Origin of the sequence: Kluyvera sp. NPDC087067, assembly GCF_044745165.1 — a bacterium.
Lineage (GTDB): Bacteria > Pseudomonadota > Gammaproteobacteria > Enterobacterales > Enterobacteriaceae > Kluyvera.
This window is the reverse complement of the sequence record NZ_JBIUZS010000006.1, coordinates 287,410-335,970: the sequence shown is the minus strand read 5'-3', so window position 1 is coordinate 335,970 and position 48,561 is coordinate 287,410. Positions and strand designations below refer to the sequence as shown.

Annotated in this window: 44 protein-coding genes and 1 riboswitch; of the genes, 31 read left to right on the top strand and 13 right to left on the bottom strand. The window is 53.5% G+C overall.

Annotated features, from left to right (window positions below):
- Positions 1–323: 323 nt before the first annotated feature.
- Positions 324–1,013, bottom strand: coding sequence for a dipeptidase PepE (gene pepE, locus ACIPDS_RS17130; RefSeq protein ID WP_400738315.1), 690 nt, complete (start codon positions 1,011–1,013; stop codon positions 324–326).
- Between the two features lie 176 nt (positions 1,014–1,189).
- Here pepE and rluF point away from each other — a divergent pair, with 176 nt between their 5' ends.
- Positions 1,190–2,062, top strand: a complete 873-nt coding sequence (rluF, locus tag ACIPDS_RS17125) for a 23S rRNA pseudouridine(2604) synthase RluF (protein WP_400738264.1) — start codon at positions 1,190–1,192, stop codon at positions 2,060–2,062.
- Here the strand turns inward: rluF and ACIPDS_RS17120 are convergent.
- The 3 genes from ACIPDS_RS17120 to lysC all read right to left on the bottom strand — a co-directional run bounded on the left by ACIPDS_RS17120 (position 2,059) and on the right by lysC (position 5,034).
- The gene (locus ACIPDS_RS17120; RefSeq protein WP_166517232.1) at positions 2,059–2,331 is read right to left on the bottom strand and encodes a DUF3811 domain-containing protein; all 273 of its coding nucleotides are present in this window, start codon (positions 2,329–2,331) and stop codon (positions 2,059–2,061) included. The genes rluF and ACIPDS_RS17120 overlap by 4 nt on opposite strands.
- A 228-nt stretch (positions 2,332–2,559) precedes the next feature.
- Complete coding sequence (gene panS, locus ACIPDS_RS17115) at positions 2,560–3,501, bottom strand: ketopantoate/pantoate/pantothenate transporter PanS (RefSeq protein WP_400738259.1); 942 nt, start codon at positions 3,499–3,501, stop codon at positions 2,560–2,562.
- A gap of 183 nt (positions 3,502–3,684) precedes the next feature.
- Positions 3,685–5,034, bottom strand: a complete 1,350-nt coding sequence (lysC, locus tag ACIPDS_RS17110) for a lysine-sensitive aspartokinase 3 (RefSeq protein ID WP_400738256.1) — start codon at positions 5,032–5,034, stop codon at positions 3,685–3,687.
- Between the two features lie 113 nt (positions 5,035–5,147).
- Positions 5,148–5,345, bottom strand: a riboswitch (Lysine riboswitch).
- A gap of 244 nt (positions 5,346–5,589) precedes the next feature.
- Here lysC and pgi point away from each other — a divergent pair.
- The 5 genes from pgi (at position 5,590) to ACIPDS_RS17085 (ending at position 11,351) form a co-directional block, all read left to right on the top strand.
- Positions 5,590–7,239, top strand: a complete 1,650-nt coding sequence (pgi, locus tag ACIPDS_RS17105) for a glucose-6-phosphate isomerase (RefSeq protein WP_400738253.1) — start codon at positions 5,590–5,592, stop codon at positions 7,237–7,239.
- Positions 7,240–7,576: 337 nt separating this feature from the next.
- Complete coding sequence (gene yjbE, locus ACIPDS_RS17100; protein ID WP_166517237.1) at positions 7,577–7,822, top strand: exopolysaccharide production protein YjbE; 246 nt, start codon at positions 7,577–7,579, stop codon at positions 7,820–7,822.
- Between the two features lie 60 nt (positions 7,823–7,882).
- On the top strand, positions 7,883–8,521 hold the full coding sequence (locus ACIPDS_RS17095) for a YjbF family lipoprotein (RefSeq protein WP_400738250.1): 639 nt from the start codon (positions 7,883–7,885) through the stop codon (positions 8,519–8,521).
- Positions 8,518–9,255, top strand: coding sequence for a capsule biosynthesis GfcC D2 domain-containing protein (locus tag ACIPDS_RS17090; protein ID WP_400738247.1), 738 nt, complete (start codon positions 8,518–8,520; stop codon positions 9,253–9,255). Before ACIPDS_RS17095 ends, ACIPDS_RS17090 begins: the two co-directional genes overlap by 4 nt.
- Positions 9,255–11,351 (top strand): YjbH domain-containing protein, encoded by a 2,097-nt coding sequence (locus ACIPDS_RS17085; protein ID WP_400738244.1) that lies wholly within the window; start codon positions 9,255–9,257, stop codon positions 11,349–11,351. The genes ACIPDS_RS17090 and ACIPDS_RS17085 overlap by 1 nt, the downstream gene beginning before the upstream one ends.
- Positions 11,352–11,406: 55 nt before the next feature.
- Here ACIPDS_RS17085 and ACIPDS_RS17080 read toward each other — a convergent pair whose 3' ends face one another.
- The gene (locus tag ACIPDS_RS17080) at positions 11,407–11,862 is read right to left on the bottom strand and encodes an acyltransferase (RefSeq protein ID WP_400738242.1); all 456 of its coding nucleotides are present in this window, start codon (positions 11,860–11,862) and stop codon (positions 11,407–11,409) included.
- 407 nt (positions 11,863–12,269) lie between these two features.
- Here ACIPDS_RS17080 and ACIPDS_RS17075 point away from each other — a divergent pair, with 407 nt between their 5' ends.
- The 5 genes from ACIPDS_RS17075 to ACIPDS_RS17055 all read left to right on the top strand — a co-directional run bounded on the left by ACIPDS_RS17075 (position 12,270) and on the right by ACIPDS_RS17055 (position 16,982).
- On the top strand, positions 12,270–13,679 hold the full coding sequence (locus tag ACIPDS_RS17075; RefSeq protein ID WP_400738239.1) for a glycoside hydrolase family 1 protein: 1,410 nt from the start codon (positions 12,270–12,272) through the stop codon (positions 13,677–13,679).
- Positions 13,669–14,622, top strand: coding sequence for a type I phosphomannose isomerase catalytic subunit (locus ACIPDS_RS17070; protein ID WP_400738312.1), 954 nt, complete (start codon positions 13,669–13,671; stop codon positions 14,620–14,622). Before ACIPDS_RS17075 ends, ACIPDS_RS17070 begins: the two co-directional genes overlap by 11 nt.
- A 70-nt stretch (positions 14,623–14,692) precedes the next feature.
- Positions 14,693–15,985 (top strand): PTS sugar transporter subunit IIC, encoded by a 1,293-nt coding sequence (locus tag ACIPDS_RS17065; protein WP_400738236.1) that lies wholly within the window; start codon positions 14,693–14,695, stop codon positions 15,983–15,985.
- The gene (rpe, locus tag ACIPDS_RS17060) at positions 15,985–16,653 is read left to right on the top strand and encodes a ribulose-phosphate 3-epimerase (RefSeq protein WP_400738233.1); all 669 of its coding nucleotides are present in this window, start codon (positions 15,985–15,987) and stop codon (positions 16,651–16,653) included. Before ACIPDS_RS17065 ends, rpe begins: the two co-directional genes overlap by 1 nt.
- 11 nt (positions 16,654–16,664) lie before the next feature.
- Positions 16,665–16,982, top strand: a complete 318-nt coding sequence (locus ACIPDS_RS17055) for a PTS sugar transporter subunit IIB (RefSeq protein WP_400738231.1) — start codon at positions 16,665–16,667, stop codon at positions 16,980–16,982.
- Positions 16,983–17,025: 43 nt separating this feature from the next.
- On the opposite strand, the gene ACIPDS_RS17050 is transcribed toward ACIPDS_RS17055, so the two are convergent.
- The gene (locus ACIPDS_RS17050; protein ID WP_400738228.1) at positions 17,026–17,766 is read right to left on the bottom strand and encodes a GntR family transcriptional regulator; all 741 of its coding nucleotides are present in this window, start codon (positions 17,764–17,766) and stop codon (positions 17,026–17,028) included.
- A gap of 280 nt (positions 17,767–18,046) precedes the next feature.
- Here ACIPDS_RS17050 and psiE point away from each other — a divergent pair, with 280 nt between their 5' ends.
- Complete coding sequence (psiE, locus tag ACIPDS_RS17045) at positions 18,047–18,457, top strand: phosphate-starvation-inducible protein PsiE (protein ID WP_166517247.1); 411 nt, start codon at positions 18,047–18,049, stop codon at positions 18,455–18,457.
- 424 nt (positions 18,458–18,881) lie between these two features.
- Here psiE and malG read toward each other — a convergent pair whose 3' ends face one another.
- From malG to malE, 3 genes are all read right to left on the bottom strand, one after another.
- Positions 18,882–19,772, bottom strand: coding sequence for a maltose ABC transporter permease MalG (malG, locus tag ACIPDS_RS17040; protein ID WP_166517248.1), 891 nt, complete (start codon positions 19,770–19,772; stop codon positions 18,882–18,884).
- 14 nt (positions 19,773–19,786) lie between these two features.
- Positions 19,787–21,331 carry a maltose ABC transporter permease MalF gene (gene malF / locus ACIPDS_RS17035; RefSeq protein ID WP_400738223.1) on the bottom strand — a complete coding sequence of 515 codons (1,545 nt, stop codon included), beginning with the start codon at positions 21,329–21,331 and terminating at the stop codon, positions 19,787–19,789.
- Positions 21,332–21,463: 132 nt separating this feature from the next.
- Complete coding sequence (gene malE, locus ACIPDS_RS17030) at positions 21,464–22,654, bottom strand: maltose/maltodextrin ABC transporter substrate-binding protein MalE (protein ID WP_166517250.1); 1,191 nt, start codon at positions 22,652–22,654, stop codon at positions 21,464–21,466.
- A gap of 369 nt (positions 22,655–23,023) precedes the next feature.
- Between malE and malK the strand changes: the two genes are divergently transcribed.
- The 5 genes from malK to ubiA all read left to right on the top strand — a co-directional run bounded on the left by malK (position 23,024) and on the right by ubiA (position 28,202).
- Positions 23,024–24,133, top strand: a complete 1,110-nt coding sequence (gene malK, locus ACIPDS_RS17025) for a maltose/maltodextrin ABC transporter ATP-binding protein MalK (RefSeq protein WP_166517251.1) — start codon at positions 23,024–23,026, stop codon at positions 24,131–24,133.
- A gap of 103 nt (positions 24,134–24,236) precedes the next feature.
- The gene (locus ACIPDS_RS17020; RefSeq protein WP_400738219.1) at positions 24,237–25,580 is read left to right on the top strand and encodes a maltoporin; all 1,344 of its coding nucleotides are present in this window, start codon (positions 24,237–24,239) and stop codon (positions 25,578–25,580) included.
- Positions 25,581–25,694: 114 nt separating this feature from the next.
- Positions 25,695–26,630 carry a maltose operon protein MalM gene (gene malM, locus ACIPDS_RS17015; RefSeq protein ID WP_400738215.1) on the top strand — a complete coding sequence of 312 codons (936 nt, stop codon included), beginning with the start codon at positions 25,695–25,697 and terminating at the stop codon, positions 26,628–26,630.
- A gap of 187 nt (positions 26,631–26,817) precedes the next feature.
- A complete protein-coding gene (gene ubiC / locus ACIPDS_RS17010) occupies positions 26,818–27,315 on the top strand; it encodes a chorismate lyase (protein ID WP_400738212.1) in 498 nt (165 codons plus the stop codon).
- 14 nt (positions 27,316–27,329) lie between these two features.
- Complete coding sequence (gene ubiA / locus ACIPDS_RS17005; RefSeq protein ID WP_400738209.1) at positions 27,330–28,202, top strand: 4-hydroxybenzoate octaprenyltransferase; 873 nt, start codon at positions 27,330–27,332, stop codon at positions 28,200–28,202.
- A gap of 241 nt (positions 28,203–28,443) precedes the next feature.
- Here the strand turns inward: ubiA and plsB are convergent, their stop codons facing one another.
- Complete coding sequence (plsB, locus tag ACIPDS_RS17000) at positions 28,444–30,873, bottom strand: glycerol-3-phosphate 1-O-acyltransferase PlsB (RefSeq protein ID WP_166517256.1); 2,430 nt, start codon at positions 30,871–30,873, stop codon at positions 28,444–28,446.
- 128 nt (positions 30,874–31,001) lie between these two features.
- On the opposite strand from plsB, the gene ACIPDS_RS16995 reads away from it, so the two are divergent.
- From ACIPDS_RS16995 to ACIPDS_RS16980, 4 genes are all read left to right on the top strand, one after another.
- Positions 31,002–31,370, top strand: a complete 369-nt coding sequence (locus tag ACIPDS_RS16995) for a diacylglycerol kinase (RefSeq protein ID WP_166517257.1) — start codon at positions 31,002–31,004, stop codon at positions 31,368–31,370.
- Positions 31,371–31,469: 99 nt separating this feature from the next.
- Positions 31,470–32,078: a transcriptional repressor LexA gene (gene lexA / locus ACIPDS_RS16990; protein ID WP_400738204.1), complete on the top strand. Its 609-nt coding sequence runs from the start codon at positions 31,470–31,472 to the stop codon at positions 32,076–32,078.
- A 69-nt stretch (positions 32,079–32,147) separates the two neighbouring features.
- Positions 32,148–33,467, top strand: a complete 1,320-nt coding sequence (dinF, locus tag ACIPDS_RS16985) for an MATE family efflux transporter DinF (RefSeq protein ID WP_400738201.1) — start codon at positions 32,148–32,150, stop codon at positions 33,465–33,467.
- Positions 33,468–33,601: 134 nt separating this feature from the next.
- Complete coding sequence (locus ACIPDS_RS16980) at positions 33,602–33,811, top strand: CsbD family protein (RefSeq protein ID WP_166517260.1); 210 nt, start codon at positions 33,602–33,604, stop codon at positions 33,809–33,811.
- 54 nt (positions 33,812–33,865) lie between these two features.
- Here the strand turns inward: ACIPDS_RS16980 and zur are convergent, their stop codons facing one another.
- Positions 33,866–34,381 carry a zinc uptake transcriptional repressor Zur gene (zur, locus tag ACIPDS_RS16975; protein ID WP_166517261.1) on the bottom strand — a complete coding sequence of 172 codons (516 nt, stop codon included), beginning with the start codon at positions 34,379–34,381 and terminating at the stop codon, positions 33,866–33,868.
- Positions 34,382–34,506: 125 nt separating this feature from the next.
- Here zur and ACIPDS_RS16970 point away from each other — a divergent pair, with 125 nt between their 5' ends.
- The 4 genes from ACIPDS_RS16970 (at position 34,507) to pspG (ending at position 37,999) form a co-directional block, all read left to right on the top strand.
- Positions 34,507–34,995, top strand: a complete 489-nt coding sequence (locus ACIPDS_RS16970) for a cupin domain-containing protein (protein ID WP_166517280.1) — start codon at positions 34,507–34,509, stop codon at positions 34,993–34,995.
- A gap of 173 nt (positions 34,996–35,168) precedes the next feature.
- A complete protein-coding gene (gene traF / locus ACIPDS_RS16965) occupies positions 35,169–36,416 on the top strand; it encodes a conjugal transfer protein TraF (protein WP_400738196.1) in 1,248 nt (415 codons plus the stop codon).
- A 205-nt stretch (positions 36,417–36,621) separates the two neighbouring features.
- The gene (gene dusA, locus ACIPDS_RS16960) at positions 36,622–37,620 is read left to right on the top strand and encodes a tRNA dihydrouridine(20/20a) synthase DusA (protein WP_400738193.1); all 999 of its coding nucleotides are present in this window, start codon (positions 36,622–36,624) and stop codon (positions 37,618–37,620) included.
- Between the two features lie 139 nt (positions 37,621–37,759).
- On the top strand, positions 37,760–37,999 hold the full coding sequence (pspG, locus tag ACIPDS_RS16955) for an envelope stress response protein PspG (RefSeq protein ID WP_166517265.1): 240 nt from the start codon (positions 37,760–37,762) through the stop codon (positions 37,997–37,999).
- A 171-nt stretch (positions 38,000–38,170) separates the two neighbouring features.
- Here pspG and ACIPDS_RS16950 read toward each other — a convergent pair whose 3' ends face one another.
- On the bottom strand, positions 38,171–39,154 hold the full coding sequence (locus tag ACIPDS_RS16950) for a quinone oxidoreductase (RefSeq protein ID WP_400738189.1): 984 nt from the start codon (positions 39,152–39,154) through the stop codon (positions 38,171–38,173).
- A 66-nt stretch (positions 39,155–39,220) separates the two neighbouring features.
- Here ACIPDS_RS16950 and dnaB point away from each other — a divergent pair, with 66 nt between their 5' ends.
- The 5 genes from dnaB to ACIPDS_RS16925 all read left to right on the top strand — a co-directional run bounded on the left by dnaB (position 39,221) and on the right by ACIPDS_RS16925 (position 44,875).
- The gene (gene dnaB, locus ACIPDS_RS16945; protein WP_400738186.1) at positions 39,221–40,636 is read left to right on the top strand and encodes a replicative DNA helicase; all 1,416 of its coding nucleotides are present in this window, start codon (positions 39,221–39,223) and stop codon (positions 40,634–40,636) included.
- Positions 40,637–40,681: 45 nt separating this feature from the next.
- Positions 40,682–41,761: an alanine racemase gene (gene alr / locus ACIPDS_RS16940; RefSeq protein ID WP_400738183.1), complete on the top strand. Its 1,080-nt coding sequence runs from the start codon at positions 40,682–40,684 to the stop codon at positions 41,759–41,761.
- Positions 41,762–42,187: 426 nt separating this feature from the next.
- Positions 42,188–43,381, top strand: a complete 1,194-nt coding sequence (tyrB, locus tag ACIPDS_RS16935; protein ID WP_400738180.1) for an aromatic amino acid transaminase — start codon at positions 42,188–42,190, stop codon at positions 43,379–43,381.
- A 199-nt stretch (positions 43,382–43,580) separates the two neighbouring features.
- Positions 43,581–44,294, top strand: coding sequence for an acid phosphatase AphA (gene aphA / locus ACIPDS_RS16930; RefSeq protein WP_166517271.1), 714 nt, complete (start codon positions 43,581–43,583; stop codon positions 44,292–44,294).
- A gap of 227 nt (positions 44,295–44,521) precedes the next feature.
- The gene (locus ACIPDS_RS16925; RefSeq protein ID WP_166517282.1) at positions 44,522–44,875 is read left to right on the top strand and encodes an MmcQ/YjbR family DNA-binding protein; all 354 of its coding nucleotides are present in this window, start codon (positions 44,522–44,524) and stop codon (positions 44,873–44,875) included.
- On the opposite strand, the gene uvrA is transcribed toward ACIPDS_RS16925, so the two are convergent.
- Positions 44,876–47,701 (bottom strand): excinuclease ABC subunit UvrA, encoded by a 2,826-nt coding sequence (gene uvrA, locus ACIPDS_RS16920; RefSeq protein ID WP_166517272.1) that lies wholly within the window; start codon positions 47,699–47,701, stop codon positions 44,876–44,878.
- Positions 47,702–47,952: 251 nt separating this feature from the next.
- On the opposite strand from uvrA, the gene ssb1 reads away from it, so the two are divergent.
- On the top strand, positions 47,953–48,492 hold the full coding sequence (gene ssb1 / locus ACIPDS_RS16915; RefSeq protein ID WP_166517273.1) for a single-stranded DNA-binding protein SSB1: 540 nt from the start codon (positions 47,953–47,955) through the stop codon (positions 48,490–48,492).
- Positions 48,493–48,561 lie beyond the last annotated feature (69 nt).

The window sequence follows — 48,561 nt, the reverse complement described above, 5'->3', positions numbered from 1 at the left end:
TATGAACCTAAGGCCTGATACGGCATGCGGACTGCTGGCAGGGAGAACTGGCCGGTCCTCTCTGCACAGGAAGGATAATACAAGGCCTGATAAGCATCGCGCCATCAGGCACTCCGGTGCAGAATGCCGGATGGTGGCTTCGCCTTATCCGGCCTACAACCCTGCGCTCGAGCACATTTGTAACTCCGGCGTTTCCGACATTCGAGCACATTTGTAGCCCGGGCGAGGCGTTTACGCCGACCCCGGGGTTTCGTGACATTCGAACACATTTGTAGCCCGGGCAAGGCGTTTACGCCGCCCCCGGGGATGCACCTAACCCGCCATCAGAACCGATGCCCAGCCTCCAGCGCCACCGCTTCCTCGCCCGCTTTAAACACGTACGTGGTATTCGGCCCGCCCAGCGTTGCATGTCCTTGCGCCACCTGAATCCAGTTGCCCTCCGGCAGCCCAATCACCGTTAACTCTGGTGCCACCACCAGCAGCTCGCGGATACGCTGTTCGCGGGTTTCGCCTTTATGTCCTTCCGGCAATGCATTGGTGAAGTGCGGGTTAATCTGTAATGGGAACAGCCCCAGCGCATCAAAACCTTTCGGATCAACAATAGGCATATCGTTGGTGGTGCGGATGGTCGGGCAGGCGAGGTTTGCCCCGGCGCTCCAGCCGATATACAGCGCGCCGCGCTTCACCACGTCGACAATCGGTGCCAGCAGCCCGCGCTCACGGCTCTCTTTAAGCAACTGGAAGGTGTTACCGCCGCCGACAATCACCAGCTCAGCATTCTCAATGGCGGAAATCGGATCGACGACGCTATGAATACCGGTGACCGTCACGCCCAGCGGCGCAAAGACAGCGGCAGTTTTCGCGGTGTAATCGTCCCAGGTCTGCGTCACCCCAGCAAACGGGATAAACACTGCAGAACGGCGACCGTTAAGCTGTGACGCGATCAGCGGCATCGCATGTTCCATCCAGGCTTTACCCGGCAGCGTCGAATTACTCAGCAAAAGCAGTTCCATCATTTCTCCCATTAATCGAAAAATTTTCAGTCAGGGCAGGATGTTATCACTCAAGGAAGCATAGCTCACTGACGCGGCTCACGATGTTGTGGAATGTTACTCGCAAGAATGATTTTTCGTGGACTCTTTTTCCACGCCGCTAAGGTAAGGTATATTTCGCTTTTACAGGAGAATTTATGCTGCCAGACTCATCAACCCGATTAAATAAATACATCAGCGAAAGCGGGATTTGCTCGCGCCGCGAGGCGGATCGCTATATCGAACAAGGCAACGTCTTCCTCAACGGCAAACGCGCCACGATTGGCGACCAGGTGATGCCGGGCGACGTAGTGAAGGTAAACGGTCGGTTGATTGAGCCGCGGGAAGCGGATGATTTAGTGCTGATTGCGCTAAACAAACCTGTCGGCATTGTCAGCACGACCGAAGATGGCGAACGCGATAACATCGTTGATTTTGTTAACCATAGCAAACGTATCTTTCCGATTGGTCGCCTGGATAAAGACTCTCAGGGGCTGATTTTCCTCACCAACCACGGCGATCTGGTGAACAAGATCCTGCGTGCCGGTAACGACCATGAAAAAGAGTATCTGGTGACGGTTGATAAGCCGGTGACCGATGACTTTATTCGCGGAATGGGCGCAGGCGTGCCGATTCTGGGGACGGTAACGAAGAAGTGTAAGGTGAAGAAAGAAGCGCCGTTCGTTTTCCGCATCACCTTGGTGCAGGGCCTGAACCGCCAGATTCGCCGCATGTGCGAATACTTCGGTTTTGAAGTCACGAAGCTTGAACGTACGCGTATTATGAACGTCAGCCTGACGGGAATTCCGCTGGGTGAGTGGCGTGACCTGACGGATGACGAGCTTGTCGACCTCTTCAAACTGATTGAAAACTCATCGTCGGATGCGAAGCCGAAAGCGAAGGCTAAACCCAAAACCACGGGCATTAAACGTCCAGTGGTGAAGATAGAAAAAACCAGTGAAAAACCGGCGCGCCCGGCGGCTAACGGTAAACGTTTTGTCTCACCGGGGCGTAAAAAGAAAGGGCGTTAACGTCTGCCGCGTGTCGGGGTGTTAGCCGACCACGAGAATGAACTTTCGGTATCCGGTTTATAAGCCTGCTTTTTCTTCAACTGGCGGGCTTTTTTGGCTTCGGCTTCGCGCTCTGCCATCAGCTTGTCGATGTACTCCTTTTTGACGCTGTTGGTTTCGGCGTTGGTGAGCAGACGGCCATGCGCAATGCGCGCGCGGTCGAGCAGCGTTTTCAGTTCGCGCTGTTCACGCTCGGTCATCTCTTTTTGCGTAATGCGGGGGAGTGCCATAAGGGTTGCCCTCAATCGGATGGTTAACCCAGTGTACGGCAAAGAGGCATATCTTTGTAGGCCGGATAAGGCGTTTACGCCGCTATCCGGCAATGCGCGGCATTTTACCCGATGGCGCTACGCTTATTGAGCCTACGCACTTGTCGCCCGGCCAAGCGCAGCGCCGCCGGGGCGAGGGCTGAACCTTCCCCGGAGTCGGTGCTTGCGCACCTCGTCCGGGCTACAGGATCAACTTTCTTTCACGTCTTGATGCTGTTTTTCTTCAATCGGTTTTCCTGACCAATACCCCGCCAGCAGCGAGCCAGACAGGTTATGCCAGACGGAGAACAGCGCGCCGGGCAGTGCCGCCAACGGCCCAAAGTAGATTTTACCCAGCGCGGCTGCCAGCCCTGAGTTCTGCATCCCGACTTCAATCGCCAGCGTCCGGCAGGTGGACTCATCAAAGCCAAACAGCTTCCCGCCCCAGTAACCGCCAAGCAGGCCAATCGTGTTATGCAAAATTACCGCAATAATCACCACAAAGCCGACCGACGCAATGTGTGAAGCCGAGCCTGCCACGACCGCGCTAATAATCGCCAGAATACACACCATTGAGAACGCAGGCAGGTAAGGTTCAACGGCCTTCACGACGCGTGGAAATAGGTGATGAATCACCAGACCCAGCGCAATCGGGATCACCACAATTTGCAAAATGCTGAGCAGCATACCCATCACATCCACCTGGATATGCGCGTCCACGTAAAGACGCGTGAGCAGCGGCGTGGCCACCACGCCGACCAGCGTGGACACGGAGGAAATGGTGACTGATAGCGCAACATCACCCTTTGCCAGATAGATCATCACGTTAGAGGCCGTACCGCTAGCCACGCTGCCGACTAACACCATCCCGGCGGACAGCTCCGGCGGCATATGAAAAACCAGCGCCAGCAGCCACGCAGCAAGCGGCATCACCAGATAGTGCAGGAAAATTCCTGCGGCAACTGGAGCGGGGCGTGAAAGAACGCGTTTAAAGTCGTCAACTTTCAGATGCACGCCCATGCCGAACATAATCAGCATCAGCAGCGACGGCACCAGCGGCCCGATGGGCGTGAAGGTGGTGGGAGTGAAGTAGGCAATAACAGAAAGCAGCAGCGCCCATAACGGGAACAGCCGGGTGAGAACGGCGAGCATGATGTATTCCTTGCGATAAATGTGTGTTGTGTTGTTATAAAAAAGCCGGGTTCGAGCCCGGCTATAGTTATTGTTTATCGCGTGGTGAAATATTATTCAAACAAATTATGTTCATGTTCCCGCAATGGGCACGCTGTAGGCCGGATAAGACGCACAGCGTCGCCATCCGGCGTAAACGTTCAATCACTCGAACAAATTATGGTGAAGTTTCTGCACCACCTGTTCCGCTTCCGCACCTGGTACCAGGAAGCACAGGTTATGGCTGGATGCGCCATAACAAATCATGCGGATATTGAACGGATCCAGCACGCCAAATACCTCTTTGCCTACGCCGCAGGCTTTTGACAGGTCGTTACCGATAAGCGCCACCAGGGCCAGGTTCTCTTCCACTTCAACCCGGCACAGCGCCGACAGTTCCATCAATAAGGACTGCGTCAGCAGGGTGTCTCCGGTCGAGGTGGAGCCGGTGGTGTCCAGCGTCAACGCGACGCTCACTTCGGAGGTGGTAATTAAGTCGACCGAAATATTGTGGCGCGCCAGAATACCGAACACTTCCGCCAGGAAGCCGCGGGAGTGCAGCATATTGAGGCTATGCAGGGTTAGCAGGGTTTGCTTACGACGTAGCGCCAGCGCGCGGAACAGCGGTGGGTTAGTGGTTTCATTACACACCAGGGTGCCACCGGCTTTCGGATCTTTGCTGGAGCCGACAAACACCGGAATATCGCTGCGCACTGCGGGCAATAGCGTCGCAGGATGCAGCACTTTCGCGCCAAAGGTTGCCAGCTCTGCGGCCTCTTCAAAGGCAATTTCATCAATGCGTTTCGCCGCCGGAACCACGCGCGGATCGGTGGTGTAGATGCCCGGCACGTCGGTCCAGATATCCACGCGCGTGGCATGCAGCGCTTCGCCCAGCAGCGCGGCGGTGTAGTCGCTACCGCCACGGCCAAGCGTCGTGGTGCGGCCTGTGCTCTCGCTGCCGATAAAGCCCTGGGTTATCACCAGACCTTCATCCAGGCGCGGGGTCAGTAGCTGTGCGGTGAGTTCGGCCAGCGCGGCAACATCCGGCTCGGCGCGACCAAAGCGATCGCTGGTGCGCATGACTTTGCGGACGTCAAACCACTGCGCCTGAACGTTACGTTCACGCAGAATCTCAACAAATAGCAGGGTCGACATCAGCTCGCCATGGCTCACCAGATCGTCGGTCAGCGCGGTCGTCGTTTTGGTCGCGGCAGCTTCCGCCAGCGTCGCCAGATTATCCAGCAGCCTTTCGATTTCATCGCGAATCACGGCAGGCTGAGATAAACGGTCGAGTATGGCATATTGAATGGCGCGGATTGCGTCGAGTTTGGCAAGACGTTCAGCGGGCTCCAGACCTTCAGCCAGCGCCACCAGCAGGTTGGTGATGCCAGCCGAGGCGGACAGCACGACAACGCGCACGCTGGCGTCGGAGAGCACCACGTCGGCGCTGCGGTTCATAGCATCAAAATCGGCTACGCTGGTTCCGCCAAATTTGGCGACTACTAATGCTGTCATAATAACCTCGTGTCAGGGGAGGGCTGGCTTTGTAAGTCAGACCAAATTATTCAGCCTTGGCACAAGGGAAGAGCGAAAGACGGGTGGGCGCAGAGCGATAAACAACTACGATTTCACCCAGAAGTGCTCCACCACTTGTGAAACGTGCGACTGCGAACGTTTCTGGTGACAACCCAGGGGATTCAGCCCCTGTAGCCGATGATGAACGCAACCTGTTGTTCACTCATCTCGGCGTTGCTCCCCTTCAGGTGTTTTCACAGGACTGGTTCCTCAAACACCGTTTACCTGGGCAACGCGCCTCTTCTGGCCTGCGCGAGCGCAGGTAGTACATTTATAAATAAAGCGTTAGCGGGTAGGTTGTCAACGCTGGGGTTATGCGGATTTTTCATGCAATCCCAGGTCTGAGAAACCAGACTTATAAAGGCCGTTTTTTTGTCTGTTTTCTGCACGATTTTGTCATCCCGAGGGGGGATAACATTAAAACCATCACAATTTTTTGTGACTGGCGCTACAATCGAGGACAGTTACGATTTTTAAATCAGAAGGGTATTGCTAATGAAAAATATCAATCCAACGCAGACCGCTGCGTGGCAGGCACTACAGAAACACTTCGATGAAATGAAGGACGTCACCATTGCAGAACTGTTCGCAAAAGACGGTGACCGTTTTGGCAAGTTCTCCGCCACTTTCGACGACCAGATGCTGGTCGACTTCTCTAAAAACCTCATTACTGAAGAGACCTTGGCTAAACTGCTTGATCTGGCTAAAGAAACCGATCTGAGCGGCGCCATCAAGTCCATGTTCTCTGGCGAAAAGATCAACCGCACTGAGGACCGTGCCGTGCTGCACGTCGCGCTGCGTAACCGTAGCAATACCCCGATTGTGGTTGATGGCAAAGATGTGATGCCGGAAGTGAACGCGGTGCTGGAGAAGATGAAATCGTTCTCCGAAGCGATTATTTCAGGTAGCTGGAAAGGCTATACCGGCAAAGCGATTACCGACGTCGTCAACATCGGTATCGGCGGCTCCGACCTCGGCCCATTCATGGTGACCGAAGCGCTGCGTCCGTACAAAAATCACCTGAACATGCACTTTGTTTCCAACGTTGACGGCACCCATATCGCCGAAACGCTGAAAACGCTGAACCCGGAAACCACCCTGTTCCTCGTGGCGTCTAAAACCTTCACTACCCAGGAAACCATGACCAACGCCCACAGTGCGCGCGACTGGTTCCTGGCAAGCGCGGGCGACCAGAAACACGTGGCGAAACACTTCGCGGCGCTGTCTACCAACGGTAAAGCGGTTTCTGAGTTCGGTATCGATACCGCCAACATGTTTGAATTCTGGGACTGGGTAGGCGGTCGTTACTCTCTGTGGTCGGCGATTGGTCTGTCTATCATCCTGTCGGTTGGCTACGACAACTTTGTTGAGCTGCTGTCCGGCGCCCATGCGATGGACAAACACTTCTCCACCGCACCGGCTGAGAAAAACCTGCCGGTACTGCTGGCGCTGATTGGTATCTGGTACAACAACTTCTACGGCACCGAAACCGAAGCGATTCTGCCGTACGACCAGTACATGCACCGCTTTGCCGCCTACTTCCAGCAGGGCAACATGGAGTCCAACGGTAAGTACGTTGACCGTAACGGCAACAAGGTTGAGCACCAGACTGGCCCAATCATCTGGGGCGAGCCGGGCACTAACGGCCAGCACGCGTTCTATCAGCTGATTCACCAGGGCACCAAAATCGTACCGTGCGATTTCATCGCCCCGGCTATCACCCATAACCCGCTGACCGACCATCATCCAAAACTGCTGTCTAACTTCTTTGCTCAGACCGAAGCGTTGGCGTTTGGTAAATCTCGCGAAGTGGTTGAGCAGGAATACCGTGACCAGGGTAAAGATCCTGCGACGCTGGACTACGTGGTGCCATTCAAAGTGTTTGAAGGTAACCGCCCAACCAACTCCATCCTGCTGCGCGAAATCACGCCGTACAGCTTGGGTGCGCTTATCGCCATGTATGAGCACAAAATCTTCACCCAAGGCGCTATCCTGAATATCTTCACCTTCGACCAATGGGGCGTAGAGCTTGGCAAGCAGCTGGCTAACCGCATTCTGCCGGAGCTCAATGATGATAAAGCCGTTGATAGCCATGACAGTTCAACCAATGGCCTGATCAACCGCTATAAATCCTGGCGCGCGTAAGGTTATTTATTTTTCATGCCGGCTTTATGCCGGCATTTTTTTTGTCAGATTATTCTGCTTATCCTGATATTCTTCATTATATTGTTATTGAGCATAATCCTAAATATCATAACGGCGACCTCTCATTTTCGGATTATCCGTATATTGCTATTTTCTGTAATTCACGCAAACAATTGAATTAAATAATTAATTATATTTTCTATATTCAATTTTCTTATTATCCGAAAAGCCTTTCCTTAATATTCCCTACGTCAATCCTGTACATCGCTTTGTGTATACTCGATGACGCCCGAATATTTCCGGGCATATCTCCATTCATCTAATGAAGGGAATACTTATGAAGAAAATCCTCTATGGCATTTTTGCCATATCAGCGTTTGCTGCGGCAAGCGCCAGCGCCGCACCGATTGAAACCGGTGAAGCGGCTGGCACTGCGGCAACGTCTGTGTCTGCCGGAAGCTCAACCGCCACCAGCGCCAGCACCGTAGGCTCTGCGGTCGGTATGGCGCTGACGGCGGCTGGCGGCGATGGCTCCAATACCGGAACCACCACCACAACCAGCACGACCACCAGTACCCAGTAATTTTAGGTACGTTAATTCTAACCACACTTCGGTGTGGTTATTTCGCCCCGGAGAAGCGTCGTGAAGCGACTTGTTATCCCCTTATTTTGCCTGCTGCTTCAGGCGTGTTCCCCCAATACAAAGGCGCTGGGACATTCCCTTTGGGACAGCGTATTTGGCGCATCAGGCGTACAGCTGACCGACGACGATATCCAGAATATGCCGTACGCCAGCCAGTACATGCGTCTTAACGGCGGCCCGCAGATTTTCGTCGTGCTGGCGTTCTCGGAAAATGGCCAGCAGAAATGGCTCACCCAGGATCAGGCGATGCTGGTGACCCAGCACGGGCGTCTGGTGAAAACTCAGCTGGTGGGCGACAACCTGCTGACAGTGAACAACCTTGCAAACGATCCGTTAGCGCATGCCAACCAGATTACCGACGGTGTCACCTGGACGCGGACAATGGGCTGGACTGAACACCAGCAGGTGCGCTACGCCACCGCCACGTCGACGTTTAGCTGGGACGGTAACGACACGCTCACGATGGCGGGTGAAAGCACCGCGGTGCGCATTCTGCAAGAGGACGTGACAACCGCCGAAGCCCACTGGCGCAATCGCTATTGGGTTGATAGCGAAGGACAAATTCGCCAGTCAGAACAGTATCTCGGTGCGGGCACTTTCCCGGTCAACACCACGCTTATTAAGGCCGCGAAATCATGAATAAAACGCTTATTGCCGCAGCCATCCTGAATCTTGTTTCGTTTACCGCGCAGTCGGCAGGCACCGTTGAGGTTCATCAGGCGGGAGTGGCTAAACCGCTGACCTTGACCAATGCCGAGAGGCTGGCTGATTTAGTCGGACAACCGAGACTGGCGGGAAGCTGGTGGACGGGGGCTGTGATTGCCACGCCGCAGGCCACGGTGAAAGCCGAGCGTGAGCATCAGGCGTTGCTGGCGCAGCTTAGCGCATTGGCGGTGGAGGAGGACGGCAGCACGGCTGGCGCCATTAACGCGCTGCGTCATCAGCTCCAGGCGATGCCGGTCACGGGCCGCCTGCTGACACCGCTCGACCCGGATGTCGTCCGGGTGCACAGCGAAAATAATCCGCCGCTTCAAGGCAATTACACCCTGTGGCTGGGACAACAACCCTCAACCATTACCCTGATGGGGCTGGTGGATAAACCGGGAAAAATGGCGTTTACCCCGGGTCGCGATGTGGCGAGCTACCTCGAGAATATCAATCTGTTAAGCGGTGCCGATCGCAGCTTTGCATGGATTGTCTACCCGAATGGGCGCACGCAAAAAGCCCCGGTCGCCTACTGGAATAAGCGCCATGTTGAACCGATGCCCGGCAGCATTGTCTTTGTCGGTTTTGCCGACGCACTGTGGACCAATAAGTACGAGGCGTTAAACGCTGCGATCCTTCGCTCTCTGACGCAGCGGAGACCTGAATAATGAAAAAGACCTGTCTGTATAGCCTGCTCGCGCTGTCGGTCAGCGCGGCGTGCCACGCCGAAACCTATCCCGCTCCGATTGGCCCTTCGCAGTCGGATTTTGGCGGTGTAGGTCTGCTACAAACTCCGACGGCGCGGATGGCGCGTGAGGGCGAATTTAGCGCCAACTATCGTGATAATGACCAGTATCGCTACTACTCTGCCTCCGCACAGCTATTCCCGTGGCTGGAAACGACGCTGCGTTATACCGACGTGCGAACCAAAAAATACAGCGACGTCGACGCTTTCTCCGGTTCACAGACCTACAAAGATAAAGCCTTCGACGTGAAACTACGTCTGTGGGAGGAAAGCTACTGGATGCCGCAGGTGGCGGTGGGCGCGCGCGATATCGGCGGTACCGGTCTGTTTGACTCCGAATATCTGGTCGCCAGCAAAGCCTGGGGGCCGTTTGATTTCTCCTTAGGCCTGGGCTGGGGTTATCTCGGTACCAGCGGTAACGCCACCAACCCATTTTGTTCCTACAGCGATAAGTATTGCTCGCGTGATAACAGCTATCGTAAAGCCGGATCCGTTGACGGCAGCCAGATGTTCCACGGCCCGGCGGCGTGGTTTGGCGGCGTAGAGTACCAGACGCCGTGGCAGCCGCTGCGCCTGAAACTGGAGTATGAGGGCAACAACTACCAGCAGGACTTCGCCGGTAAGCTTGAACAAAAGAGCAAGTTTAACGTCGGTGCCATCTACCGTGTTGCTGACTGGGCTGACGTCAACCTGAGCTACGAGCGCGGGAATACCGTGATGTTTGGCTTTACCCTGCGCACCAACTTTAATGACCTGCGTCCTTCGTATAACGATAATTCGCGCCCGGCCTATCGTCCGCAGCCGCAGGACGCCATCCTCCAGCATTCTGTCGTCGCCAATCAGCTCACCCAGTTGAAATACAACGCCGGGTTTGTTGATCCCAATATGCAGGTGAAAGGCGATACGCTGTACGTCACCGGCGAGCAGGTGAAATATCGTGATTCGCGCGAGGGGATCGCGCGGGCTAATCGGATCGTGATGAACGATCTGCCGGAAGGGATCCGCACGATCCGTATTACCGAAACGCGGCTTAATCTGCCGGAAGTGACCACCGAAACGGATGTGGCCAGTTTACAGCGTCATCTGGAAGGTGAACCGCTAGGCCAGGAAACGCCGTTGGTGCAAAAACGCATGGCCCCGGTTATCCCGGATAAAACCGAGCAGGGCTGGTATATGGATAAGTCGCGGTTTAACCTTCACCTCGATCCGGTGCTGAGCCAGTCTATCGGCGGCCCGGAAAGCTTCTACATGTATCAGGTCGGCGTGATGGGCACCGCCGATTGGTGGGTGACCGACCACCTGCTGACCAGCGGCAGTATTTTTGCCAATATCGCCAACAACTACGACAAGTTCAACTACACCAACCCGCCGGATGATTCAGCCCTGCCGCGCGTGCGTACGCATATCCGCGAATACGTTGAGAACGATGTCTACGTGAATAACCTCCAGGCCAACTACTTCCAGTATCTGGGCAATGATTTCTACGGCCAGGTCTACGGTGGATATCTGGAAACCATGTACGGCGGAGCGGGGGCAGAGGTGCTTTATCGCCCGGTCGACAGCAACTGGTCGTTTGGCCTGAATGCGAACTACGTGAAGCAGCGTGACTGGCGCAGCGCGCAGGATATGATGAAGTTCACCGATTACAGCGTGAAAACGGGCCATCTCACCGCCTACTGGACGCCGTCGTTCGCGCAGGATGTCCTGGTGAAAGCCAGCGTCGGGCAGTATCTGGCGGGCGACAAAGGCGGTACGCTGGATATCTCAAAACACTTCGACAGCGGAATTGTGGTCGGCGCCTATGCGACTATCACCAACGTGTCGGCAGATGAATACGGCGAAGGGGAGTTCACCAAAGGGGTTTACGTCAATATCCCAATGGATCTCTTCTCTTCCGGCCCAACCCGCAGCCGGGCATCGGTCGGTTGGACGCCGCTGACGCGTGACGGTGGGCAGATGCTGGGCCGTAAATTCGAGCTGTATAACATGACGGGCGATAAGAGTCTAAACTTCCGCTAGCGTTCCGGGGCTTTACCGGTGTTGCTATGCCCGTCTGAGCATAGCAACGCCGGGGTTATAACCGCCTCAACAAGCGTGCCGGATTACCCGCGTAAACCCCTTTCTCAGTGATGGAACGGGTCACCACGCTCCCTGCACCGATCACCACACCATCGCATATCGTGACCGCAAGAATCGTTGCGCCGCTGCCGATCGAGACGTTATCACCAATGGTAATGCGCCCCCAGCTATCCCGGTTCGCGTCAGGTTTGCCATCGCGGAACATATCGTTGGCAAACATGACGCCGTGACCAATAAAGCAGTGACGGCCAATGGTGACGTATTCACAGATAAAAGTATGAGACTGGATTTTTGTACCGTCGCCAATCCAACTGTTTCCCTGAATCTCCACAAAAGGGCCGACAAAAACGTTCTCACCCAGCGTGCAGTCGTAGAGATTGGCAGGTTCATAAATGACGACGTTTTCCCCGCGGATGACGTTACTTACCGCGACCTGACGAAAAGAGTGCATCGTTTCCTCCAACCTGTTTTCTGGAATAACCAGCGTACTGTTATGAGCGGAGAAAACAAAGGCATTATTCATTAATCCTACCTATCATTGTAGGCCAGATAAACGTAGCGCCATCGGGCAATATTCTCGCGAACATAGCGTCATATCGCGTAAATACATCGCAACATACCCGCGTCTTTTCCAGGTTGGAAATATTAATCTCAGCAATTAAATTAAAATCATGAATATATATTCTCACTATTATTTTATTATTGTATTTATCATTATCTCCTCCAGATAATATTTGTGAAATTGTTCGCAAAACAACCATCGTGAATAATAAATTCTTGCATTCAGGAGGGTAACAAATTTATAAGTCATAATGTAATGACAAACGAACTAACTCACTTTATGACAAGGTTATTTTTATGATTAAATTTCCTGATAATTTTTTATGGGGCGGTGCAGTCAGTAATGTGCAGGCCGAAGGCGCATGGCTGACGGATGGTAAAGGCCTGAATGTTTACGATACGCAAGAGATCACTTTTGAATCGGGACAAACGGTTATTGACAGCAGTGAACTGGCATCAAATCATTATTATCAATATCATGAAGATATTAAATTGATGAAGGAAATGGGTTTTACCGCTTACCGTTTTTCGGTGGTCTGGTCACGCATTCATCCTCTTGGTGATGATGAAGAGCCGAATGAAGCCGGGCTGCATTATTATGAGAATATGGTTGATTGTCTTATTGCCGCAGGAATTGAACCTGTGGTGTCTTTAGTGCATTTTGACATGCCGGATAATTTAGCCAAAAAACATAACGGTTTTTATAATAAAAAGGTAATCGATTTATATATTAAGCATGTAGGTATCGTCGTTGAGCGTTTAAAAACTAAAGTTAAGTATTGGATTACCTACAACGAAATGAATCTCGCGCCATTCCACCCGGGCCTGGTCGCGGGGGCACGGCGGCCTGAAAATGTTGAACCGGCGGTGTTCTTCAAAACCATTGTTCACAATACCCAACTGGCACATGCTCGCGCAGTGCTCACCATCAAATCTGCGATCCCTCATGCCAAAGTGTCGGGGATGACCAACTGCCCATGGGTGGTGCCGGCGACCTCAGCACCTGAAGATGTATTAGCCAGCCATATTCGCAATACTTACCATCTGTGGCTGACGTTTGATGTAATGACGTCCGGTAAATATCCCTCTTACTATCTGAAATTCCTAGAAAATCGCGGCATTGAAGCGGCGTTCGACGGCTTAGACGAGATTAAACAGGCCTCTGAAAAGCTTGATTATCTTTCTATCAGCTACTACCAGACCAACACCATTCGCGGCGTCAAGAACGAGAATGTTGTGGCCATGGAAGACGCGATTATTTTCAATCAGTCGGTCGAAATCAGCGAAACTCTGAGCGCGACGGAATGGGGTTGGGCTATCGATCCGCTTGGCTTCAGAACCGTCCTCTCGGCGTTGTATCAACGCTATCAGAAACCGATCTTTATTGTGGAAAACGGTATCGCGCTGCTGGAAACGCCGGATGAAAACCAATTTGTCAGCGACGATACGCGTATCCAGTATCACCGTGACCACCTGCAAAGCGTCTACCAGGCTATTCAGCATGATGGGGTCGAGATCATCGGTTATCTGGCCTGGTCGCCAATCGATTTTTTAAGCAGTCATAAAGAGATGCGCAAGCGCTATGGCTTTATCCGTATTGATACCACCCCCGATGAAAATGGGCTGTTGCGCAGAACGCCTAAAAAATCCTGGTACTGGTATCAGTCGGTGATCAACAGCAACGGAGAGCAGCTTGATGAAGCGTGAATTGCTGTTTTTTAAACCTATTGCACGCAAAACGGTATGGGGAGGTACGACGGTAAAAGAGTATTTTCATTACCCTGATATGGAGGACGGCGTGGGTCAGGCATGGGCCTTTGCCGATCAGCCCGGTGGTTTGAGTAATGAATGCTTAACGCCGTCGCTTTCGGGGATGACGCTGCATGAGATTTGGGATAATTATCCTAAAGTCTTTAATAGCCGCTACGAAAAATTTCCTTTTATCATTTCGCTGGTGGGGCCCGAGGACGATCTCAGTATTCAGCTGCATCCAGATACGGCATCCGCTAAACAATATGGCTTTAATAGCGGAAAAGATGAGGCCTGGTATTTTCTGGAGGCCAGCAACAGTTCGCTGATTTATGGGCACCATGCAGAAAATCAGGCAAGCCTGGTGGAGCGTTTACAGCACCGCGATTTTGATGGCTTATTCAGGCGAATTCCCGCGCACAAAGACGATTTCGTCTATCTCCCAGCGGGGATTATCCACGCCTTAGGTAAGAATAACGTTGTTTATGAGATCCAACAGGCGACCGATCTGACCTGGCGAATTTATGATTATGAGCGTGTGGATAATGAGGGGCAGCATCGGGAGCTGCATTTATCACAGGCTCTTGACGTCCTTAATCACGTAACGGATGAGTCAATTGCACAGGCGATAAGCCGGGTTGTTGCAAATGAGCATACCGGTGACGGATATACATTCAATACCTATCGCACCGAAAGCGTATTTTCTGTAGCCAGATTGCGATGTCATGGGCAAGGTAATATTTCAAAAGAGGGATATTGGTTATGCACGGTAACCGAGGGTAGCGGTATTTTTAATGGCGAACGAATTTCTTGCGGTGATAATTTTATTGTCTCTGCCGAATGCCAGAGTATGACTTTTTCAGGCGATTTCATTGTCATGATAACCACTGAAACCAGATAATTTCATACTCATAAATTAATTAAATATTAATCAGGGTGACAGTATTTCTTCTGTCATCACGGGGATTGCTATGTCTGAAAAAGAAAATGCGGATATTAAGTCAGGTATTTTTGACAAATTTACTGAATCTGTAATGAGGCTTTCAGATCCACTTGCGCGCTTTAGTCAAATACCTGCCGTGGCAGCGGTGCAAAATGGTTTAACAACCGTCATGCCGGTTATCATTATTGGTAGCTTATTTCTGATTGTCGCGATATTTGGTATGCCAGTTTTGGGCAATAGTGGCCAGCCATTGGTCCCGCAGCTGGTTCCTTACGTGCCATTGCTCAATAGCGTCAACTCGATGACCTTAGGTTTTGTGGGTTTTTATGCCGCATTGACCATCTCGTGTAGCTATGGTGAACAGTTGGCGCTCAATACCAAACAATGCGGTCTGATTGGTTTGCTGACGTTCTTATTTATCTCTTTTAAAGGCACCACCAATGGAACCATCTCCGTTCAGTATTTTGGTGCCTTAGGCCTTTTTGTCTCTATGGTAACCAGTCTCTGTTCGATAAAACTGTATAAGTTTTTACTGGACAGGAAAATTGTGATTAACCTTCCTGAAAGCGTTCCGCCGAATGTCGGTAATGCATTTACGGTCCTGATACCGTTGTTTGTCATCATCACGGTGTCCTGGTTGATTCGTTCGGTGCTCAATATCGACCTTCCCGCATTTATGAGCAACTTCTTAACCCCATTGTTATCTGCGGCTGACAGTTTTGGTGTCTTTACCGTCATTATGCTGATCACCATGATTTTATGGTCAGTAGGCCTGAACGGCCCGGCGCTGCTCTCGGCGATTACCACGCCTATCGTCACCGCTTCGTTAGCCAGCAATGCCCAGGCAAAATTAGAAGGGGTGCCGTTAACGCATATCTGGACGGAGACGTTTAATTTTAGCTATATCTGGATTGCGTCGATTTACCCGTTACTGTTCCTGATGCTGTTCTCCCGTTCTAAGGGCTATAAAGCGATCAGTATTGCTTCAATCCCGGCGGCCATGTTCAATATTATTGAACCGATTGTCTTTGGTCTGCCGCTGGCGATGAATATTTACCTGATGATACCGTTTATCATTTCGGGAACCTTAGGCTGCTCAGTTGCTTATTTACTCACTGATATCGGATTTATCTCGCGCACGTTTGCTGGAGTGCCCTGGGCGACACCTCCTTTCATTAGCGGCATCTTATCGACCGGCGACTGGAAGGTCATTATCGTACAGGCCATTGTCTTTATCCTCGGATTAATTATTTATTTTCCGTTTTTCAGAATGTTCGAAAATATTGAAAAGCGCAAACAAGCAACGGCGGTATCTCAATAATGGACAACGCAATGATAAAAATATCTCCATCAATTATGTGTGCAGACCTTTCATATTTAGCAGATGAAATAAAAAGCCTGGAACAGGCTGGTGCTGACTATTTTCATATTGATGTAATGGACGGCGTGTTTGTTCCTAACTTCTCTTTGGGCCTTCAGGATCTCCAGGCAGTCAAGAAGATAAGCGCCATTGAAACCGAAGTCCATTTGATGATTAATCAACCGCAGAACTACATTCAACTGTTTGCAGATGCAGGCGCAGACATTATTTATGTCCATCCAGAATCCTGCACTCATCTTCACCGCACGCTGATGAGAATAACGGCATGTGGTAAAAAAGTGGGGATCGTGCTGAATCCGGCAACGCCGATTGCGATCCTTGAAGAGGTAATGGATCTTGTCGATTATGTGATGGTGATGTCAGTTGATCCCGGATTTGCAGGACAGCAGTTTATCCCCGGCGCGGTGGATAAAGTGGCGCGTCTGCATCGCCTTATTGCTCAAGCACAGCGTGAGATTAGCATTTCGGTTGATGGTGCGATTGGTTTATCGACGATCCCGCCGCTGTATGAAGCCGGGGCGAGGATATTTATTGCCGGAACCTCTGGGCTTTTCCGCGATGATGTGGATTATGCAACCGCAATCCATAATATGAAACATTGCTGTTAATAGGTGGCGTTATGTACAATATTTTACTGTGCTGTTCTGCGGGTATGTCTACCAGTCTGCTCGTGACGAAAATGAAAAAATATGCTGAATCAACCGGCGTGGAATCCACCATCTGGGCGATATCGGTGAATGATATTGAATCAACGTTAAAACAATATGCCGTCGATGTGGTTTTATTAGGCCCGCAGGCGCGCTATAAGCTTAATTCCACTAAAGCTATTTGCGCTGATTATAATATTGGCTGCGATGTGATTAATATGGCCGATTACGGCGTGATGAACGGTGAGAAAGTGTTTAAACACGCTTTGACGCTTATTAACAAGGATTAATGATTGAAAATATGATGTCAGATCCCCTGCTGACATCATATTTTTAGACAAAAAGCTCGATTCTGAATTTATGACTACTGCCTTTATAGCGAGCGAGAGAATATTCCACCGGCTTATTTTGCGCGTCATACCCGGTAGTCACGGAAAGTAGCAGGGGAGATTTTCGCGGAACGTCCATCAACTGTGCGTCGCGGGCCTCGGCGGCTATCGCGGATATCAGGCGCTCTACACGAACAACCGGGTTCTTCAGCTCCTTCATCTGGTCGTAGAGTGAGTTATTCTCCATATCAATATCCAGCAGGCCGCTATAGATAGTAGCGGGAAGCCAGGATTCGATATAGAGCACGGGTTTACTATCAATATAGCGCACCCGCTCAAGATATACGGCGCTCTTACAACCAAGAATTTCTGCTATCGTTTCGTCATTGTCGACGAGGGATAATGATATTACTTTTGTGACGGGCCGCTGTCCTTGGTCGATCATTTCATGATAAAAGCTTTCAAGTTTGCTTAGGTAATTCTTATAAATTTTAGGGCGGGTTACGCAGGTTCCTTTCGCTCTTTTCCTTTCAAGATAGCCTGCGGCGGAAAGTTCATTTAATGCTTGCCTTACCGTTGGCCTGCTGACGTCAAGTAGTCGGGATAATTCATCTTCTGATGGCAGCATATCACCTTCAGAGAGTTGGCCATTCTTAATATTATTTTCTATATGTGTTTTAATTTGAAAATAGAGTGGGATGGCTATCTTCTTATTAATTATCCCTTTATTAAATAAATTTTTCATCTGTCAGGCCTGTATCAATAAACTAAATACCGAAATAACGACATGCGTATTCAATAACCGTAAAAATAAATCATACACGAAATATGATGGTGAGTAACACTTAAATGAGTTTGTTCATTTTTGATATTCATCATATGTATTTAATTGTAGTAATTAATTACATCAATGAATGTGCACTGAGGATAAGTCCCAGACTTTTGCGCAGAACGACAAAAAACTAGATCCAGATCACACTTTTACGCTATACAAAAGGCTCGGCCCAGTAAAAGAGGTGTTAGCTATGACGTCGTTATCTCGTCCCCTTGTGGAGTTCATCTCCACCATTCTCCAGACCGTATTGAATCTGGGGCTGCTATGCCTTGGCCTGATTCTGATCGTTTTCCTCGGTAAAGAGACTTTGCATCTGGCTGATGTCCTGTTTGCGCCTGAACGCACCAGTAAATACGAGCTGGTAGAGGGACTGGTGGTCTATTTCCTTTACTTCGAATTTATCGCTCTGATTGTGAAGTACTTTCAGTCCGGTTTTCACTTCCCGCTACGCTACTTTGTTTATATCGGCATTACCGCGATTGTGCGGCTCATTATCGTGGATCATACCTCGCCGGTGGATGTACTGATTTACTCCGCGGCGATTTTGCTGCTGGTGATTACGCTGTGGTTGTGTAACTCGAAACGGTTGAAACGGGAGTAGGGCGGATAAGCATTGGGCCATTCGGCACCGTGCTCTGGAATTGCCCGATGGCGCTGCGCTTATCGGGCCTACGCACTGCGGGTGATGGCGCTGCGCTTATCGTGCCTACGCGCTAAACACCTGTAGCCCGGCCAAGCGAAGCGCCGCCGGGACGGGCTCTGAACCTTTCCCGGAGTCGGTCTAAATGCCTCGTCCAGGCGATACCTCACAAAAAAAATGGCGCTCCGAAGAGCGCCAAACAGTCACAAGTTAGGGTTAATACAAGTTGAGGATGATAGCAGTGGCATATACACGTCATCCTTCAAGCTGCCTCTACGTTGGCTGCACTCTTTCACCCCAGTCACGTACTTAGTACGTTCCTGAGGATTCATTCGCTTGCCGCCATGATGCATCTCGAATGATTTTGTGTATTTAACGATGAAACTCAGCCCTTCACGCCGCCGGCCGTCAGGCCGTTTACCAGCCAACGCTGCGCGAGCAGGAAGACCACGGTAATAGGGATGGCGGAAAGAACGGCCGCTGCGGCAAAGTCGCCCCACAGATAGTTTTGCGGGTTGAGGTATTGCTGCATACCCACGGCCAGGGTGTAGCTGTTCACATCACGCAGCAGCAGTGATGCAACCGGTACTTCGGTAATCGCGGCGATAAACGACAGAATAAAGACCACCGCCAGAATCGGCACGGAGAGCGGCAGCAGAACCAGACGGAATGCCTGCCATGGAGTTGCGCCATCCAGCGCCGCCGCTTCTTCCAGCGAGTTATCAATGGTTTCAAAGTAGCCTTTAATCGTCCACACGTGCAGCGCAATGCCGCCGAGGTAGGCGAAAATCACCCCGCCGTGAGTGTTCAGGCCGATAAACGGAATGTACTGGCCCAGACGGTCGAACAAGGCATACAAGGCGACTAATGACAGCACCGCCGGGAACATCTGGAAAATCAGCATCCCTTTCAGCAGCGTGGCTTTGCCCGGGAAACGCATACGGGCAAAAGCGTAGGCGCAGGTGGTCGAGAGCGCGACGATGCCGATAGCGGTGATGCCCGCGATTTTCACCGAGTTCCACAGCCACAGCAGTACCGGGAACGGCGGCGGCGTGACGCGGCCGTCGGCATGCTCAACGCTAAAGCCCAGCGCCAGCTTCCAGTGTTCCCAGGAAATGTTTTCCGGGATCAGGCTGCCGGTAGCAAAGTTACCTTCGCGCAGTGAAATGGCGATAACCATCAGCAGCGGGAACATAATCGCCGCGATGAAAATCAGCAGCAGAAGGTGCGTGGTTAAGAGACGCAGTTTCTGAGATTTGGGTTGTACCATAGCCATGATCGTTGTCTCCCTTAATCAAACTTCATACGCGTGGCTTTCAGGTTCACTATCGCGAGCGCACCGACCAGCAGGAAGATAAGCGTCGCAATCGCTGCCGCCAGACCAAAGTCCTGGCCGCCGCCGCCTTCAAAGGCGATGCGGTAGGTGTAGCTGACGAGCAGGTCGGTATATCCGGCAGGCGTCGTGGTACCGAGGCGGTCAGGGCCACCGTTGGTCAGAAGCTGAATCAGCACGAAGTTGTTAAAGTTAAAGGCAAAGCTGGCGATCATCAGCGGGGTGAGCGGCTTAATCAGCAGCGGGAAGGTAATCTTAAAGAAGTTCTGGAACGGGCCGGCGCCATCCATTGCCGAGGCTTCGTACAGATCGTCCGGGATGGCTTTCAGCAGGCCCATGCACAGGATCATCATGTACGGATAACCCAGCCAGGTGTTGACGATAACAATCATCGAACGGGCGGTCGTCGGGTCGCTAAACCAGGCCGGTTTGATGCCAAACAGCGCGCTGAGCATCATGTTGATTTCACCAAAGCTCTGGTTGAACAGCCCTTTGAAAATCAGAATCGAAATAAACGACGGTACGGCATACGGCAAAATCAGCAGTACGCGATAGATGGCTTTGCCTTTCAGCGATTCCCACTGCACAACGCAGGCCAGAATCATGCCCACCGCCACGGTCAGCACAACCGTCAGAACCGAGAATACGACCGTCCAGATAAAGATGGCGAAGAAAGGTTTCTTGATGCCTTCATCGGTGAATACGCGGGTGAAGTTATCCCAGCCGATACCCACGGTGTAGCCTGGACTGAGTTTTTCATCGCCCCAGCTACCGTCGGCGTTAATGGTCTGGTAGAAACCAATATCGTTGTTCGGACGATATTTTATGCCGCTTTGGTTGTTGGTCAGCAGACCGTCATCAGACAACGTATAGAGCGGCTGGGTGCCGGAGAACTGGCGCAGCGAGCTCATGGTGACTTTGCTTTCATCTGGCAGAACCGCGATGAGCTGGTTTAGCGCCTGACGATTCTGGGTGATGATGCGTAATGCCGCGCGTTCGCCGGTTGGCAGGGCGTCAGTCTCTTTTAGCTGTAGCTTCTGCGCGCCGCCAAATTTGAAGGCGTCGGAGAGATAATTTTTGCCGCTTTCACCGTCGGTGAGGGCCAGCTGCCACTCGTCGCCAGCAGGGTACAGACCGAAGCCATAGGTTTTGCCCGCCTGGTAGGAGCGGTCCATCAGGACTTCCTGGGCGCGTTCAAAGGTCAGCTGGTTCGTACTGCTGTAGTTGGTAAATGCGATGGCGATAGTACAAATTAGCGGGAACAGGACAAACAGCCCCATCCCGGCAACACCCGGATAAACATAGCGCCAGGCGTAGGTTTTACGGTTGGCGAAAATATACAGCCCCGCTGAACTCAAAATCAGCGTCATGATGGCAAACAGGTACTCCCCCTGTGCATACATTAAAACGACAAGGTAACTCACCAGCAGCCCAAGCAGACCTATTACTGACCATTTAAGTCGGTCGCTTTGCCACCAATGTTTCTTTTTAATGACATCCATGGGGATCTTCCTCTACAGCGTTAAAACTTCCTGGCCGGAGATGTGCCTGATGGCGCTGCGCTTATCTGGCCTACGGTGTTTTGTAGGCCGGATAAGGCATTTATGCCGCCAACCGGCACATGCTCAGCGGCATTACTTGGTGATACGACCCTGCGCATCTTTCAGCGCTGCATCGACGGTCTGGCGACCGCTAGCGGCGTTGATAACTGCGGTACGAACGGCATACCAGAATGCAGACATCTGTGGGATGTTCGGCATGATTTCGCCTTTCTGGGCGTTATCCATGGTCGCCGCGATACGTGGATCTTTGGCTAACTGATCCTGGAAGGATTTCAGCGCCACTGCGCCCAGCGGTTTGTCCTTGTTCACTTCATCCAGACCCTGGTCGGTCAGCAGGTAGTTTTCGAGGAACTCTTTCGCCAGCTCTTTGTTCGGGCTAGCGGCGTTGATACCGGCGCTCAATACACCGACGAACGGTTTAGACGGCTTGCCTTTGAAGGTTGGCAGCAGCGTCACGCCGTAGTTGATTTTGCTCTTATCAATGTTCGACCACGCCCACGGCCCGTTGATGGTCATCGCGGTATCGCCTTTGTTAAAGGCAGCTTCTGCGATGGAGTAGTCGGTGTCCGCGTTCATGTGTTTGTTCTTGATAAGGTCAACCAGGAAGGTCAGACCCGCTTTCGCGCCCGCGCTATCCACACCCACGTCTTTCACGTCGTACTTGCCGTTTTCAAACTTGAACGCGTAACCGCCGTCAGCGGCAATCAGCGGCCAGGTGAAGTACGGTTCTTGCAGGTTGAACATCAGCGCAGATTTACCTTTCGCCTTCAGCTCTTTATCCAGCGCAGGAATTTCTTCCCAGGTTTTCGGCGGGTTAGGAACGAGGTCTTTGTTATAAATCAGCGACAGCGCTTCCACCGCGATTGGGTAAGCAATCAGTTTGCCGTTGTAACGTACGGCATCCCAGGTAAACGGATAAAGTTTGTCCTGGAACGCTTTGTCTGGAGTGACTTCAGCCAGCAGGCCGGACTGTGCGTAGCCGCCAAAGCGGTCATGCGCCCAGAAGATAATGTCCGGGCCGTCGCCGGTCGCGGCAACCTGCGGGAACTTCTCTTCCAGCTTATCCGGGTGCTCGATGGTGACTTTGATCCCGGTGTCTTTTTCGAATTTCTTACCGACCTCGGCCAGGCCGTTGTAGCCTTTGTCGCCGTTAATCCAGATAACCAGCTTTCCCTCTTCAATTTTTGCCAGAGCAGAGGCGGAAAACATCATCGTGGTCAATGCGGAAAGCGCAAGGATGCGAGCGCCAGTTTTGATTTTCATCTATCCGTCCTTTTTGGTGATGTACTCGTGGATACACAGAGGTGGTTTAACGTCGATGAGTTTCCTTTTTTAGCAACCCCTTTCCATCCTCCTGGGCTCTACGCCCTAGGGGCTATTTGTGTGATCCCCATAACAAAACCCCCGGTTATGCGTCCCAGCGCACAAAAAAAAGCGCCGATTTTTGCAAGCGCCATCACGATTTTCGTTCCGATGAGATGTCATCGGGTGCAGAGCGCGCCTTCTCATCCTCCCGCCTCCTCCCCCATAAAAAACCGGGGGGGTGGAGGATTCACCAGAATTATGGTTGCTGCATAGTCAGCCCATCTTGAATGTGTCTTTTGGTGACGAGTTGTAACGAGGGAGAAGGGCATGGCGAACGTACAGCTACGCAATGTAACGAAAGCCTGGGGAGATGTGGTGGTATCGAAAGATATTAACCTCGATATCCAGGAAGGGGAGTTCGTGGTGTTTGTCGGGCCATCAGGCTGCGGCAAATCAACGTTGCTGCGTATGATCGCGGGCCTTGAAACCATCACTAGTGGCGATCTGTATATCGGTGAAACCCGCATGAACGAAATCCCACCTGCCGAACGTGGCGTGGGCATGGTGTTTCAGTCCTATGCGTTGTATCCCCACCTTTCCGTTGCTGAGAACATGTCCTTTGGTTTGAAACTGGCGGGTGCCAAAAAAGAGGTGATCAACCAGCGTGTGACGCAGGTTGCTGAAGTCTTACAGTTAGCGCATTTGCTGGATCGTAAACCTAAAGCCCTCTCCGGTGGTCAGCGTCAGCGTGTCGCCATTGGTCGTACGCTGGTGGCAGAGCCCCGCGTGTTCCTGCTTGATGAACCTCTTTCCAACCTTGATGCCGCGCTGCGCGTCCAGATGCGTATTGAAATTTCCCGTCTGCATAAACGCTTGGGCCGCACGATGATTTACGTCACCCACGATCAGGTTGAAGCGATGACGCTTGCCGACAAAATCGTGGTACTGGACGCCGGTCGTATTGCCCAGGTCGGTAAGCCGCTGGAGCTGTATCACTACCCGGCTGACCGCTTTGTTGCCGGCTTTATCGGTTCGCCGAAGATGAACTTCCTGCCGGTGAAAGTGACCGCGACCGCGATTGATCAGGTTCAGGTTGAGCTACCGAACCGCCAGCAAATCTGGCTCCCGGTCGAAAGCAGCAACGTGAATGTCGGCAGCAACATGTCGCTGGGCATCCGTCCTGAACACCTGCTGCCTAGCCACATCGCCGATGTCACGCTGGAAGGCATTGTGAATGTTGTCGAACAGCTTGGTCACGAAACACAAATTCATATCCAGATCCCCGCCATTCGTCAAAACCTGGTGTACCGCCAGAACGACGTGGTGTTGGTAGAAGAGGGTGCCACATTCGCCATTGGTTTGCCGCCAGAGCGCTGTCATCTGTTCCGAGAAGATGGCACGGCATGTCGTCGGTTGCACAAAGAACCCGGTGTTTAAGAGCCCCATAACAAAAAGAAACAGGAAACCCTTACACCGCCAACAATAAGGCGTTACGGGGTGAAATGTTAAAGAAAAGCAAAGATCTCAGGAGATAGAATAGATGATTACTCTGCGCAAACTCCCCGTGGCGGTTGCTGTTGCTGCAGGCATTATGTCTGCTCAAGCGATGGCAGTAGATTTTCATGGCTACGCACGTTCCGGTATTGGCTGGACAGGTAGCGGTGGCGAACAACAATGTTTCCAGGCAACTGGTGCACAAAGTAAATACCGTCTTGGTAACGAATGTGAAACCTATGCCGAACTTAAATTAGGTCAGGAAGTGTGGAAAGAGGGCGATAAGAGCTTCTACTTCGACACCAACGTAGCTTACTCCGTTGCCCAGCAGAACGACTGGGAAGGGACTGACCCAGCATTCCGTGAAGCGAACGTGCAGGGTAAAAACCTGATTGACTGGCTGCCAGGCTCTACCATCTGGGCCGGTAAGCGTTTCTACCAACGTCATGACGTTCACATGATCGACTTCTACTACTGGGATATTTCAGGTCCTGGTGCCGGTATCGAAAACGTCGATCTGGGCTTCGGTAAACTGTCTCTGGCAGCAACCCGTTCTCAGGAAGCTGGCGGTTCTTATGCCTTCAGCAGCCAGAACATCTATGACAAAACTAAAGATACTGCCAACGACGTCTTCGACGTGCGTTTAGCGCAGATGGCCATCAACCCAGACGGTATGCTGGAACTGGGTGTTGACTACGGTCGTGCAAACACCACCGATGACTACAGCCTGGCAAACGGTGCCTCTAAAGATGGCTGGATGTTCACCGCTGAACATACCCAGAGCATGCTGAAAGGCTACAACAAGTTTGTTGTTCAGTACGCAACAGACTCTATGACCACTCAGGGTAAAGGCCTGTCTCAGGGCTCCTACGGTTCTTCAAGCGTAACCATTGACGGCGTTAACTATGCCAACAACGTTGTGAACAACAACGGTAGCCTGGTGCGTATTTTAGACCACGGTGCAATCTCTCTGGGCGACAATTGGGATCTGATGTATGTCGGTATGTATCAGAATCTTGATATGGATAATAACCTGGGTACCGAATGGTACACCGTGGGTATCCGTCCAATGTACAAATGGACGCCAATCATGAGTACCTTGCTGGAAGTTGGCTATGACAACGTGAAATCTCAGCAAACCGGCGACCGCAACAACCAGTACAAAATCACCCTGGCACAGCAATGGCAGGCGGGTGACAGCATCTGGTCTCGTCCAGCAATCCGCGTATTCGCAACCTATGCGAAATGGGATGAAAACTGGGGCTACGCGAAAAACAGCAACGGCGATGCAACTCGTTATGCCGTTTCAAGCAACTCCAATACCGCCAACACCAGTCGTGGTGATAGCGACGAATTCTCCTTCGGCGCACAGATGGAAATCTGGTGGTAATTCAGCATTAACCTGAAGCAATAATCTGACGAGGGGCGTAAGCCCCTCTGTTCCGTAAGGTTTAGCGCGCTATTGCCTGGCCACCGTTAGACCGACGATTTTGAGGTTATCATAATGAAAATGAAAAAAAGTCTCATTGCTCTGTGCTTTACCGCCGGTTTTATGGCGAGCGTCCCGGGCATTAGCCTTGCGGATGTAAACTATGTGCCGCAAAACACCAGCGCTGCGCCAACGATCCCGACGTCGTCCTTGCAACAATTGACCTGGACGCCGGTCGACCAATCGAAAGTCCAGTCCACGCAGGTTGGGGTGGGCGGACAAACGCTGAATGTTCCGGGGATCACCGGCAAAGTCGTTGCTTACAGCGTACCGGCTAACATTGGCGAACTGTCGTTGACGCTGACAAGCGAAGTTAACAAACAAACCACCGTCTTTGCGCCGAATGTGTTGATTCTTGATCAGAATATGACGCCTTCTGCCTTCTTCCCAAGCAGCTACTTTACCTACCAGGAACCGGGCGTGATGAGCGCCGACCGTCTGGAAGGTGTTATGCGTCTGACGCCAGCGCTGGGGCAGCAAAAACTCTATGTGCTGGTCTTTACCACTGAAAAAGATCTCCAGCAAACCACCAAACTGCTGGATCCGGCAAAAGCCTATGCGAAAGGCATCGGCAACGCGATCCCGGATATTCCTGACCCGATTGCCAAACACACCACCGACGGTTTAGTGAAGCTGAAAGTGAAAACCAACAGTAGCTCCAGCGTACTGGTTGGCCCACTGTTTGGCTCATCTGGCCCGGCGCCGGTGACCGTGGGTAACACCGCCGCACCAGCCTATGCTGCTGCACCGGCGGCCGCAGCCGCAGCGGCTCCTGCTGAAAAAGCGGAACCGATGCTCAACGATACCGAAAGCTACTTCAACAACGGTATCAAACAGGCCGTGGCGAAAGGGGATATCGATAAGGCCCTGAAATTGATGAATGAAGCCGAACGTCTGGGCTCCAAATCTGCTCGTTCCACCTTTATCGGCGCTGTAAAAGGCAAGGGGTAATTTCTCCCCGCAGCGCGGATGTTTAGGCGAAGCCTTTCGGTGTGCCCTTACGGGCACACCTTTTTTGGCATGCAACAGATGATGTTGCACTGCTGTTGCGCTTATGATCGTATTTGACCATTCCTGCACCCCCTACCATGCCTTTCTGCGATACAATGACTGAACGCTATGTATTGGAGAGACAGGCATGTCGCACTCTGCACTGACGCAACTGCGTGCTTTGCACTATTTTGACGTCGTTCCCCCATTTGAACCGGCTCTGCGCGATTGGCTGATGCTGGAAGATTCCATGACCAAACGGTTTGAGCAGTTCGGGAAACCGGTTAGCGTAACGCTATTAAATGAAGAATTTATCCATCGCGATGGGCTTGCCGATGAACAGCACCTGCTGCCGGAAGAGCCTCGCTATTGGCTGCGAGAAATACTATTGTGCGTGGGGGGCGAACCGTGGCTTGCCGGAAGAACGGTGGTGCCGGAGTCGACCCTTTGCGGGCCCGAGCTGGCGCTACAGCAACTTGGGCAGACTCCGCTGGGGCGTTATCTTTTTACGTCCTCACACCTGACCCGTGATTTTATTGAGATTGGGCGTCACGATGCGCTGTGGGGGCGTCGTTCCCGCCTCCGCCTGAGCGGAAAACCACTGCTGCTGACTGAGCTGTTTTTACCGGCGTCGCCGCTGTATTAAGAGGAAGAAGAAAAATGGAGACGAGTCTGAGCTCGAGTAAGCTACTGGCTTACCATCGGCTGATGCGCACGGACAAACCCATCGGCGCATTGCTGCTGCTGTGGCCGACATTATGGGCGCTTTGGGTAGCGTCACCGGGTGTACCTCCGCTGTGGATCCTGGCCGTTTTTGTGGCCGGAGTCTGGCTGATGCGCGCCGCAGGCTGCGTAGTGAATGACTACGCCGACCGTAAATTTGACGGGCACGTAAAGCGCACCGCCAATCGCCCGTTGCCCAGCGGTGCGGTGAGTGAGAAAGAGGCGCGCATCCTGTTCGCCGTACTGGTTCTGATATCGTTCCTGCTGGTGCTGACGCTCAACACGATGACCATTCTACTGTCGGTGGCGGCGCTGGCGCTGGCCTGGGTCTATCCGTTTATGAAACGCTATACCCATCTGCCGCAGGTCGTGCTTGGCGCGGCTTTTGGCTGGTCAATACCGATGGCGTTTGCCGCCGTTAGCGAAACGCTCCCGCTCAGCTGCTGGCTGATGCTGTTAGCCAACATCCTGTGGGCGGTGGCGTATGACACCCAGTATGCGATGGTTGACCGTGACGATGACGTTAAAATCGGCATCAAATCGACGGCCATTTTATTTGGCCAATATGACCGTCTGATTATTGGGATTTTGCAGGTGGGCGTTCTGGCGCTGATGGCGGCGATTGGCTGGCTCAACGGCCTGAACTGGGAATATTACTGGTCGATTCTGATTGCCGGTGCGTTGTTCGTCTATCAGCAGAAGCTTATCCGCAACCGCGAACGCGGCCCGTGCTTCCAGGCGTTTTTGAACAATAACTACGTGGGACTGGTGCTGTTTATTGGTCTGGCGATGAGTTACTGGCAGTTCTGATAGATACGGTGGATAGCGTGCAAGACGTAGGCCTGATAAGCGTAGCGCCATCAGGCATAATTGCGCACATTGCCGGATGGCGGCTTTGCCTTATCCGGCCTACGCACTACACACTGGTAGCCCGGCCAAGCGAAGCGCCGCCGGGAATTGGCTCCGAGTTACCCCGGAGTCGGCGTAAACGCCTCGTCCGGGCTACAACGGCTAAAAAAAAATCCCCGGTCATTGCCGGGGATTTTTGTTTTTACTGCGCCGCCTCTTCCTGCGTCACGCTCTCAATCGTCAAGCGCACGTCCGAGGTAATCAGGTTTGCCATCATCTGGTACACCTTCATCGTCTCCTCCGGCTCAGCATCGCCGCTGTCGCTGATATAGCCTTCATCACGCAGGGTCAGTACCAGCGATGAGAACACCGCTTTATCGAAGAACTCCGGCGAGTTGATGCCGTGCAGAACGGAAAGGCGCTGTGCCAGCGTGCGGCTCTCTTTCTCAAGGGTGCTGCGGTTCATTGACGGATTGCCGCTGAGCAACCAGAAGGTGATCGCATAACGCTGTAGCGTTTCGCGCGCACCGGCGGCCAGCAGTTGCAGCGTCCGGGAGTGAGATGCATTAATGTGCAATTCACCGTTATCCACGGTGATCATCTCCTGACGTGCCATTTCCGCTATCAACGTATCGATAACCGCCGGAAGCTCTGCGCGTTCCCAGCGCAGGAACAGTTCGGCTTTCAGCATCGGATACAAGGTATCGATAGTGCTTAACACCTGCTCACGAGTGATATCACGATGCTGGGTCATGATGGAGGCCAGCAGCGACGGCATGATCAACATGTGCGCGATGTTATTGCGGTAGTAAGTCATCAGCACCGCCTGCTCGCGCGGCAGAATGATGATATCGCCGATGGTGTCTTTCTCGACTTCGAACTTGTTCATCTGCAACGCGTGGTCGATAAGCTCGCTCGCCGTCGCTTTTGGCGCTGTCGCATCTTCAGAGTACGGCGCGTTACGCATCAGCGCCAGATAGCAATCCAGTTGCTGAGTAAGCTGCTCGCGGGTCAGTGAACGCTGACGCGAAGCCAGCAACGCGGTACAGCACAGGTTCATGGCGTTTGCCGCACCGGCGTTGTTGATGCGCACCATCAGCTCGCCTGCCATTTTATTGACAGTTGGAGTCAGCCACGCAGGGCGCACCGCTTCGATAGGATCGATAGACTCGCGCCATTCCGGTACGTGATGGTTGAGATAGGACATCAGCGACATCGGTTCACCGAAGTTCACATAACCCTGTCCCAGATTGCGCAGTTTGCTTAAGCCGCGCAGCATCTGCGGTAAGCTCTCTTTCTCTTTCGTCGCGCCGCGTAACTCTTTGGCGTAAGTGCCCACTTCCATCACGTGCTCGTAACCGATATAGATAGGCACCAGCGTAATAGGACGTGAGCCGCCGCGCAGCATCGCCTGAATCGTCATCGACAGGGTGCCGGTTTTCGGATCCAGCAGGCGACCGGTACGAGAGCGTCCGCCCTCAACGAAGTACTCGACGGAATAACCACGGCTAAACAGCTCGCCCAGATATTCCCGGAACACGGTGGAGTAGAGCTTATTGCCCTTGAAGGTACGACGGATAAAGAACGCGCCCAGGCGGCGGAAAATCGGGCCAGCCGGCCAGAAGTTCAGGTTGATACCGGCAGCAATATGCGGCGGCACCAGCCCCTGGTGATAGAGCACGTAAGAAAGCAGCAGATAGTCCATGTGGCTGCGGTGGCAGGGCACATACACAATCTCATGCCCGTCGTGCGCCAGCTGGCGTACGCGCTCGGCGTTATGCACGTTAATCCCCTGATACAGACGGTTCCAGGTAAAACTCAGGATACGGTCGGTCAGACGGATCATCTCATAGGAGAAGTTAGCGGCAATCTCTTCCATCAGCGCAATCGCATTCTGCTGCGCCTTTTCGTGGGAGATTTTTTTGCTGCGCGCTTCATCTTCTACCGCTTTAGCAATCGCTTTTGACGCCAGCAGTTTTTTGAACAGGTCATGACGCGCAGGCAGGCGTGGGCCTACCGCAGCCAGACGCTGGCGGGCAAAGTGCATACGCGCCACGCGCGCCAGTTTTTGGGCGATGGTTTTATCCGTACCATGCTCGTCGGCCATGCGGCGCAGCGAGACGGACGGCGAAAAACGCACGAAGCTATCGCGGCCAAGCCAGGAGACGGCAAAGAATTTCTGGAAGCCGTTTAGCATCCTCAATGGCGGATTCACTTCGCCTTTCTCGCGACCTGGAGAACGCCCAAACATCACCGATACCGGCACCATTTGCACATCCAGATTGGGATTGCTGCGGTGCAGATCGAGATAGTCGTGGAACAGCTTAATCGACTCTTCTTTCGGCGTGTAGTATGTAAAGACGCGAGGGCCACCGTGAATGAACACGTAGCGCGGCAGCAGGGTGCCGTCGATCTCTAACGGTTCAAGCGGGTCGGGAAGCTCGTGCGCCAGACACTGCGCGCGCAGCGTCAGTAAGTCGGCCTTAGAGTTATAAGGCAGGACATACATAATTGGACGTGATGTATCAAGCCCCAATTCCTGGGCAGGTTCTGCCGGAATAGACTTGCTCTTTACCAGAACACTTAATGGTAAATTCAGTAATTTGTAGTAAATTCGTGGCCAGCCGGACATAAACGATGTAAAGCCTCTGGTTAATCATGCAAATGCGCGGCAAGAATATCAGAAAGTCGGCAGAATTTCTGTTCTACCGCTTCATAACACGCATTGTCATTGACGTATAAATGAAAAAGGTTCTTTAGATGGCCAATAATACCACTGGGCTCACCCGAATCATCAAAGCTGCTGGCTATTCCTGGAAAGGATTTCGCGCAGCATGGATCAACGAAGCGGCATTCCGTCAGGAAGGCGTCGCCTCGGTCGTGGCAATTATCATCGCCTGCTGGCTGGACGTTGATCCCATCACCCGCGTGCTGCTTATCGGTTCTGTCCTTTTGGTGATGATAGTGGAAATTCTCAATAGTGCACTGGAAGCGGTAGTTGACCGTATTGGCTCGGAGTATCACGAGCTGTCCGGGCGGGCGAAAGACATGGGATCGGCGGCGGTGCTACTGTCGATTTTCGTTGCGCTTATCACCTGGGGCATCCTGTTGTGGGCGCATTTCCACTAAAGCTGTGAAAACTGCCTGATTTTGCGTGTTTTACGGTTCCAAAATAGACACTAGCTGTATATACTCACAGCATAACTGTATATACACCCAGGGGGCGGAATGAAAGCATTAACGACCAGGCAGCAAGAGGTGTTTGATCTCATCCGGGATCACATCGGCCAGACGGGCATGCCGCCAACGCGTGCGGAAATTGCTCAGCGCTTGGGGTTCCGTTCCCCAAACGCGGCTGAAGAACACCTCAAAGCGCTCGCGCGTAAAGGGGTTCTTGAAATTGTTTCAGGCGCCTCTCGTGGTATCCGCCTGCTGGTGGAAGAAGAAACGGGCCTGCCGCTGATAGGTCGCGTGGCAGCCGGTGAACCGCTGCTGGCGCAGCAGCACATTGAAGGGCACTACCAGGTTGACCCTTCGCTGTTCAAACCAAGCGCAGATTTCCTGCTTCGCGTGAGCGGCATGTCGATGAAAGATATCGGTATTATGGATGGCGATCTGCTTGCTGTGCATAAAACTCAGGACGTGCGTAACGGGCAGGTTGTGGTCGCGCGAATCGACGAAGAAGTGACGGTGAAACGCCTGAAAAAACAAGGTAACGTCGTCGAACTGCTGCCAGAAAACAGCGAATTTTCCCCTATCGTGGTCGATCTGCGTCAGCAGAGCTTCTCCATTGAAGGGCTGGCCGTTGGCGTTATACGCAACGGTGAATGGCTGTAACCTTTCCCCTGTTTTAAACGGCTGTGAGGCTCTCGCTATCACAGCCTTTTTTCTTTCTGGTCTATACACATGCCGCTACTTACTCGTGCCGATAAGGCTCTGTGGCGCCTTGCGCTACCCATGATTTTCTCCAATATCACCGTTCCCCTTCTGGGACTGGTGGATACTGCCGTGATTGGTCACCTTGATAGCCCGGTTTACCTCGGCGGCGTGGCGATTGGTGCCACCGCCACCAGCTTCCTGTTCATGCTGCTGCTGTTTTTACGCATGAGCACCACCGGCCTGACCTCACAGGCGTTTGGTGCCAAAAATCCGCATGCGCTGGCTCGCGCGTTGGTACAGCCGCTGCTGCTGGCGCTAGGGGCGGGGCTACTGATTGTCCTGTTCAGAAATCCATTAATCGATCTGGCGTTGTCCATCGTTGGGGGAAGCGGCGAGGTGCTCGAGCAGGCGCGGCGTTTCCTCACTATCCGCTGGTTAAGCGCGCCCGCGTCACTGGCAAATCTGGTGCTGCTGGGCTGGTTGCTCGGCGTGCAATACGCCCGCGCGCCGGTGGTGCTTTTGGTGGTCGGCAACGTGCTGAACATCGTGCTGGATCTGTGGCTAGTCATGGGACTGCACATGAACGTGCAGGGCGCGGCGATGGCGACGGCGATTGCCGAATACGCCACCTTGCTGGTGGGGCTGGGCATGGTTCGCAAGGTGCTGGTTATGCGCGGGATTTCCTGGGCAATGCTCAAAACCGCATGGGCAGGGGATTTCCGCCGCTTGCTGGCGCTAAACCGCGACATCATGCTGCGTTCGTTACTGCTCCAGCTGTGCTTTGGCGCGGTGACCGTTTTTGGCGCACGTCTTGGTAGCGACGTCGTGGCGGTGAATGCGGTGCTGATGACCATGCTGACCTTCACGGCCTACGCGCTGGACGGCTTTGCCTACGCGGTAGAAGCGCACTCCGGGCAGGCCTATGGTGCGCGCGATGACAGCAAACTGCTGGAGGTATGGCGGGCTGCGTGTCGTCAGGCGGGCGTGGTGGCGCTGGCCTTCGCGCTGATCTATGCCATTTTCGGCGAGCATATTGTCGCGCTGCTGACGTCCTTGCCTGAACTGCAACAGCTAGCCGACCGCTATGTGCTCTGGCAGGTGGTGCTGCCAGTGATCGGCGTGTGGTGTTATCTGCTTGATGGCATGTTCATTGGCGCAACGCGCGGTGCCGAGATGCGTAACAGCATGGCGGTTGCGGCGGCGGGGTTTGCATTAACGCTGCTGGCCTTGCCGTGGCTGGGCAACCACGGTCTGTGGTTGGCGCTGGCGGTTTTCCTCGCTTTACGCGGTTTATCTCTGGCGGTTATCTGGCGTCGGCACTGGCGGAACAATAGCTGGTTTGTTTGACGAAACGGTTAAAGATTCCGAATAGTGAATCACACCCAGAATGAGTGACTACAATTATTATCACGCTTAGAGAAAAAGACGTCTGCTCTACAGCAACCTTCACTAATCACACACTGACGTTCGAGGATTTAACTATGAATAAAGACGAAGTCGGCGGTAACTGGAAACAGCTGAAAGGTAAAGTGAAAGAGCAATGGGGCAAACTGACCGATGATGATATGACGGTGATCGAAGGGAAACGCGATCAGCTGGTCGGTAAAATTCAGGAACGTTACGGCTACGCGAAGGATGAAGCCGAGAAAGAAGTGGATACCTGGGACAAACGTAATAACCATCACTGGTAACGTTTAATTCCTACCCGTGCGTACAAGGATGTACGCTCCCCCGTTTAGCGCCCGCTAGCGGGATTTCTTTTTAATCTGAATAGTATGATCGTGTTGGCAATGTTCATGCGCTCGGCACGCTTCCACTTCCACGCATCCTGAACATAAACCATGTGCTTCAATCACGTTATGGCGCAGGGCAAAGCCCATTTTTGCCGCCAGCGTATGCATAATATCTTCCACCCCTTCCGCACACTCTTCCTTCACCACGCCACAGCGGTCGCAGATAAACATCGCCGAGGTGTGTGTCGGTTGATCGAACAGATGGCACAGCACGTAGCTGTTGGCAGATTCGACTTTATGGACAAAACCCTGTTCCAGCAAAAACTCCAGCGCCCGGTAAACCGTTGGCGGTTTAGCCTGAGGTTCTTTGACACGCAGCAGGTCGAGCAGATCGTAGGCGCTAATCGCCCCTTCCTGCAAACTCATCAGGCGCAGTACTTCCAGACGTTGCGGAGTCAGGCGCACGCCGCGTTGCGCACAAAGCATTTCAGCTTGCGCTAACAGTTCTTGCGTAGTGGTCTTATCCATTGGCGTCCTCAAGTCACGAGTGAAACAAACGCATACTTTATCATGTTATGCCGGAAACACCGAGTTTCCACCAGTGTGCTATAGGTGTGTTATGGCAGGCACAGTTCACACTCAGGACGAAAATGATGAAAAGACCCGATTGCATTCGCCATTGGCACGATGTTGAAGGACCCGATAATTCGACTTATCCCGATAGCGAAGAACGTTTTGCTATTGGCGCCCCGCTGGCTCGCGCGCTGGGGTTAAGGCATATCGGTATTCACCACGAGCGATTACCGCCCGGCCGCCGCACCTCTTACCCGCACGCTGAAAGTGATGAAGAAGAGTTTGTTTATGTGCTGGAGGGCTACCCTCAGGCGTGGATCAACGGCTATTTGTGGAAACTTGAGCCGGGTGACAGCGTGGGTTTTCCGGCCGGAACCGGGGTTTGCCACACCTTTATCAATAACACCTCAGAAGAGGTGCGTTTATTGGTGGTTGGTGAGGCAAATAAGCGTTCAAACCGCATCTACTATCCGTTAAACGCTTCGTATGCCGTGACGCGCGAAGACCGTTGGGTGGATCATCCGCCGCAGTTTTTTGGCCCCCATGACGGAAAACCCGGGCGGAATTAACGATCCTCTTCTATAAAAGAGTAGGGCGCTTACTAATAACGATAGCCCTGTCGAAAATTTCAGTTAAGGGAACAAGACACTTTTTGTCCCGTTATTCACAGCAATAGTTCGTCTCTCTCCAGGTGATAACGGAGGGAGCGTTGTTTCATAACAGACAATAAGACGGGCAAACTGTGAAAAAAAACGAAAAATTTTCGCTGATGGGGATCGCTGTCTCTTTTTTAGTGGCAGGACAGGCAGGGGCAGCAAACGGATGGACGGAAGCCAGAAATGACGCCATGGGTGGCACCGGTGTGGCGTCCGGGAACTATGGCAGCGGCGTGCTGATTAACCCGGCGTTGCTGGCGAAATCCAGGCCGGACGACGATGTGACGGTAATCCTACCAACGATTGGCGCGCAGATATCGGATAAAGACAATCTGCGCGATAAAATCGATGATATCAGCGATGATGTGAACAATTATCGCCATTCTCTCGACAATATTAATCTTTTCGATCTGTTTATTCCCGGCAGCCCTGGCTATCGACAGGTTTCCTCAGCGGCAGGGGATTTAGCCAATCAGCTCTCATCATTGCAAGGCAAAACCGCCAGCGCGAAAGCCGGGGCGGGGCTGGCGGTGAGTATTCCAAATGAGACACTGGACGTGGCGTTTGTCGCGAAAGCGAACGCCCGGGCGCGAGTGAGTTCGTATATCGACCAGGGTGATATCGACCTGCTGCGCGGCGTTGAAGCGGTGCCTTCCAGCGCATTGGCGGTTAACCCGCAAAATCTTAAATCAAAAGGCTATGGTCGGGCGGCGATCGTCTCCGACTACGGGGTAGCCATTGCCCGCCAGTTTGATGTTGGCGGCGTTCCCGTATCCTTTGGCGTTACGCCAAAACTGCAAAAAACCTGGCTCTACAACTACACCGTGTCGATCTACAACTTCAGCAGCGACGATATCAATAGCAGCCGCTATCGTAACGACGACACCGGTTTTAACGTCGATGCCGGAATGGCCGCCGATTTTGGCGAGAACTGGACGGTGGGGTTGAGCGGGCAAAACCTGTTCTCCCGCGATATCGACACCAAAGAGGTGGGCGGTGTGCGCGACACCTACCAGATTCGCCCACTGGTGACCGCAGGCGTGGCCTGGCATACCGATATGCTGACCCTGAGCGCCGACGGTGACCTGACTGAAACCAAAGGCTTCAAGAGTGAGGAAAGCTCGCAGTATGTCGGCGTGGGTGCCGAAGTGCGTCCGCTCGACTGGCTGGCGCTGCGCGCAGGTTATCGCGCGGACGTCAAAAACAACGACAGCAACGTCTTCACCGGCGGCGTCGGCTTTGCGCCGTTTAACCGGGTACACCTCGACCTGATGGGACTCTACGGCGAAGACCAAACCTGGGGCGCAGGCGCGCAGGTTAGCGTCACGTTCTAAACCGCACTCGCCCCGGAGTCGGTGCTTGCGCACCTCGTCCGGGCTACCTCTATTGGTAGCCCGGCCAAGCGCAGCGCCGCCGGGGAATTTCCTGGCCAATAGCCAAATTTTCTCATGCAGGTGCTCCGATGCGGCTATTACATCTCCACCTTAGCTTTGTGCTATAGTACCCGCCCCCCTTTTTTCGGATGCTTAAATAATCGCCATGTTGTCAGAAACTTCGACTGCTGCTTTCCCCGCTCACCGTTTCTCCATCGCGCCGATGCTCGACTGGACGGACAGACACTGCCGCTACTTCCTGCGCCTGCTGTCGCAGCACACGCTGCTGTATACCGAAATGGTGACCACCGGGGCGATTATTCACGGTAAAGGCGACTATCTGGCCTACAGCGACGAAGAGCACCCGATTGCACTACAGCTTGGTGGGAGCGATCCGGCCGCGCTGGCGCACTGTGCGAAGCTGGCGCAGGAGAGAGGCTATGATGAAATTAACCTCAACGTTGGCTGCCCGTCTGACCGCGTACAAAACGGCATGTTCGGTGCCTGCCTGATGGGCAACGCGCAGCTGGTGGCGGATTGTGTGAAGGCGATGCGCGATGTGGTATCTATCCCGGTAACGGTCAAAACCCGTATCGGCATTGACGACCAGGACAGCTACGAATTTCTCTGCGACTTCATTGACACCGTATCTGGTCGCGGTGAATGCGAGATGTTTATTATCCATGCGCGTAAAGCGTGGCTTTCTGGCTTAAGCCCGAAAGAGAACCGTGAGATCCCGCCGCTCGACTATCCACGTGTTTATCAGCTCAAGCGTGATTTCCCGCACCTGACCATGTCCATCAATGGGGGCATTAAGTCGCTGGAAGAAGCCAAAGCGCATCTGCAACATATGGACGGCGTGATGGTGGGTCGCGAAGCCTATCAGAATCCAGGTATTCTGGCGTCCGTCGACCGTGAAATCTTTGCTGCCAGCGGTATGGATGCTGACCCGGTGGCGGTGGTGCGTGCGATGTATCCGTACATTGAACGTGAGCTGAGTAACGGCACCTATCTGGGCCACGTGACCCGTCATATGCTGGGGCTGTTCCAGGGCATTCCGGGCGCGCGCCAGTGGCGTCGCTACCTGAGTGAAAATGCGCATAAACCTGGCGCCGATATCAATGTGCTGGAGCACGCATTGAAGCTGGTGGCCGATAAGCGCTAATTATTTCGCTAAAACCTGGTCAAATTCACCACGCCTTACACAATGCTGTAAGGCGTTTTTGTTTGTATTCAATAAGTTAGTTTTGGCACGATTCTTGTAATGATCCCAGCAGAAAAGCGTTTAATGAGGGAGAACGACCATGCTGGAACTGTTATTTGTGATTGGATTTTTTGTGGTGCTGCTGGTGACCGGTATCTCTCTGCTCGGCATTATTGCCGCGCTGGTGGCTGCCACCGCCCTGATGTTTGTCGGTGGTTTGTTCGCGATTATGCTTAAACTGCTGCCGTGGTTGATTCTGGCGGTGGTCGCCGTGTGGGTTATTCGGGCGATTAAATCACCGAAAAATCAGACCTGGCGCAGCAACTATCGGAGGTATTGAGGCGTTCGTCACAACCTCAATAATTTTGCATAAAACGCCGTAGGTTTTGCGTAATAAATCTGTCACTATGGCTCGGTTAACGAATTCATCGAGCTGTACCCTACATACAGCCGAACTAAAAAAAGAAAGGGCTTCCTACGGGAAGCCCTAGTCTTTTGTGGGCGGGAAAATTTACGGGATCAGCAGGCTTGAGCCCTGTGTTGCCCGGCTCTCGAGAATTTCATGGGCGCGCCGCGCCTCTTTCAGCGGGTACTTCTGGCTGTCTGCCACATCCACTTTTATGATGCCGCTGGCGATAAGCGAAAACAGCTCATGGCTGGCCTCTTTAAGCTCATCATAATTTGTGATGTAGCCGTTAAGGGAAGGGCGGGTGACAAACAGCGAACCTTTCTGATTAAGGATCCCCAGATTGACGCCGGTCACCGGGCCGGATGAGTTACCAAAGCTGACCATCAGGCCACGGCGTTTTAAGCAGTCGAGCGACGCTTCCCAGGTATCTTTGCCCACCGAGTCGTACACCACCGGGAGTTTTTTACCGCCGGTAATCTCTTTCACCCGCTCGGCAATATTCTCATCCCGATAATTAATGACCTGCCAGGCGCCCGCCTGTTTAGCGCGCTCGGCTTTTTCTGCGCTGCCTACCGTACCGATAAGCTTCGCGCCTAACGCTTTGGCCCACTGACAGGCAATCAGCCCGACGCCGCCTGCCGCTGCATGGAACAAGAACGGCTCGCCGGGTTTAATTTCATAGGTTTTACGCAGCAGATAAAAGACCGTTAAACCCTTGAGGAATGACGCGGCGGCCTGCTCGTAAGAGATCGCCGCGGGCAGCAGGGCGACTTTATCCGCGGGCACGTTATGCACTGAGCTGTACGCGCCAAGCCCGGACTGTGCGTATACCACGCGATCGCCCGCTTTAATGTGCTTAACGTTGCTCCCCACCTGGCTGACCACGCCCGCCGCTTCGGTACCTAACCCGCTCGGCATGGACGGCGGTGGATAGAGGCCGCTGCGAATGTAGGTATCGATGTAGTTGATGCCGATGGCTTTGTTTTCCACCTGCACTTCGTTTTCGCCGGGGGCTGATGGGGTGAACTCGACCGCGTTAAGCACTTCGGGGCCGCCATGTTTGCTAAATTCAATACGGGTTGCCATGCTTCCTCCAGAACGATTATGTGGTAATCTTTCGACCCACTCTTTATCTCGGTAATACCATTCACTATGGCAGCAAATAAACCCTTCAACAAACCGCAAACCGAACCTCGCGAGCGCGATTTTCAGGTTGCTGGTCTGAAAGTCCCGCCGCACTCGATTGAAGCGGAACAATCGGTGTTGGGCGGTCTTATGCTGGATAACGAGCGCTGGGACGACGTCGCAGAGCGTGTGGTGTCTGATGATTTCTATACCCGTCCGCATCGCCATATCTTCACCGAAATGGGCCGTTTGCAGGAATCCGGCAGCCCGATTGACCTGATAACGCTCGCGGAATCGCTTGAGCGGCAGGGGCAACTGGACAGCGTCGGCGGTTTTGCATATCTGGCAGAGTTATCAAAAAACACGCCAAGTGCGGCGAACATTAGCGCTTATGCGGATATCGTTCGCGAACGTGCCGTTGTCCGTGAAATGATCTCGGTGGCTAACGAAATCGCCGAAGCCGGTTTCGACCCTCAGGGCCGCACCAGCGAGGACCTGCTGGATCTGGCGGAATCTCGCGTCTTTAAAATCGCTGAAAGCCGCGCCAATAAAGACGAAGGCCCGAGAAACATTACCGAAGTTCTCGACGCTACCGTCGCCCGTATCGAGCAGCTTTTCCAGCAGCCGCATGACGGCGTTACCGGCGTGAACACCGGCTACGATGATCTCAATAAAAAAACCGCAGGCCTTCAGCCATCGGACTTGATTATTGTGGCGGCGCGTCCGTCGATGGGTAAAACGACATTTGCCATGAACCTCGTCGAAAATGCGGCGATGTTGCAGGATAAACCGGTACTGATCTTCAGTCTCGAAATGCCATCAGAACAGATTATGATGCGTTCCCTGGCATCATTGTCGCGCGTTGACCAGACCCGTATTCGTACCGGCCAGCTCGACGATGAGGATTGGGCGCGTATCTCCGGCACCATGGGGATCCTGCTGGAAAAACGTAACATCTATATTGATGACTCCTCCGGCCTGACGCCGACGGAAGTTCGCTCTCGTGCTCGCCGTATCGCCCGTGAACACGGCGGTATCGGGCTAATTATGATCGACTACCTCCAGCTGATGCGCGTGCCGTCGCTTTCCGACAATCGTACGCTGGAAATTGCCGAAATCTCCCGCTCGCTCAAAGCCTTAGCTAAAGAGCTTCACGTGCCGGTGGTGGCGCTATCGCAGCTTAACCGCTCCCTGGAACAACGTGCGGACAAGCGCCCGGTCAACTCCGACCTGCGTGAATCCGGCTCCATCGAGCAGGATGCCGACTTAATCATGTTCATCTATCGTGATGAGGTTTATCACGAAAACAGTGACTTAAAAGGCATTGCTGAGATTATTATCGGTAAACAGCGTAACGGCCCAATCGGTACGGTGCGCCTGACGTTTAACGGTCAATGGTCGCGTTTCGATAACTACGCAGGGCCGCAGTACGACGACGAATAACAAGCAAATCAGGTTTATTAAGCAAACACTTATCAAGGAACACAAATGCAAGCGGCAACTGTAGTCATTAACCGCCGCGCTCTGCGACACAACCTGCAACGTCTGCGTGAACTGGCGCCTGCCAGTAAGCTGGTTGCGGTGGTGAAAGCGAACGCCTACGGACACGGTCTTCTTGAGACCGCGCGAACGCTCCCCGACGCCGATGCTTTTGGCGTGGCCCGTCTTGAAGAAGCATTGCGCCTGCGTGAGGGCGGGATCACTCAGCCTATCCTGCTGCTGGAAGGCTTCTTCAATGCAACAGACCTGCCGACCATCTCGGCGCAGCATCTGCACACCGCCGTACATAACGTTGAGCAGCTCGAAGCGCTGGAAGCGGCACAGCTGAACGAACCGGTCACCGTGTGGATGAAGCTTGATACCGGCATGCATCGCCTGGGCGTTCGCCCGGAAGAAGCCGATGCCTTTTATCAGCGCCTGAGCCAGTGCAAAAATGTGCGTCAGCCGGTGAATATCGTCAGCCACTTTGCCCGTGCCGATGAGCCCGAAAGTGGTGCGACGGAACGCCAGCTTGATATTTTCAACACCTTTACCGAAGGCAAGCCGGGCCAGCGTTCGATTGCAGCCTCTGGCGGGATCTTGCTGTGGCCGCAGTCGCACTTTGACTGGGCACGTCCGGGGATCATTCTCTACGGCGTCTCACCGCTAGAGCACAAGCCCTGGGGCCCGGATTTTGGAATGCAGCCGGTGATGTCGCTGACTTCCAGCCTGATTGCCGTCCGCGAGCATAAAGCGGGCGAGGCGGTCGGCTACGGCGGCACGTGGATTAGCGAACGTGACACCCGTTTAGGCGTGGTGGCCATGGGCTACGGCGACGGTTATCCGCGCGCGGCGCCTTCCGGTACGCCGGTGCTGGTGAACGGTCGGGAAGTGCCGATTGTCGGTCGTGTGGCAATGGACATGATCTGCGTCGATTTGGGGCCTGCCGCCGCGGATAAAACCGGTGACCCGGTGATTCTATGGGGTGACGGGCTACCGGTTGAGCGTATCGCAGAACTCACAAAAGTGAGTGCTTACGAACTTATTACGCGCCTGACTTCACGGGTGGCGATGAAGTATATCGATTAGTTTTACGCCGCTGTTCCCCGGCGTCACTGCGTTCGGTCAGGCTACGAATACCGTGGTGCGCCGGATGGCGCTGGCGCTTATCCGGCCTCCATGGGTGTTGGCTCTGGCCGGATGGCGCTTGCGCTTATCCGGCCTACATTGGGTGTTGGCTGTGTGCCGGATGGCGCTGACGCTTATCCGGCCTACATTGGGTGTTGGCTGTGTGCCGGATGGCGCTGGCGCTTATCCGGCCTACATGGGTGTTGGCTGTGTACTGGATGGCGCTGGCGCTTATCCTGCCTGCATCGCGTGTGTACTGTAGGCCGGATAAGGCGTTTACGCCGCCATCCGGCAATCTTGCGACTAAGCGAAACAACCTCTCGATCTTCTTTCCCATCCGGTTTATTGTGTTATTTCCTGCCTTCTGTAAACCTGGAGAACCATCGCGTGTTTCAAAAAGTTGACGCCTATGCGGGCGACCCCATTCTTTCGTTAATGGAACGCTTCAAAGAAGATCCCCGCAGCGAGAAAGTAAACCTCAGCATCGGCCTGTTCTATAACGAAGACGGTATCATCCCGCAGCTAGACTCCGTGGCAAAAGCTGAAGCACGTTTGAATGCGCAGCCGCACGGTGCGTCCTTATACCTGCCGATGGAAGGGCTTAACAGCTATCGCCATACCGTAGCGCCGCTGCTGTTTGGCGCAGACCACCCGGTTCTCCAGCAACAGCGCGTCGCCACTATCCAAACGGTTGGCGGCTCCGGCGCGTTAAAAATTGGCGCTGATTTCCTCAAACGCTACTTCCCGGGCTCCGGCGTATGGGTCAGCGACCCGACCTGGGAAAACCATATTGCCATTTTTGAAGGTGCGGGCTTCACCGTCGGCACTTATCCGTGGTTTGACAGCGAAACCAACGGCGTTCGCCTTAATGCACTGCTGGAAGCGCTAAACGCACTGCCGGCACGCAGTATTGTGCTGCTGCACCCATGCTGCCATAACCCAACCGGTGCGGACCTGACGCATCAAGAGTGGGATGCGGTGGTTGAAGTGCTGAAAGCGCGTGAGCTGATCCCGTTCCTCGACATCGCCTATCAGGGCTTTGGCGCGGGGATGGATGACGATGCCTACGCGATCCGCGCCATTGCCGATGCAGGTCTGCCTGCGCTGGTCAGCAACTCATTCTCCAAGATTTTCTCCCTTTACGGCGAGCGCGTTGGCGGCTTATCGGTTGTTTGCGAAGACAACGAAACGGCGCTGCGCGTGCTGGGGCAGCTTAAAGCCACCGTCCGCCGCAACTACTCCAGCCCGCCAAATTACGGTGCGCAGGTAGTGGCAACGGTACTGGGCGACGCGCAGCTGAAGTCCCAATGGCTGGCTGAAGTGGAAGGGATGCGCGTACGTATCCAGAACATGCGCGAAGCGTTAGTGCAGGTGCTGAAAGAAGAGATGCCGAACGGTAATTTTGACTATCTTCTTAAGCAGCGTGGGATGTTCAGCTACACCGGCCTTAGCGCCGCTCAGGTGGATCGTCTGCGCGATGAGTTTGGTGTTTACCTCATTGCGAGCGGCCGTATGTGCGTGGCTGGACTCAATACTCGTAACGTTCGTCGTGTCGCAAAAGCGTTCGCTGCTGTAATGTAAGTGGGTGCTCACTCTGGCTTGGAGCATTATTCCAGGCCAGAGTGCAATGAAAGCCTCAAAGTGTGATCACCTTACTTTTTCCAGGATTATTCTCAGAAAAACCTTCCTTTCCCCCCTCCCAGACGGTAAGGTCGCAGGGCTTTTATTTGAAGCGCCTCTCACTTTATGACAATAACGACTCGACGATTTAAGGGAAACCATGCGCAAGATCACGCAAGCTCTCAGTGCCGTCTGCTTGTTATTTGCACTGAATTCTACGGTGACGGCCCATGCTTCGTCACCGTCTCCGCTCTATCCCGGTACCGATGTGGCGAAACTTGCCGAACAAGCGCCAATCCACTGGGTTTCAGTCGCCCAAATTGAAAATAGTCTGCTCGGCCATCCGCCGATGGCGGTCGGTTTTGATATCGATGATACCGTGCTGTTTTCCAGCCCCGGCTTCTGGCGCGGACAAAAGACCTACTCACCGGATTCCCAGGATTACCTGAAAAACCCGGAATTCTGGGAAAAAATGAACAACGGCTGGGATGCTTTCAGTATTCCGAAAGAGGTGGCCCGCTCGCTGATTGCGATGCACGTGAAGCGCGGCGATAGCATTTACTTTGTGACCGGCCGGAGCCAGACCAAAACCGAAACCGTATCAAAAACGTTGCAGGACGATTTTCTGATCCCCGGCGCCAGCATGAATCCGGTCATTTTCGCCGGTGACCATCCGGGCCAGAACAGTAAAACCCAGTGGCTTAAAGAGAAAAATATCCGCGTGTTCTACGGTGATTCTGATAACGACATCACCGCCGCGCGTGAAGTGGGGGCCCGTGCTATCCGCGTCCTGCGCGCTTCTAACTCGACCTATCGCCCGCTGCCGCAAGCCGGTGCATTTAACGAAGAAGTGATCGTTAACTCCGAGTACTAACGCCAAACCGTTGTAGGCCGGATAAGGCGTTTACGCCGCCATCCGGCAGCATAGAGCAGATGGCCGGATGGCGCTTCGCTTATCCGGCCTACAATTTGTACCAATAAATGATGCTTTTTTAGTCAAAATAAGCTGCTGGGAGGTTTATCCTTTCGGCATCTTGCTGCACACTGAAATGATGCTTTTTTGCACAAAAATGGTTTGTGAGACTTAAAGGAGTAAAAATGATGACCAGTTCGGATCTTCTGCAGTACTGCATGGCGAAGCGTGGCGCGGAACAGAGCGTACACAGTGACTGGAAGGCAACACAGATTAAAGTGGCCGACGTGCTGTTTGCGATGGTGAAAGATGTTGAAGACCGCCCGGCGGTGTCGCTGAAAACCAGCCCCGAACTGGCAGAACTGCTGCGCCAGCAGCATAAAGATGTGCGCCCAAGCCGCCATCTCAATAAAGCGCACTGGAGCACCGTTTACCTGGACGGCTCGCTGCCGGGCTCACAAATTTATTATCTGGTGGATGCGTCGTATCAGCTGGCGGTGGATCTGCTGCCGGAAACGCTCCGACAGCAGCTCTACTCGTGATTAACCCAGCAAAGGCTTCAGGAAACGCGCGGTGTGCGAGGCTTCGCAGTTAGCCACCGTTTCTGGCGTACCGGAAACGAGGATTTCACCCCCGCCGCTGCCGCCTTCAGGCCCCAGGTCGACAATCCAGTCCGCCGTTTTAATGACGTCGAGGTTGTGCTCAATCACCACGATGGTGTTGCCCTGATCCCTAAGCTGATGCAGCACTTCCAGCAGCTGTTGGATGTCCGCAAAGTGCAGGCCGGTCGTTGGCTCATCCAGAATATACAGCGTCTGGCCGGTGCCGCGTTTTGACAGCTCACGCGCCAGCTTCACGCGCTGGGCTTCACCGCCGGACAGCGTGGTCGCCGACTGGCCAAGACGAATATAGGTGAGGCCTACATCCATCAGCGTTTGCAGCTTACGCGCCAGCGCCGGAACGGCATCAAAGAACTCACGCGCTTCTTCAATGGTCATATCCAGTACTTCGTGGATGGTCTTGCCTTTGTACTTAATCTCCAGCGTTTCGCGGTTATAGCGTTTGCCTTTGCACTGATCGCACGGCACGTAGATATCCGGCAGGAAGTGCATTTCGACTTTGATGACGCCATCGCCCTGGCAGGCTTCGCAGCGTCCACCGCGCACGTTAAAGCTAAAGCGCCCCGGCGTATAACCACGGGTACGTGACTCCGGTACACCGGCAAATAGCTCACGCACTGGCGTGAAGACGCCGGTGTAGGTTGCCGGGTTAGAGCGCGGCGTACGGCCAATCGGGCTCTGGTCGATGTCGATAACCTTATCGAAATGCTCAAGCCCCTGCACGTCACGATACGGCGCGGGTTCGGCGATGGTGGCACCATTGAGCTGAGTCTGGGCAATCGGGAACAGCGTGTCATTGATCAGGGTCGATTTACCCGAACCGGACACACCGGTGATGCAGGTAAACAGGCCAACCGGCAGCGTCAGGGTCACGTCTTTTAAGTTGTTACCCGATGCGCCCGTCAGTTTGAGCACTTTTTCCGGGTCTGCCGGCACACGATTTTTTGGCACTTCAATTTTACGTTTACCGCTCATGAACTGCCCGGTTAACGACTCCGGCACCGCCATAATGTCGTCAAGCGTCCCTTCCGCGACAACCTGACCGCCATGCACACCCGCGCCTGGGCCAATGTCGATAACGTGGTCGGCGGCGCGAATGGCATCTTCATCATGCTCAACCACAATCACCGTGTTGCCAAGATTACGCAGGTGGATAAGCGTTCCCAGCAGACGTTCGTTATCGCGCTGGTGCAGGCCGATTGACGGTTCGTCCAGCACGTACATCACGCCAACCAACCCCGCGCCAATCTGGCTCGCCAGACGGATACGCTGGGCCTCGCCGCCGGACAACGTTTCCGCTGAACGCGACAGGGTCAGGTAGTTCAGGCCCACGTTGACCAGGAACTTCAGGCGATCGCCAATCTCTTTTAGCACTTTCTCAGCAATTTTTGCTCGCTGACCGGATAGCTTCATGTTGGTGAAGAAATCCAGCGCATGACCAATGCTCATATCCGAGATGGTGGGCAGCGGCGTATTCTCAACGTACACGTGGCGCGCTTCGCGGCGCAGACGGGTGCCGTCGCAGCTGGTGCAGGAGCGGTTGCTGATAAATTTCGCCAGTTCTTCACGTACTGCGCTGGATTCCGTCTCTTTATAACGGCGCTCCATATTGTGCAGCACGCCTTCAAACGGATGGCGACGCACGGAGGTGTCGCCACGGTCGTTGATGTACTTAAATTCAATCGACTCTTTGCCAGACCCGCTAAGAATTGCTTTCTGCGCGGTGGCGCTCAGGCTTTCCCATGGCGCTTCTACATCGAACTTGTAGTGCTCTGCCAGCGATTTCAGCATCTGGAAGTAGTAGAAATTGCGGCGATCCCAGCCGCGAATTGCGCCACCGGCAAGCGATAGCTCAGGGTTCTGGATAACGCGGTCAGGATCGAAATATTGCTGCACGCCCAGACCATCACAGGTCGGGCAGGCGCCAGCCGGGTTGTTGAACGAGAACAGGCGCGGTTCCAGCTCGCGCATGCTGTAGCCGCAAATCGGGCAGGCGAAGTTGGCGGAGAACAGCAGCTCTTCCGCGTTCGGGTCATCCATATCGGAGACCACCGCCGTACCGCCGGAGAGATCCAGCGCGGTTTCAAAGGACTCAGCCAGACGCTGCGTCAAATCGTCACGAACTTTAAAGCGGTCAATCACCACTTCAATGGTGTGTTTCTTTTGCAGTTCGAGCTTTGGCGGATCGGACAGGTCACACACTTCGCCGTCAATACGCGCGCGGATATAGCCCTGGCTTGCCAGGTTTTCCAGCGTTTTGGTGTGCTCGCCTTTGCGTTCTTTAATGATAGGCGCCAGCAGCATCAGGCGTTTGCCTTCAGGCTGTGACAGCACGTTATCGACCATCTGGCTGACGGTTTGCGCCGCCAGCGGCACGTCGTGGTCCGGGCAGCGCGGTTCGCCGACGCGAGCGTACAGCAGACGCAGATAGTCGTGAATTTCGGTGATGGTGCCGACGGTAGAGCGTGGGTTGTGCGAGGTCGATTTCTGCTCGATAGAAATCGCTGGCGACAGCCCTTCAATATGATCGACGTCCGGCTTTTCCATCAACGACAGGAACTGACGCGCATAGGCAGAAAGCGATTCTACATAGCGGCGCTGTCCCTCGGCGTAGAGGGTGTCGAAAGCCAATGAGGATTTACCAGACCCAGACAGCCCGGTCACGACAATCAGTTTGTCGCGAGGGATGACGAGGTTGATGTTTTTGAGATTATGGGTGCGGGCGCCCCGAACTTCGATCTTATCCATTCACCTTTCCCGGTAGAAGATACACGGATTGCCTGGTTTGTTTGAAGGACAAACGGCAGAAACGGCTAATTATGACACAACTTAACCTGAATGAATATACAGTATTGGAATGGCCAATGGAGTAACTGATGAAAATTGCAGCGCAATAAGATGTTTAGTGGAATCTGCCTCGCAGCTACCAAAATAGCGTCTGGAAATGATACACTGGCGCGTTTACACTTAATCAAGACACATATTCAGGAGAGACAAACATGGCCAGCAGAGGCGTAAACAAGGTGATTCTCGTCGGTAACCTGGGCCAGGACCCGGAAGTGCGCTATATGCCGAATGGTGGCGCAGTTGCCAACATTACGCTGGCTACTTCCGAATCCTGGCGCGATAAAGCGACCGGTGAAATGAAAGAGCAGACCGAATGGCACCGCGTCGTGCTGTTTGGCAAGCTGGCGGAAGTTGCGGGCGAATACCTGCGTAAAGGCTCTCAGGTTTATATCGAAGGCCAGCTGCGTACCCGTAAATGGACCGATCAGTCCGGTGCTGAAAAGTACACCACTGAAGTGGTCGTGAACGTGGGCGGCACCATGCAGATGCTCGGCGGCCGTCAGGGCGGCGGCGCACCAGCAGGCGGTAATGCTGGCGGCCAGCAGCAGGGCGGTTGGGGTCAGCCTCAGCAGCCACAGGGCGGCAATCAGTTCAGCGGCGGCGCGCAGTCTCGTCCGCAGCAGCAGCCTCAGTCTGCACCAGCGCAGTCCAACGAACCACCAATGGACTTCGACGACGATATCCCATTCTAAGACTCGCGCTTTCGCGAACTCAGAATATCAAAACCCTGCTTCGGCAGGGTTTTTGCTTTTTAGAGCCGA

What these genes read in the sequence shown, in the direction of transcription:
- ACIPDS_RS16995 (WP_166517257.1), top strand. Translation starts at nt 31,002, where the DNA reads ATGGCCAATAATACCACTGGGCTCACCCGAATCATCAAAGCTGCTGGC.
- malK (WP_166517251.1), top strand. Translation starts at nt 23,024, where the DNA reads ATGGCGAACGTACAGCTACGCAATGTAACGAAAGCCTGGGGAGATGTG.
- panS (WP_400738259.1), bottom strand. Translation starts at nt 3,501, where the DNA reads ATGCTCGCCGTTCTCACCCGGCTGTTCCCGTTATGGGCGCTGCTGCTT.
- ACIPDS_RS16970 (WP_166517280.1), top strand. Translation starts at nt 34,507, where the DNA reads ATGAAAAGACCCGATTGCATTCGCCATTGGCACGATGTTGAAGGACCC.
- dnaB (WP_400738186.1), top strand. Translation starts at nt 39,221, where the DNA reads ATGGCAGCAAATAAACCCTTCAACAAACCGCAAACCGAACCTCGCGAG.
- ACIPDS_RS17075 (WP_400738239.1), top strand. Translation starts at nt 12,270, where the DNA reads ATGATTAAATTTCCTGATAATTTTTTATGGGGCGGTGCAGTCAGTAAT.
- alr (WP_400738183.1), top strand. Translation starts at nt 40,682, where the DNA reads ATGCAAGCGGCAACTGTAGTCATTAACCGCCGCGCTCTGCGACACAAC.
- pgi (WP_400738253.1), top strand. Translation starts at nt 5,590, where the DNA reads ATGAAAAATATCAATCCAACGCAGACCGCTGCGTGGCAGGCACTACAG.
- pspG (WP_166517265.1), top strand. Translation starts at nt 37,760, where the DNA reads ATGCTGGAACTGTTATTTGTGATTGGATTTTTTGTGGTGCTGCTGGTG.
- ACIPDS_RS17085 (WP_400738244.1), top strand. Translation starts at nt 9,255, where the DNA reads ATGAAAAAGACCTGTCTGTATAGCCTGCTCGCGCTGTCGGTCAGCGCG.
- psiE (WP_166517247.1), top strand. Translation starts at nt 18,047, where the DNA reads ATGACGTCGTTATCTCGTCCCCTTGTGGAGTTCATCTCCACCATTCTC.
- ubiA (WP_400738209.1), top strand. Translation starts at nt 27,330, where the DNA reads ATGGAGACGAGTCTGAGCTCGAGTAAGCTACTGGCTTACCATCGGCTG.
- ACIPDS_RS17070 (WP_400738312.1), top strand. Translation starts at nt 13,669, where the DNA reads ATGAAGCGTGAATTGCTGTTTTTTAAACCTATTGCACGCAAAACGGTA.
- pepE (WP_400738315.1), bottom strand. Translation starts at nt 1,013, where the DNA reads ATGGAACTGCTTTTGCTGAGTAATTCGACGCTGCCGGGTAAAGCCTGG.
- ACIPDS_RS17080 (WP_400738242.1), bottom strand. Translation starts at nt 11,862, where the DNA reads ATGCACTCTTTTCGTCAGGTCGCGGTAAGTAACGTCATCCGCGGGGAA.
- ACIPDS_RS17050 (WP_400738228.1), bottom strand. Translation starts at nt 17,766, where the DNA reads ATGAAAAATTTATTTAATAAAGGGATAATTAATAAGAAGATAGCCATC.
- aphA (WP_166517271.1), top strand. Translation starts at nt 43,581, where the DNA reads ATGCGCAAGATCACGCAAGCTCTCAGTGCCGTCTGCTTGTTATTTGCA.
- rpe (WP_400738233.1), top strand. Translation starts at nt 15,985, where the DNA reads ATGGACAACGCAATGATAAAAATATCTCCATCAATTATGTGTGCAGAC.
- ACIPDS_RS17055 (WP_400738231.1), top strand. Translation starts at nt 16,665, where the DNA reads ATGTACAATATTTTACTGTGCTGTTCTGCGGGTATGTCTACCAGTCTG.
- ACIPDS_RS16950 (WP_400738189.1), bottom strand. Translation starts at nt 39,154, where the DNA reads ATGGCAACCCGTATTGAATTTAGCAAACATGGCGGCCCCGAAGTGCTT.
- malM (WP_400738215.1), top strand. Translation starts at nt 25,695, where the DNA reads ATGAAAATGAAAAAAAGTCTCATTGCTCTGTGCTTTACCGCCGGTTTT.
- dusA (WP_400738193.1), top strand. Translation starts at nt 36,622, where the DNA reads ATGTTGTCAGAAACTTCGACTGCTGCTTTCCCCGCTCACCGTTTCTCC.
- zur (WP_166517261.1), bottom strand. Translation starts at nt 34,381, where the DNA reads ATGGATAAGACCACTACGCAAGAACTGTTAGCGCAAGCTGAAATGCTT.
- dinF (WP_400738201.1), top strand. Translation starts at nt 32,148, where the DNA reads ATGCCGCTACTTACTCGTGCCGATAAGGCTCTGTGGCGCCTTGCGCTA.
- uvrA (WP_166517272.1), bottom strand. Translation starts at nt 47,701, where the DNA reads ATGGATAAGATCGAAGTTCGGGGCGCCCGCACCCATAATCTCAAAAAC.
- ubiC (WP_400738212.1), top strand. Translation starts at nt 26,818, where the DNA reads ATGTCGCACTCTGCACTGACGCAACTGCGTGCTTTGCACTATTTTGAC.
- lexA (WP_400738204.1), top strand. Translation starts at nt 31,470, where the DNA reads ATGAAAGCATTAACGACCAGGCAGCAAGAGGTGTTTGATCTCATCCGG.
- ACIPDS_RS16925 (WP_166517282.1), top strand. Translation starts at nt 44,522, where the DNA reads ATGACCAGTTCGGATCTTCTGCAGTACTGCATGGCGAAGCGTGGCGCG.
- plsB (WP_166517256.1), bottom strand. Translation starts at nt 30,873, where the DNA reads ATGTCCGGCTGGCCACGAATTTACTACAAATTACTGAATTTACCATTA.
- ACIPDS_RS17120 (WP_166517232.1), bottom strand. Translation starts at nt 2,331, where the DNA reads ATGGCACTCCCCCGCATTACGCAAAAAGAGATGACCGAGCGTGAACAG.
- malG (WP_166517248.1), bottom strand. Translation starts at nt 19,772, where the DNA reads ATGGCTATGGTACAACCCAAATCTCAGAAACTGCGTCTCTTAACCACG.
- ACIPDS_RS17090 (WP_400738247.1), top strand. Translation starts at nt 8,518, where the DNA reads ATGAATAAAACGCTTATTGCCGCAGCCATCCTGAATCTTGTTTCGTTT.
- ACIPDS_RS17020 (WP_400738219.1), top strand. Translation starts at nt 24,237, where the DNA reads ATGATTACTCTGCGCAAACTCCCCGTGGCGGTTGCTGTTGCTGCAGGC.
- rluF (WP_400738264.1), top strand. Translation starts at nt 1,190, where the DNA reads ATGCTGCCAGACTCATCAACCCGATTAAATAAATACATCAGCGAAAGC.
- ACIPDS_RS17065 (WP_400738236.1), top strand. Translation starts at nt 14,693, where the DNA reads ATGTCTGAAAAAGAAAATGCGGATATTAAGTCAGGTATTTTTGACAAA.
- lysC (WP_400738256.1), bottom strand. Translation starts at nt 5,034, where the DNA reads ATGACAGCATTAGTAGTCGCCAAATTTGGCGGAACCAGCGTAGCCGAT.
- yjbE (WP_166517237.1), top strand. Translation starts at nt 7,577, where the DNA reads ATGAAGAAAATCCTCTATGGCATTTTTGCCATATCAGCGTTTGCTGCG.
- malF (WP_400738223.1), bottom strand. Translation starts at nt 21,331, where the DNA reads ATGGATGTCATTAAAAAGAAACATTGGTGGCAAAGCGACCGACTTAAA.
- malE (WP_166517250.1), bottom strand. Translation starts at nt 22,654, where the DNA reads ATGAAAATCAAAACTGGCGCTCGCATCCTTGCGCTTTCCGCATTGACC.
- ssb1 (WP_166517273.1), top strand. Translation starts at nt 47,953, where the DNA reads ATGGCCAGCAGAGGCGTAAACAAGGTGATTCTCGTCGGTAACCTGGGC.
- ACIPDS_RS16980 (WP_166517260.1), top strand. Translation starts at nt 33,602, where the DNA reads ATGAATAAAGACGAAGTCGGCGGTAACTGGAAACAGCTGAAAGGTAAA.